We start from the raw sequence: 57,256 nt of genomic DNA on the forward strand, positions 1-57,256 counted from the left end.
GAGTAGGACGCCGCCGAACAACCCGCCCTTTTAGCTCAGTCGGTAGAGCGTCTCCATGGTAAGGAGAAGGTCAACGGTTCGATTCCGTTAAAGGGCTCCAACAAAGAAGGCCCCCGCCATCAGGCGGGGGCCTTCTTGCGTTTTAGGATCTTGCTCGGCGCGACGTCCTGAGTAAACGGGGAATGGGGAGACAGTCGATGGAGCAGCTGACGCAGGCCGAGGCTGAGTTCGAGAGTGCGTGGAACAACGAGCGGTACACGCGGGCGGAGCTGCCGCCAGTTGATGTGAATCGCGTGGTGGCCGAGCACTATGTCGCCGAGGAGCCGCTGACTTTCACCAAGGCGATGATCTGGGACATGGAGGTGCGGAAGGCCGGCAACCCCGGTGCCTTCATCCCCTACGTGGTCGAGGAGGGGACCGCCGCGGCCTGGGTGCCGGGACGGGAGGGCGGGGAGCTCGGTGACGAGTTCGTGCGGCAGTCGCAGCAGCGGCTGTGGATCGAGCCGTCGGAATACGGGCTGGTGCTGGAGGAGGTCTCACTGAACCACGAGCGGCAGCTCGTCACTTTCCTCGGCCGGGCCGAGTTGCGCGACGCCCAGGGCAAGGCCCTGATCGCCGGCATCGGGCAACCGCTGTTCCATGTGCAGCACGGGGTCGCCGGCACGGATGAGCGGCCCACCAACACCTGGCGGATCGTCATGCTCACCGATCGCAAGGACGAGCGTCTCGAGAAGGTGTTCGCCGCCACGGCGGCTGAGGTATGGCTTCCCGGGTTCCTCGAGAACTACGTGCGTGGCGTGCTCGGCATCGCGCTCACCCGCCGTCAGCAATAGCCGGTCTCGCCTTCGAGGAGGTCGCGGATCGCGTCAAGGGGATCGGCGTCCTCCTCGCCCGCGACGTGGGGGCGAGGTTTCACGCCGTACCGGTGCTGCGCCCCGCGGTCAGTCGCCTTCGCGCTGGTGGGGGACCCGGAAGGCGAGGATGGCCATGTCGTCCGAGGCGGGTTCGGCCGCGAAGCGTTCCACCGCGCGCAGGACGCGGGAGGCCACCGCGCCGGCGGTGAGGCCGGTGCAGGTGGTGAGGACCTCGGCGAGGCCGTCGTCGCCGAGCATGCGGGTGCCCTCGCGGCGTTCCGTCACGCCGTCCGTGACGCAGAGCAGCACGTCGCCGGCTTCGAGGGTGAGGGTCTGCTCGTAGAGCTCCAGGTCTTCGAGCACGCCGAGCAGCGGCTGAGGATCGGCGGCGGGAGTGACCTCGCCGTTCGGGCGCAGGCGGAGCGGGAGCGGGTGGCCGGCGCAGACGACCTTCATCAGGGCGCTGCCGTCGGGCTGGGGGTGGAGCTCCCCGTAGAGGAGGGTGAGGAAGCGGCTGCGGGCGCCCTCGTCGAGGATGGCCGCGTTGAGGCGTTCGAGGACCGCCGGACCGCCGAGGCCCTCGCGGGCCAGGAGGCGCAGGGCGTGCCGGGCGAGGCCGGTGACCGCGGCAGCTTCGGGGCCCGTGCCGCAGACGTCGCCGATGGCGAAGCCGTACACGCCGTCGCGGATCGGGAAGACGTCGTAGAAGTCGCCGCCCACCTCGTTGCCCTCGCCGGCCGCGCGGTAGATGACCTCGACCTCCATGCCCGGGATCGCCGGGGAGCCGGGCGGCAGCAGGCTGCGCTGGAGGGAGCGGCTGATCGCGGTGCGCTCGGAATAGAGGCGGGCGTTGTCCAGGGCGAGTGCGGCGCGGCGGGAGAGGTCCTCGGCGAGTTCGAGGATCTCCTGGCGGAAGTGCTCCTCGCTGGGCTTGCCGAGCGTGAGCATGCCGATCACGCGGTTGCGGGCGAGGAGGGGGAGGACGACCGTCTCGCCGCCGACCGCCGCGGCCGTTGCCGGCCAGGGGCGGGCGCCCGCCTCGCGGACCGGCTCCGGCGGGCTGACCCGGGAGAGGAGGGCCTTGAGGCCGTCGATGCGCTCCTCGTCCTCGTGGAGCACGTAGGAGAGGTACGGGTCGGAGGCCTGGTCGGCGATGGTGTAGACGGCGCACCAGGTGGCGAGGGTGGGGACGGTCATCTGGGCCATGAGGGCCAGCGTCTGGTCCCGGTCGAGGGTGCCGGCCAGCAGGTCGGAGGCCTCGACGAGGAAGGAGAGGGAGCCGCGGCGCAGGCGTTCCAGCTCGCCGAGGCGGGCGGACTCGACGGCGAGGGCGATGCGGTCCGCGGCAAACTGGAGGCGCAGGGCCTCCGCGTTGGAGTAGCGGCCCGGCACCTCGGCGGCGACTCCGAGGGAGCCGGTGAGCCGGCCCTCGACCTTGAGCGGGACGGTGACCGCGGAGCGCATGCCGGTGGACTCCAGGAGCGGAACGGCTCCGGGGACAGCCGCCAGGTCGTCGTGGACGGCGGGCATACGGGCGGAGCCGTACCGGTTGGTGCCGGCCTCGACGGGGACGCGGGCGAAGCGCTGGCGGGTGGAGGGCAGGCCGGTCGTGGCGCGGACCTCGAGCTCGGTCTCGTCGTCGGTGGCCAGCAGCAGGAAGGCGGAGTCGGCGTCGAGGAGGTCGCGGGCCCGCTCGACGGTGCGCTGGAGGAGGCCGTCGAGGTCGTCGGGGGCGGGGGAGCCGATGAAGACCTCGAAGGGGTCGGGGCGGGACTCGGTCAGGTGGCCGTTGTCGGTCGGGATGCGTACGGGGGTCTGGAGCAGCGCGCGCTCGTCGTCGTGGACGAGGAGGCAGACGATGGAGGGCTCCCCGTGGGCATCGCGTACCCGCAGGTGTGAGGCGTAAACGGGGATCACCCGGCCGTCGGCGCCGCGGATGCCGTAGCTGCCCTCCCAGCGGGACAGGCGCAGGGCCTCGGCGATGCCGGTGCCGGTGCCGGGGGTCTGGGGCCAGGCGGCGAGCTCGGCGAGCGGGCGGCCGATGACCTTCTCGGGCGCGTAGCCGAAGACGTGCTCGGCGTCGTCGTTCCAGGCGGAGATCGCGTCGGCGGAGTCGATCTGGATGACGGCGACGCGGACCCGGCTGTCGGCGAGGGGGAGCAGCTGGTCGGGGACGATGGGGCCCGCGGAGCGGGTACCGACCGGACGGTCCGGGAGGTCGAGGCGGAACCACACGTGCTTGTGCGTGGCCGTGTACTCGACGCCCCAGCGGGTGGCCAGGGCGGCGCAGAGCATGAGGCCGCGGCCGTTCTCGCGGTCCGGGTCGGCGTAGGGCCGCTCACCGGGGTGCTGGAGCGGGAGCTCGCGCTCCGGGTAGCGGTCGGCGACCTCGACCCGTACGCCGTCCTCGGCGCGCAGGCACAGCACCTCGGCCCTGGTTCCGGCGTGGACCACGGCATTGGTGACGAGCTCGCTGGTGAGGACCACCGCGTCGTCGACGATGTCCGCGAAGCCCCAGCCCTGCAGGGTGTCGCGGACGAACGCGCGAGCGGCGGCGACCGAGCGCCCTAGGGGATCGAAACTGGCAGCCGCCCGTGCCGTGATCACGAGTCTCCTTCGACGCGGTTGGACATCGGGTGCCAGGTTACTTACCTTCACGGTCGGCATGGTGCCGTCGTCGGGGATTCCACCCGCAGGGTACGGCCGGTGTGCGATGGTGCCGAAGTGTTATCGCCGGGTTCGGCCAGGATGAAACACTGGGCAGGCTTGCAGGACCGGCTCGTGACGAGTCAGGTGTCCGGTGGAACAGCGGTCGACCCTTTCGGGAGGGACACGGTGGAGTCTGGCGCAGCGGTGCGGCGTACGGGAACGCGGCCCAAGGGCGGACGGTCCCGGCGCGGTGGCACGACGGAGGTCGATACCGCCGCACTGAACAGGCTGCTCACGGCCCTGGTGTCGATGCGGGACGGCAATTTCCGCAAGCGGCTGACGGTATCCGGCGAGGGCGTGATGGCGGAGATCGCCGCCGTCTACAACGAGGTCGCCGACCGCAACCTCCACCTGACCGGGGAGCTGTCCCGGGTCCGGCGGATGGTGGGCCGCGAGGGGAAGCTGAGCGAACGGCTGGAAACAGGTGCCTGTGAGGGCTCCTGGGCGGCCGCGATCGATGCCTCGAACCAGCTGGTGGACGACCTGGCCCGGCCGGTGTCCGAGGTGGGCCGGGTGCTGTCGGCGGTGGCCGAGGGCGATCTGGACCAGCGGATGGACCTGCGGACGCAGACGGCCGACGGGTCCGGGCATCCGCTGCGCGGGGAGTTCCTGAAGGTCGGGCGCACGGTCAACAACCTGGTCGACCAGCTATCCGCGTTCACCGACGAGGTGACGCGCGTGGCGCTGGAGGTGGGCACCGAGGGGAAGCTCGGCGGTCAGGCCCAGGTGCGCGGCATGTCCGGTTCCTGGAAGGATCTGACCGACTCCGTCAACACGATGGCGTACCGGCTCACCGCTCAGGTGCGTGATATCGCTCTCGTTACGACCGCGGTGGCCAAGGGCGATCTGTCCCGCAAGGTCACGGTGCACGTGGCCGGCGAGATGCTCCAGCTGAAGAACACCGTGAACACCATGGTGGACCAGCTGTCCTCCTTCTCCTCCGAGGTGACCCGCGTCGCCCGCGAGGTGGGCACGGAGGGTGAGCTGGGCGGCCAGGCGAAGGTGCCCGGGGTCGCCGGTGTGTGGAAGGACCTGACCGATTCCGTCAACACCATGGCCGGTAATCTGACGGCCCAGGTGCGCGGGATCGCACAGGTCACGACGGCCGTCGCCAACGGCGACCTGTCGCAGAAGGTGCGGGTCAGCGCGCGCGGCGAGGTGGCGCAGCTGGCCGAAACGATCAACCAGATGACCGAGACGCTACGGACCTTCGCGGATGAGGTCACGCGTGTGGCCAGCGAGGTCGGGGCCAAGGGAACACTCGGCGGCCAGGCGCAGGTGCCCGGGGCCGCGGGGACGTGGAAGGACCTCACCGACTCGGTGAACACGGTCTTCCGCAACCTCACCACGCAGGTGCGGGACATCGCGACGGTGACGACGGCGGTGGCCAACGGCGACCTGTCGCAGAAGGTCACCGTCGATGTGGCCGGCGAGATGCTGGAGCTGAAGAACACCGTCAACACGATGGTGGACCAGCTCCAGTCCTTCGGTGCGGAAGTGACACGAGTGGCCCGTGAGGTCGGCGTCGAGGGCGAGCTGGGCGGCCAGGCGCAGGTGCCGGGGGCCGCGGGGACGTGGAAGGACCTCACCGACTCGGTGAACACCGCCTTCCGCAACCTGACCGGCCAGGTGCGCAATATCGCGCAGGTGACGACGGCGGTCGCGAACGGCGACCTGTCGCAGAAGGTCACCGTGGACGTCTCCGGCGAGATGCTCCAGCTGAAGAACACCGTCAACACGATGGTGGACCAGCTGTCCTCCTTCGCCGACCAGGTCACGCGGATGGCGCGGGACGTGGGCACGGAGGGCCGGCTGGGCGGGCAGGCCCGGGTCGAGGGGGTGTCCGGCACCTGGAAGGAGCTCACCGACTCCGTCAACTTCATGGCCGGCAACCTGACCTCCCAGGTGCGGCAGATCGCCCAGGTGACCACGGCGGTGGCGCGCGGCGACCTGTCCCAGAAGATCGACGTGGACGCCCGGGGCGAGATCCTGGAGCTGAAGAACACCATCAACACGATGGTCGACCAGCTCTCGGCCTTCGCGGAGCAGGTGACCCGGGTGGCCCGGGACGTGGGCACGGAGGGCCGGCTCGGCGGTCAGGCGCAGGTGCCCGGGGTGGCCGGCGTGTGGCGTGACCTGACGGACTCGGTGAACGGCATGGCCGGGAACCTGACCTCGCAGGTGCGCAACATCGCGCAGGTCGCGACGGCAGTGGCCCGCGGCGACCTGTCGCAGAAGATCGACGTGGACGCGCGCGGCGAGATCCTGGAGCTGAAGAACACCCTCAACACGATGGTCGACCAGCTCTCGAACTTCGCGGAGCAGGTCACGCGGGTGGCCCGCGAGGTGGGCACCGAGGGCATCCTGGGCGGTCAGGCGGAGGTCAAGGGCGTCTCCGGCACCTGGAAGGACCTCACGCAGTCCGTCAACTTCATGGCGAACAACCTGACGTCCCAGGTGCGCAACATCGCCGAGGTGACGACGGCGGTCGCGACCGGCGACCTGTCGAAGAAGATCACGGTCGACGCGAAGGGCGAGATCCTCGAACTCGTCACCACCGTGAACACGATGGTCGACCAGCTGTCGTCCTTCGCCGAGCAGGTGACCCGGGTCGCCCGCGAGGTGGGTTCCGAGGGCATCCTCGGGGGCCAGGCCCGGGTGCGCGGGGTCACCGGCATCTGGAAGGACCTCACCGACAACGTCAACCTGATGGCCAACAACCTGACCTCGCAGGTGCGCAACATCTCCCAGGTCTCCTCGGCCGTCGCCAACGGCGACCTGACGAAGAAGGTCACCGTCGAGGCGCGCGGCGAGGTCGCGCAGCTCGCCGACACCGTCAACACGATGGTGAAGACCCTGTCCTCCTTCGCCGACGAGGTCACGCGCGTGGCCCGCGAGGTGGGCACCGAGGGCCGGCTCGGCGGCCAGGCGCACGTGCCGGGTGTCTCGGGGACCTGGAAGGACCTCACCGACTCGGTGAACTTCATGGCCTCCAACCTCACCGGCCAGGTGCGGCAGATCGCCATGGTCACGACCGCCATCGCCAAGGGCGACATGACCAAGAAGATCGACATCGACGCCCGGGGCGAGATCCTGGAGCTCAAGACGACCATCAACACGATGGTCGACCAGCTGTCGTCCTTCGCCGACCAGGTGACGCGGGTGGCCCGCGAGGTGGGTACGGAGGGCATCCTGGGCGGCCAGGCCCGCGTCCGGGACGTCGACGGCACCTGGCGGGACCTGACCGAGTCCGTGAACGAGATGGCCGGCAACCTCACCCGGCAGGTGCGTGCCATCGCGGCCGTGGCCACCGCGGTGACCCGCGGGGATCTGAGTTTGAAGGTCGACGTGGACGCGGCGGGCGAGATCCAGGTCCTCCAGGACAACATCAACACGATGATCGTCAACCTGCGCGACACCACCCTGGCCAACAAGGAGCAGGACTGGCTCAAGGGCAACCTCGCCCGGATCTCCGCCCTGATGCAGGGCCGCCGGGAGCTCGACGACGTGGCCTCCCTGATCATGAGCGAGCTCACCCCGGTGGTCTCCGCGCAGCACGGCGCGTTCTACCTGGCGCTGCCGGCCGGCGGGACCACCGAGATCGGGACGGAGGGCGGCGCGGACGGCTCGTACGAGCTGCGGATGCGCGGGAGCTACGCGTACGCCGGAGGCCAGATGCCGACCTCCTTCCGGCCGGGGGAGGGGCTGATCGGGACCGTCGCCGAGGAGAAGCGGACGATCCTCGTCGAGAACACCCCGCCCGGCTACCTGAAGATCTCCTCGGGGCTCGGCGAGGCGCCGCCGGCGCACGTGATCGTGCTGCCGGTGCTCTTCGAGGGCAAGGTGCTCGGCGTCATCGAGCTGGCGTCCTTCACGCCGTTCACGCAGATCCAGAAGGACTTCCTCAGCCAGATCGCCGAGATGATCGGTACGAGCGTCAACACCATCAGCGTCAACTCCAAGACGGAGATGCTGCTGAAGCAGTCGCAGGAGATGACCGAGCAGCTGCGCGAGCGCTCCGACGAGCTGGAGAACCGGCAGAAGGCCCTCCAGGCCGCCAACGCGGAGCTGGAGGAGAAGGCCGAGCTGCTGGCCCGGCAGAACCGTGACATCGAGGTGAAGAACACCGAGATCGAGGAGGCCCGGCAGGTCCTGGAGGAGCGCGCCGAGCAGCTCGCGGTCTCGATGCGCTACAAGTCCGAGTTCCTGGCGAACATGTCGCACGAGCTGCGGACCCCGCTCAACTCGCTGCTGATCCTGGCCAAGCTGCTCGCCGACAACGCGGACGAGAACCTCTCGCCGAAGCAGGTGGAGTTCGCCGAGACCATCCACGGCGCGGGCTCGGACCTGCTCCAGCTGATCAACGACATCCTCGACCTGTCGAAGGTCGAGGCCGGGAAGATGGACGTCTCGCCGACCCGGATCGCGCTGGTCCAGCTCGTGGACTACGTGGAGGCGACCTTCCGGCCGCTGACGGCGGAGAAGGGGCTCGACTTCTCGGTCAGGGTCTCCCCGGAGCTGCCGGCGACCCTGCACACCGACGAGCAGCGCCTCCTCCAGGTGCTGCGCAACCTGCTGTCGAACGCGGTGAAGTTCACGGACAACGGTGCCGTTGAGCTGGTGATCCGGCCGGCCGGGGCCGATGTGCCGGCGGCGATCCGGGAGCAGCTGCTGGAGGCGGGTTCGCTGCGGGAGGCCGACGCGGACCTGATCGCCTTCTCGGTGACCGACACCGGGATCGGGATCGCGGCGAGCAAGATGCTGGTGATCTTCGAGGCGTTCAAGCAGGCGGACGGGACGACCAGCCGCAAGTACGGCGGTACGGGCCTGGGGCTGTCCATCAGCCGGGAGATCGCCCGGCTGCTGGGCGGGGAGATCCACGCGGCCAGCGAGCCCGGCCGCGGGTCCACCTTCACGCTCTACCTGCCGCTGCACCCGAGCGAGCTGCCCCCGCAGGGATACGCGCCGCCCACGCCCGGCGGCGGCCGCGGCGAGCTGTACCGCAGGCCGGCCGACGGGGCGGCGCGGCCGATGCTGCCGGCGCTGCCGGAGGCCCCGGTGGCGCCCGTGCCGCCGGCGCCGCCGCAGTCCGCGGCTCCGGTGCGCAGCGGTGAGCCGGCCGGGCAGGGGGTGTCCTCGGCCCTGTTCCGGCGGCGCCGCAAGGCCCTGACGGATCCGCTGCCGCGGGTGGAGGTGCCGGGCCAGCCGCACGCCGACGCGTGGGGGGTGGAGGAGGCGCTCCCGGCCGGGCCGCGGACGTACGACTTCCACGGCGAGCGGGTGCTGATCGTGGACGACGACGTGCGCAACGTCTTCGCGCTGACGAGCGTGCTGGAGCAGCACGGGCTGGCGGTGCTCTACGCCGAGAACGGGCGGGAGGGCATCGAGGTCCTGGAGCAGCACGAAGACGTGGCGGTCGTGCTGATGGACATCATGATGCCGGAGATGGACGGGTACGCGACGACCGAGGCGATCCGGCGGATGCCGCAGTTCGAGGGGCTGCCGATCATCGCGCTGACGGCCAAGGCGATGAAGGGGGACCGGGAGAAGGCGATCGAGTCCGGTGCGTCCGACTACGTCACCAAGCCCGTGGAGCCCGACTACCTACTGTCGGTCATGGAGGGGCATATGCGGGGCAAGTGATCGCAGGACACGTGTGATCGGGCGGCGCAGAGGGAACCTTCTGCTCTTCCACCACGTTTCTGCTTCGTGCACAGTGACATCTTGGTGACAGGGTGTGGCGATCTCGGGACTGGGGCTACGATGACCGGCACAAGGACGGACGGCGCAAGGATGCCGTCCTCTGGGGCGGGGCCCGGCGTGCAAGCCGGAGCCAGGAGCCGGGGAGGCCCCATGCCGGGGCGAGGAGGACAGGGCATGGTGCAGAAGGCCAAGATCCTCCTGGTCGACGACCGGCCGGAGAATCTGCTGGCGCTGGAGGCCATCCTCTCCGCGCTCGATCAGACACTGGTCCGGGCGTCGTCGGGTGAGGAAGCGCTCAAGGCGCTGCTGACGGACGATTTCGCGGTCATCCTGCTGGATGTCCAGATGCCGGGCATGGACGGATTCGAGACGGCCGCGCACATCAAGCGGCGGGAGCGGACCCGGGACATCCCGATCATCTTCCTCACCGCGATCAACCACGGTCCGCACCACACCTTCCGCGGCTACGCGGCGGGCGCGGTGGACTACATCTCGAAGCCCTTCGACCCGTGGGTGCTGCGGGCCAAGGTCTCGGTCTTCGTGGAGCTGTATACGAAGAACTGCCAATTGCGGGAGCAGGCGGCGCTGCTGCGGCTCCAGCTGGAGGGCGGCGGTTCGAACGGCGTCGAAGGCAGCAAGGAGACGGCCGGACTGCTGGCCGAGCTCTCCGCGCGGCTCGCGGCGGTCGAGGAGCAGGCCGAGGCGCTGACCAAGCAGCTCGGCGAGGATTCGGCCGACGCGGCGGTGGTGGCGACCGCGGCCCATCTGGAACGCAAGCTGACCGGCCTGCGGCGGGCGCTCGACGCGCTGGAGCCCGGGGCGGGCGGCGGAGCCGTACTGCCTGCTCAGGGCTGAACCGGGGCCGTCTGGCTACGCAGGGCTGAGCCGGGGACCGTACTGCCTGCGCAGGGCTGACCGGGAGGCCGTGGAGGCCCGGGTTCCAGGGTCGCCTGGCGGACCGCCAGGTCTGGTGGGGCGTCAAAGCCCGCGCGGGGCGGGCGACACGAACGGGTGAAGGGGTGGGCACGCGTGTCCACCGGCGTGGTCACCGGTAACCTCGGCCCCATGGCCTCAAGTACGTCCGGCAAGGGTTCCCAGAGCGCCGCGGGCACCGCGAAGAGCCGCACCGGCCGTACGAGCGGGCCGGCGAAGAAGGCGGCTCCCGCGCGCAAGCCCCCGGCGAAGAAGGCCGCGGCCGCCAAGCGGGCCCCGGTCAAGAAGGTCGCGGCCAAGCCCGCGCCGTCCCCGACGGGGGGCGTGGTGCGGCTGGTGCGCGCCGTGTGGCTCGGCTGCGCACACGCGGTCGGCGCGGTCTTCCGCGGGATCGGCCAGGGCGCCAAGAACCTCGACCCCGCGCACCGCAAGGACGGCGTGGCCCTGCTGCTGCTCGCCCTCGCGCTGATCGTCGCCGCCGGAACCTGGTCGAATCTGAGCGGTCCCGTCGGGGATCTGGTCACCATGCTGGTCACCGGCGCCTTCGGGCGACTGGATCTGCTCGTGCCGATCCTGCTCGGCGTCATGGCGGTGCGCTTCATCCGCCATCCTGAGCAGCCCGACGCCAACGGCCGCATCGGCATCGGGCTGTCCGCCCTCGTCATCGGGGTGCTGGGGCTGGTCCACATCGCCTGCGGGGCGCCCGGCCGGGACGAGGGCACCACCGCGATGCAGAACGCGGGCGGGCTCATCGGCTGGGGCGCCTCCAAGCCCCTGATCTTCACCATGGGCGCGCCGCTGGCCGTGCCCATGCTGCTGCTCCTGACGGTCTTCGGGCTGCTCGTGGTCACCGCGACCCCGGTCAACGCGATCCCGCAGCGGCTGCGGAGGCTCGGCATCAGGCTCGGGATCATCGCCCCATGGGGGTACCCCCGGACGGAGTCTGGGGGAGAATACGACGAGGGATACGGGGAGGCCGCGGCGGGCGCCGTCGCCGACCGGCACGATCCCGAGCGGTGGCGGTCCCGTACCGGAGCCGGCGCGGGACCGGCCGACCCGTCCGGGGCCGCCGAGGAGGAGGCCCTCGCCCGGCGGCGCCGGCCGCGCCGGGCCGCCGCCCGGCCCGGCATGGACCGCGGGATGGACGCCGTCGACGTGGCCGCTGCGGCCGCCGCCGCGCTGGACGGGGCGGTCTACGGGGGGCTGCCGCCCTCGCCCCTCGTCGCCGACCTCACCCAGGGCATCGCCGTCGGGCGGGAGGAGGGCGTGGAGATCACCGCCCCGGTGCCGCCCGCCCGCGAAGAGCGCCCCGTCGCGGCGGCCGCTCCCGCGGACGCCGCCGAGCCCCCGCACGCCACCACGGCCGCGGCCTCCGGGACGCTGTCGGTGCCCGACCTGACCAAGGCCCCGCCCCAGGCCCAGCCGCTGCCGCCCCGCGCCGAGCAGCTCCAGCTGCGCGGGGACATCACGTACGCCCTGCCCTCGCTAGACCTGCTGGAGCGAGGGGGGCCGGGCAAGACCCGTAGCGCCGCGAACGACGCGGTGGTCGCTTCCCTGACGAACGTGTTCATGGAGTTCAAGGTCGACGCGCAGGTCACCGGCTTCACCCGGGGGCCGACTGTGACCCGCTACGAGGTCACTCTCGGTGCGGCGGTCAAGGTCGAGCGGATCACGGCGCTGGCGAAGAACATCGCCTACGCCGTGGCCTCGCCGGACGTCCGCATCATCAGCCCGATCCCGGGCAAGTCGGCGGTCGGCATCGAGATCCCGAACTCCGACCGCGAGATGGTCAACCTGGGCGACGTCCTGCGGCTCGCGGACGCGGCCGAGGACGACCACCCGATGCTGGTCGCGCTCGGCAAGAACGTCGAGGGCGGCTACGAGATGGCCAACCTCGCCAAGATGCCGCACGTGCTGGTCGCCGGCGCCACCGGTTCCGGCAAGTCCTCCTGCATCAACTGCCTGATCACCTCCGTCATGGTCCGGGCCACCCCGGAGGACGTGCGGATGGTCCTCGTCGACCCCAAGCGGGTGGAGCTGACGGCGTACGAGGGGATCCCGCACCTGATCACGCCGATCATCACCAACCCCAAGCGGGCCGCCGAGGCGCTCCAGTGGGTCGTGCGCGAGATGGACCTGCGCTACGACGACCTGGCCGCCTTCGGCTACCGGCACATCGACGACTTCAACCAGGCCATCCGGGACGGCAAGATCAAACTGCCGCCGGGCAGCGAGCGGGAGCTCAGCCCCTATCCGTACCTGCTGGTGATCGTCGACGAGCTGGCCGACCTGATGATGGTGGCCCCGCGCGACGTCGAGGACTCGATCGTCCGCATCACCCAGCTGGCCCGAGCCGCCGGCATCCACCTGGTGCTCGCCACCCAGCGGCCCTCGGTGGACGTGGTCACCGGCCTGATCAAGGCGAACGTGCCCTCGCGGCTCGCCTTCGCCACCTCCTCGCTCGCCGACAGCCGGGTCATCCTCGACCAGCCGGGCGCCGAGAAGCTGATCGGCAAGGGCGACGGGCTGTTCCTGCCGATGGGCGCGAACAAGCCGGTCCGCCTCCAGGGCGCCTTCGTCACGGAGGACGAGATCGCCGGGATCGTCCAGCACTGCAAGGACCAGATGGCCCCGGTCTTCCGGGAGGACGTCACCGTCGGGCAGAAGCAGAAGAAGGAGATCGACGAGGACATCGGCGACGATCTGGACCTGCTGTGCCAGGCGGCGGAGCTGGTGGTCTCCACGCAGTTCGGCTCCACCTCGATGCTCCAGCGCAAGCTGCGGGTGGGCTTCGCCAAGGCCGGCCGGCTCATGGACCTCATGGAGTCGCGGGGGATCGTGGGACCGAGCGAGGGCTCGAAGGCGCGCGACGTCCTGCTGAAGGCCGATGAGCTGGACGGGGTGCTCGCCGTCATCCGGGGGGAGGCCCATCCGTGACGGGTGGGTGTTCCCGGCGATTTTCCGGGCAACCGTTTCCCCTGGGCCCGCGTCCAGTTGAAGGGAGGTGGCGGCACCGCGTACGACATCGCGCACGGCGTCGGGCCGCCGCACCGGACCGACCTCCCCTCGCCATTCGGATGGCGTAGGAAGTGCACCCTCCGGTTGCTCCACCCTTTCGTCACCCCCCTAGACTGGACATCCAGCAGGTGGCTACACGCTCGAAAGGCGCCCACGTGTCCATCGGCAACTCCAACTCCCCCGAAGAAGAGCGGCCTTCGACCGACGACCGGTCCGAGGACCGCACCGTCGAACGTCCCGTCGAAGGACCGTCCATCGGGACGGCCCTCAAGAAGGCCCGGATCGCCGCCGGGCTCACCGTCGACGAGGTCAGTTCCAGCACCCGCGTGCGCATTCCGATCGTGCACGCGATCGAAGAGGACGATTTCACGCGGTGCGGCGGCGACGTCTACGCCCGCGGTCACATCCGTACGCTCGCCCGCGCCGTACACCTCGACCCGGCACCCCTGGTCGACGCCTACGACGCGGCCCACGGCGGCCGGCCGGCACCCACGCCCGCCGCGCCGATGTTCGATGCCGAGCGCATCCGCCCCGAGCGGCAGCGGCCCAACTGGACCGCCGCCATGGTCGCCGCCATCGTCGCCGTGATCGGCTTCGTGGGCTTCACGGCCTTCGGCGGCGGCGGCGACAAGGACAAGCGGCCGGTGGCGGAAGGTTCCGCTGCCCCCAAGCAGACCGGCGGGAAGCCGGCCGCCCAGCCCCAACAGACCCCGCAGCCGCCTAAGCCGGATCCTTCCGACAGTGCCATCGCGGCAGCACCCAAGGACCTCGTCACGGTCGTCCTGACGGCCGACACCGGGGAGAGCTGGGTCTCCGCGAAGGACCACAGCGGCCGGCTGCTCTTCGACGGCACCCTCGCGCAGGGTGAGTCCAAGACCTTCACGGACAAGGAGTCCGTCGAGCTCGTGCTCGGCGACGCCGGGGCCGTGAAGCTCTTCGTGAACGGCAAGGAGATCAAGGACGACTTCCAGCCGGGGCAGGTGGAACGTCTCACATACACCAGGGAAGACCCCCTCCAGAACCAGCCCCAGGCGGGCTGAGGCGGGGCCGCCCTAGGGCGGAACGCGTAAATCCGGATCCCCGGGGCGCTGTGCGGCATCCGCCGCCGGCCCCGGGGATCTTGCTGTGGGGGGACTTGGGGCGGGGGCCCGCGCCGGGACGAAGTAGTCTTGAGTCCATGCCCGAACGCCGTACCGTCGCCCTTGTCACTCTTGGCTGCGCCCGTAACGAGGTGGACTCGGAGGAGCTCGCAGGCCGCTTGGCGGCGGATGGCTGGGAGCTCGTCGAGGACGCCGCCGATGCGGACGTAGCCGTCGTCAACACCTGCGGCTTCGTCGAAGCCGCCAAAAAGGACTCCGTAGACGCCCTGCTGGAAGCCAATGATCTGAAGGATCACGGCAAGACCCAGGCCGTCGTCGCCGTCGGCTGTATGGCCGAGCGCTACGGCAAGGAGCTCGCCGAAGCGCTCCCCGAGGCCGACGGAGTCCTCGGCTTCGACGACTACGCCGACATCTCCAACCGCCTCCAGACCATCCTCAGCGGCGGCAGCGTGGAGGCCCACACCCCGCGCGACCGGCGCCAGCTGCTGCCGATCAGCCCGGCGGAGCGCCAGAAGGCCGAGGTCGCCCTCCCGGGTCACGCCCAGGAGACCGTCGCCGAGGCACCCGCCGACCTGCCCGACGGACTCGCGCCCGCCTCCGGGCCGCGCGCGCCGCTGCGCCGCCGCCTCGACAAGAGCCCGGTGGCCTCGGTCAAGCTGGCCTCCGGCTGCGACCGGCGCTGCACCTTCTGCGCCATCCCGTCCTTCCGCGGCTCCTTCATCTCCCGCCGCCCCAGCGACGTGCTGGGCGAGACCCGCTGGCTCGCCGAGCAGGGCGTCAAGGAGATCATGCTGGTCTCCGAGAACAACACCTCGTACGGCAAGGACCTCGGCGACATCCGCCTGCTGGAGACCCTGCTGCCGGAGCTCGCCGGGGTGGACGGCATCGAGCGCGTCCGCGTCAGCTACCTCCAGCCCGCCGAGATGCGGCCCGGCCTGATCGACGTACTGACGTCGACCCCCAAGGTCGTCCCGTACTTCGACCTGTCCTTCCAGCACTCGGCCCCCGACGTGCTGCGCGCCATGCGCCGCTTCGGTGACACCGACCGGTTCCTGGAGCTGCTGGACACCATCCGCAGCAAGGCCCCGCAGGCCGGCGTACGGTCCAACTTCATCGTCGGCTTCCCCGGCGAGAAGGAATCGGACTTCGCCGAGCTGGAGCGTTTCCTCACCCACGCGCGCCTCGACGCCATCGGTGTCTTCGGCTACTCCGACGAGGACGGCACCGAGGCCGCCGGCTACGAGGACAAGCTGGACGAGGACACCATCGCCGAGCGGCTCGCCCACATGCAGCGGCTTGCCGAGGAGCTCACCTCGCAGCGCGCGGAGGAGCGGATCGGGGAGACCCTGGAGGTACTCGTCGAGACGGTCGTGCCGCTGGACGAGGCCGAAGACGGCGAGGGTGCCTACGGGCGCGCCGCCCACCAGGCTCCCGAGACCGACGGACAGGTCGTCTTCACGGACGGCACGGGGCTGGTCCCCGGGCGAATCGTCACGGCCAAGGTGGTCGGCTCCCTCGGTGTGGACCTCGTGGCCGAGCCCCTGGGCCTGGATCTTGAGGAGGCGGCCGGATGACCGGAGCCCCGGCATCTGCGGCGGGCGGGACCGGCCGCCGGCCGGCGCCCGGCGCGAAGCTGGGAGCCGCGGCGGTCAATCAGGCCAGCCTGTGGAACATCGCCAACATCCTGACGATGATCCGGCTCGCCCTGGTGCCGGGGTTCGTCTTCCTGCTGCTCGCCGAGGGCGGCTCCGACCCGGCCTGGCGCGCTTGGGCATGGGCGGCCTTCGCCGTCGCCATGATCACGGACATCTTCGACGGGCACCTGGCCCGGACGTACAACCTGGTCACGGACTTCGGCAAGATCGCCGACCCCATCGCCGACAAGGCGATCATGGGCTCCGCGCTGATCTGCCTCTCCTGGCTGGGCGACCTGCCCTGGTGGGTGACCGGGGTGATCCTGGGGCGGGAGCTCGGGATCACGCTCCTGCGCTTCTGGGTGATCCGCTACGGAGTGATTCCGGCCAGCCGGGGCGGCAAGCTGAAGACCCTGGCGCAGGGCACGGCCGTGGGCATGTACGTGCTCGCGCTGACCGGGCCGCTGGCGACCTTGCGCTTCTGGATGATGGCGCTCGCCGTCGTGCTGACCGTCGTCACCGGTTTGGACTACATCCGGCAGGCGGTCGTGCTGCGCCGCAAGGGCCTCGCCGCGGAGCGGGCCGCGGCGGCGTGACAGATGGGGTGGGGGATTTTTCCTGTGTCTGAAGGTGAAGCCGGGGTGGCGGAAGCGGCGGGCGGTGCGGCCGGTGTTGCTGCGGACGTGCTGCGGCTGCTCGCGGAGCGTGACCAGACGCTCGCTGTCGCGGAATCCCTGACCGGCGGCATGGTGGCCGCTGCCCTCACGGCCGTACCCGGGGCGTCCCGGTCCTTCCGCGGCTCGGTCACCGCGTACGCGACGGAGCTCAAGCACCGGATCCTGGGAGTGGACGCCGGCCTGCTTGCGGCCGAAGGCGCGGTGAACGTGCAGGTCGCGGAGGAGATGGCGGCCGGGGTGCGGCGGGTGATGGGCGCGTCCTGGGGCATCGCCACCACCGGAGTGGCCGGTCCCGACCCGCAGGACGGGCAGCCGGTGGGCACTGTTTTCGTCGCCGTGGCGGGTCCGGGGATCAGGAATACGGCCCGGCTGCGGTTGAACGGCTCCCGCGCGGAAATCCGTAGGGAGAGTGCACGGACAGTGCTCGAACTTCTCTCGAGCGAACTCCGCGAGAATCTGCGGGGGCAGGATACGGAACAGAACGGGGGGACTTGATGTTTACAGCCCTGAGTGAACACGACATCGCTCCCCGCACGGCCGCGGCGCGAGGCGGTACGGTGGGGCGTGAAGGATGCGGCTACACGGTCAGAGGAGGGAGCCACCGATGATTCTGCTCCGTCGCCTGCTGGGTGACGTGCTGCGTCGGCAGCGCCAGCGCCAGGGCCGTACTCTGCGCGAAGTCTCCTCGTCGGCTCGAGTTTCGCTCGGCTATCTCTCCGAGGTGGAGCGGGGGCAGAAGGAGGCATCCTCCGAGCTGCTCTCCGCGATCTGCGACGCGTTGGACGTACGGATGTCCGAGCTGATGCGCGAAGTCAGCGATGAACTGTCGCTGGCCGAGCTGGCACAGTCGGCCGCGGCAAGCGAACCGGTGAGTGTGCCGGTCCGCCCGATGCTCAATTCGGTCTCCATGGCTTCGGTCACGGGTGGACCGGAGCGGGTGACCATCAAGGCGCCTGCGGAAGCGGTGAATGTCGTAGCCGCGTGAGCGAGCACGTGAGTGTGTGAGTGTGGCCGGAGCCCCGGCCGGTGCGTGAAGCACCGGCCGGGGCTCCCGGCCGTTCTGGGTGCGGGGCGGAGGGGGGTGCGGGAGGATGGGGCCGTCCGGGTTCCGGCCCCTGGGAGGCAGCCGTGCGGCGGTTACTGCGCCTGCGCCTACGCGCGCGTGCGCGCCCGCGCCCTGGCCGGCGCCTGCGCTCGGGCATACCTGTGCCGCCGGCCCTCGCGTTGGCGGTGGGGGTGCTGTGGTGGTGGGCCGTGCTGCGGCTGGCCCTCGCGCCCGCGGAGTCCGGGCCCGTGGAGGGCGCGGTGGCTGTAGGCGGATGGGGGCTGGGACTGCTGCCGGTGCACTGTGTGCCGGAGCCGAAGCGCAGGGTCCGGCGGGGGACGGAGGACGCGGCTGCCGGGGTTACCGCGGTTCCCGGGACTACCAGGGCATCGACACTCCGCCGTTCGGGCGAAGGATCTGGCCCGTCATGAAGGACGAGGCGTCCGAGGCCAGGTAGAGCACGGCCTGGGCGATGTCCTCGGGCTCGCCGACCCGGCGCAGGGGGGACATCCGGACCATCATCGCCTCGGTCTGCTCCTGCACCTCGGGGGCGTGGCGGCCGGTCATGGGGGTGCGTATCCAGCCGGGTGCGACGGCGTTGACGCGGATGCCGTGCGGGCCGGCCTCGGTGGCGAGCGTCTTCGTCAGCTGGACGACGGCGGCCTTGGCGGCGCTGTAGCAGAGCAGGCCGGGCTGGGCGGCGTCCACGGCGCCCGAGGCCATCGTGACGATCGAGCCCGGGCGGCCCGCCGCGATCATCGAGCGGGCGGCTTCCTGGCAGGTGCGCAGGACCCCCTTGAAGTTGATGTCGAGCACCCGGTCGAGGTCCTCGTCGTCGGTGTCCAGCACACTGCTGGTGTGCATGACCCCGGCGATGGCGGCGGCTATGTCGAGCGGGCCCGCGGCCGCGACGGCAGCCCGCAGAGCGGTGCGGTCCGTGACGTCGAGGGGGTGGACCGTGGCGGCTCCGCCGGCCTTGGCGACGAGGGCGGCCGTCTCGGCGAGGCCCTGCGCGTCGCGGTCGGTGCAGTGCACGTGCGCGCCCGCCTCGGAGAGGAGGAGGGCGGTGGCGCGGCCGATTCCGCTCGCGGCGCCGGTGATGAGGGCGCTGCGCCCGGTGAGGTCGTACGAGGCTGAGGCTGTGCCGGTGGGTGTGGGCATGCCGGGACGGTACGACCGGATCTGACGGAGCGTCAACTAGGGCGTCGGGCCGGGCTGGCAGTGGGGGCACCAGTAGGTCGGGCGGCCGTCCTGGGGGGCTTCGCGGACGGGGGTGCCGCAGCGCAGGCAGGGGCGGCGGGTGCGGCCGTAGACGAAGAGGTCCTGGCCGGGGCGGCGGTTGCCGGTGGTGTTGCGGGGGCCGGGCCGGTCACCGGTGTTCGCGGCCAGCAGGCGGTGGGCGGCGGCGGCCAGGCGGGGGAGGGCCGCCTCGGGGAGCGCGCCGACCGGGGTCCAGGGGCTGACCTGGGCCAGGAAGCAGAGTTCGGCCTTGTAGATGTTGCCGATGCCCGCGAGGTTGCGCTGGTCGAGCAGGGCCTCGCCCAGGGGGCGCTCGGGGGCGGCGAGGAGGTTGGCCGCGGCGCGGTCGGGGTCCCAGTCGGGGCCGAGGAGGTCGGGGCCGAGGTGACCCACGGCCCGGTCCTCGTCGGCGGTGCGGATCAACTCCAGGACGGGGAGGCGGTAGCCGACGGCGGTGTGGTCGGCGGTGGCGAGGATCGCCCGGATCTCGTAGGCGGGGCCGCCGTGCCATTTCGCGCCCGCGGGGAACACGTGCCAGGCGCCGTCCATGCGGAGGTGGCTGTGCAGGGTGAGGCCGCCCTCGAAGCGGGCCAGGATGTGCTTGCCCCGGGGGGTGACGTCGAGGGTGGTGCGGCCGGTGAGGTCGGCGGTGGCGAAGCGGGGGACGCGCAGGTCGCTGCGGGTGAGGGGCTTGCCGGCCAGGGCGGTGTGCAGGCGGGTCGCCGCGCGCCGGATGCTGTCTCCTTCGGGCATGGCCCCATTGTGCGTGCCCCGCGGTGACCGCGGACCCCGGCCGACCTGTGGCGCCGGGGGGCCCGGGGCCAGGGCCCTTGGCCTCGGCCCCGGCTCCCGGCCCTTGGCCTCGGCCCCGGCTCCCGGCCCTTGGCCTCGGCCCCGGCTCCCGGCCCTTGGCCTCGGCCCCGGCTCCCGGCCCTTGGCCTCGGCCCCGGCTCCCGGCCCTTGGCCTGCGGCTCCCGCCTCCCGGCTCCCGGCCCCGGGTTCGGGGCTTCCGGCCCCCGGGCCTCGGGTGCCGGGTTCTGGGCTCCGGCCTTGTGGGTCGCAGGTCGGCGGGCTTTGGGGCTTGCAGGTGCCGCGCCGGGGGCGGCTTCGCGGGAGGGTCATGGGGTGGCGTTGCCGGCGCGGCCGACGTCCTTCAGGAACTGCCGCTGGTCGTCGAGGAATCCCTCCGCGAAGAGTGAGCGGGGGGAGAAGAGCGCGGTGAGCGTGAGGGTGGGGGCCGAGCGCTCGATGGGCTGCTTGAGCAGTGAATGAGTCGCGTCCGGGTAGTGCTCGACCTTCAATGCGCCGCCGGCGTCCAGCGCCTCGCGGTAGGCGCGCTCCGTGTCGGCGGTATCGAGATCCCCACCCGCATGCTCGTCCACGCACTGATCCGCGAGGACGGCACGGTCAGCGCGGACGAGCTCTACACCGTCGCCGAGACCCTCGGCATGAGCGACCAGCAGGTACGGCTGTGCGTCAAACGCCTCGTGGCCGAGAACCGGTTCACCCACGAAGGCCGCGGCCGCAAGGCACTGCTGCACGCCACCGAAGACACCACGCGCGCCCTGGCCCCCAACGCGGACTTTCTCCAGTACGCATTCGACCAGGACGCCGGGCTCGCCCCCTGGGACGGCGTCTGGCACCTGGCCGCCTTCGCGGTGCCCGAAGCGGCGCGCACGGCCCGCGACGCCCTGCGCGACACGCTCGTCCACCTCGGTGGCGCCCCGCTCCAGGGCGGCCTGTACGTCTGCGCCAACGCCTGGGAACCGTACGTCGAAGACGCGGCCCACCGCCTCGGCGCCCACGGCGGCCTCACCCTCCTCACCACGACGGACCTGCGCAGGGGCGGCACCCAGGAGCCTGCCGAACTCGTCCGCCGCCTGTGGCCGCTGCAGGAGATCGCCGACCGGTACCACCGCCTCGGCCGCATCGCCCGGCCCCGCCTCGACCGGCTCACCGGCCCTGACGGACTCTCCCCGTCCGCACTCCTGACCATCGCGGTCGAGCTGGCCGCCGAGCTCACCCGCGCCATGGAGCCCGACCCGCTGCTGCCGCCTCAGCTCCTGCCCCAGCCCTGGCCCGGCACCGAGGCCCGGGGGCTCGTGGCCCGGTGCTGGGCGGCCCTCCAGGAACGCGACCACGTCGAGGCCCGACCGGTGCTCTTCCGCCTCTACGCCGACATCACCCGGGAGCGGCAGACCGGGCCGCCGGCTGAAGACGCGCGCTCGGGGTAGCTCCTCCGCCACCTGGGCGATCCGCGGCGCCGGTTCGGGTTCTGCCTGCGCGTCCGCCGCCGGGGGGCGGCCTCCCCGTGAGTCTCTGCGTGCGAGTGGTCAGCCTCGGAACAGGGAACGGAGCAACGCCAATGAAGGTCGCAGTCCTCGGCACCGGCGCGGGAGGCCGCGCGCACGCCGCCAAGCTGGTGGAGCTCGGGCACGACGTCTACGTCGGCACCCGCGACTACCAGGCCACCCTCGGCCGCACCGAACCGGACTTCATGGGCATCGAACCCTTCGGCCAGTGGTTCGCGAACCACCCGGGCATCGAGCTCGGGAGCTTCGGCGAGGCCGCGGCGGCCGCCGACTTCGTGATCAACGGGATCGACGGCGCCAGCGCGGTGCGCGTGCTCAGCGGCATCGACCAGCAGCTCGCGGGCAAGACGCTGATGGACTACGCCGTTCCGTTCGTCTACAACCCCGAACAGGCCCATCCCTGGCCCACCCCCTGGGGGGTGATGCCGGCCCTGGACCCCGTGGACCACGACAGCCTGGGGGAGCGGATCCAGCGCGCCCTGCCGCAGGTCAAGGTCGTCAAGGCCTGTGTCACCCAGGAGCAGGAGACCGTCGTCGACCCGCAGGCCGTGGCCCGCGGCGACCACACGATGTTCATCGCCGGGGAGCACGACGACGCCAAGGCGGAGGTCACCGCGCTCCTGCGGTCCTACGGCTGGCAGGACATCCTCGACCTCGGTCCGCTGGCCAGCTCCCGGGGCATGGAGATGTACTCCCACATGCACAGCGCCATCCAGTTCGCGCTGGGCGGTGCCCGGTTCGGCGTGAAGGTGATGCGCTGACCCGGGACCCGGGACCCGGGACCCGGGACCGGGATCCGGGACCGCGATCCGCGATCCGGGATCCGGGGACCTGGGATTCGGACCCGGGGCCCGGTTAGGAGCGCAGGCGCAGGCCTCTCGGGGTCGCGTGGAAGCCTGCCGACTCCAGGGCGGCGCCCAGCGGGGAGGTCAGGGCCGGGGTGGCGTTGATGCGCTCCACCGTGAGGGCCGGCAGGGTGCCCGCGCGGGAGCCGGCGGCGAGGGCCGCGACCGCCGCCGTCAGCCGCGGGTCCCCGGCGTCCGGCCAGGCCAGCAGGGTCTTGCCGCCGCGCTCCAGGTACAGGGTGAGCTCGCCGTCGACCAGCACCACCAGGGAGCCCGCCTTGCGGCCCGGCTTGTGTGTGGCCCCGGCCGGGGGCTCCGGCCAGGGCAGGGCCGCGCCGTACGCGTTCGCCGGATCGGCGGCGGCGAGGACCACCGCCGCCAGCGGGGGCGGGGTCCGCTCGGCGGCCCGGAGCCGGTCCACCGCGCCGTCCATCGCGAACTGGGCCGCGCCCAGCCCCTCGACCACATAGCCCCGACGGGCCTGGCCGCTGTCCTCGAAGGCCGAGAGGACGCGGTAGACCGCGCTGAAGCCGCCTTCGATGCCCTCCGCCGCCACCGCGCCCCGCGTCACCACACCGTGCCGGTCCAGCAACGTCCGGGCCAGGGCGTGCGCGCGGTGGGTCGGGTCGGGTGCCTGTGGCGGGAGGACCGACCAGCGGCCCGAGACCGTGGGCGGGCCGGTGCGGGACACGGTCGCGCCGAGCGTGCCGTACCGGCCGCGGGGGATGGTGCGCCGGGCCCGGTGCGCCGTGGAGCCCGCGGTGCGGCCCGAGCCGAGCAGCGACCGCAGCGGGGCCAGGGTGTCGTTGGTCAGCCGGCCCGACCAGGCCAGATCCCACAGCGCCTCGGCGAGGGCCATGTCGGAGGCCTCGGGCAGTCCGGCGGCGCGGACGGAATCGGCGATCTGGCGGAAGAACAGGCCGTACCCGCCCGAGAGGGAGGCCAGGACCGCCTGGTGGAGGGGGCTCTGCTCCAGCGGGTGCGGCGGGGGCAGGAGCAGCGGGGCCGCCTCGGCCAGGTAGAGGGAGACCCAGCCGTCCTTGCCGGGGAGGGCGCCGGCGCCCGCCCACACCACCTCGCCGGTGGTGGTCAGCTCGTCCAGCAGGGCCGGGGAGTACCCGCTCACCCGCGAAGGGAGGATCAGGCGTTCCAGCGCGGAGGCCGGGACCGGCGCTCCCTGGAGCTGCTCGACCGCCCGGGCCAGGCCGTCGATGCCGCGCAGGGCTCCGCCGAGGTGCTGCCATTGCGGGAGGAAGGTGGCCAGCGAGGTCGGCGGGACCGGCTCCAGCTCCTGGCGCAGCGCGGCCAGGGAGCGGCGGCGGAGCCTGCGCAGCACTGCCGCGTCGCACCACTCCTGGCCGATGCCCGCCGGATGGAACTCGCCCTGGACCACACGGCCGGCCGCCGCGAGGCGGTGCAGGGCGCCCTCGGTCACCGCCGCCCCCAGGCCGAAGCGGCCGGCCACGGCGGCCGTCGTGAACGGTCCGTGCGTACGGGCGTACCGGGCGAGGAGATCGCCCAGCGGATCCTTGACCGGCTCGGTGAAGGCCTCCGGCACACCGACCGGGAGCGCGGTGCCCAGCGCGTCCCGCAGCCGGCCCGCGTCCTCGATCGCCGCCCAGTGGTCCGCGCCGCCGATCCGGACCCGGATGGCGCGGCGGGCCGCGGACAGCTCGCGCACCCAGGACGCGTCCGCCCCGCGCTCGGCCAGCTCGGCATCCGTCAGCGGGCCCAGCAGCCGCAGCAGGTCCGCCACCGACTCGGCGTCCTTGGCCCGGCGGTCCTCGGTGCGCCACTGCAGCTCCCGCTCCAGCTCCTCCAGCACCTCCGCATCGAGCAGTTCGCGCAGCTCCGCCTGGCCGAGCAGCTCGGCCAGCATGCGGGAGTCCAGCGAGAGCGCCGCCGCCCTGCGCTCGGCGAGGGGCGAGTCCCCCTCGTAGAGGAACTGGGCGACGTACCCGAAGAGCAACGACCGCGCGAAGGGGGACGGTTCGGGGGTGGTGACCTCGACCAGGCGGACCCGGCGCGCTTCGATGTCGCCCATCAGCTCGGTCAGGCCGGGCACGTCGAAGACGTCCTGGAGGCATTCGCGTACGGCTTCCAGCACGATCGGGAAGGAGCCGAACTCCGAGGCCACCTGGAGGAGTTGGGAGGCGCGCTGGCGCTGCTGCCACAAGGGCGTGCGCTTGCCCGGACTGCGCCGCGGCAGCAGCAGGGCGCGGGCCGCGCACTCGCGGAACCGGGAGGCGAACAGGGCCGAGCCGCCGACCTGGTCGGTCACGAGCTGGTTGATGTCGCCGTGGTCGAAGGCGACATCGGCCGCGCCGAGCGGGGCCTGCTCGTCGTCGAACTCGAAGGACTGCACGGCTGCGGGGTCGTGGTCCAGCAGGTCCATGCTGAGCAGGTCGGCGTCGGGGAGGCGGAGCACGATCCCGTCATCGGCGTGCATGACCTGCGCGTCCATGCCGTACTTCTCGGCGAGGCGGGCGCTCAGCGCCAGCGCCCACGGGGCGTGCACCTGCGCGCCGAAGGGGGAGTGGACCACGACCCGCCAGTCGCCGAGCTCGTCGCGGAACCGCTCGACGACGATGGTCCGGTCGTCCGGCACGTGACCGCAGGCCTCGCGCTGCTCGGCGAGGTAGGCCAGGACGTTCTCGGCGGCCCAGGCGTCCAGGCCGGCCGCCAGCAGGCGCAGGCGGCCGTCCTCCTCGGTCAGGGCTCCGAGCTCGCGCAGGAACGCGCCGACCGCGCGGCCCAGTTCGAGCGGGCGGCCCAGCTGGTCGCCCTTCCAGAACGGCAGCCGTCCCGGCACCCCGGGCGCCGGGGTGACCAGGACGCGGTCGCGGGTGATGTCCTCGATCCGCCAGGAGGTGGTGCCGAGGGTGAAGACGTCCCCGACGCGGGACTCGTAGACCATCTCCTCGTCCAGCTCGCCGACCCGGCCGCCGCCCTTCTTGGGGTCCGAGCCCGCGAGGAAGACGCCGAAGAGGCCCCGGTCCGGGATGGTGCCGCCCGAGGTCACGGCGAGGCGCTGGGCCCCGGGCCGGCCGGTGATCGTCCCGGCCACGCGGTCCCACACCACCCGGGGTCTGAGCTCGGCGAACGCGTCCGAGGGATAGCGGCCCGCCAGCATGTCGAGGACCGCCGTGAACGCCGACTCGGGCAGCGCCGCGAAGGGCGCCGCCCGACGGACCAGGGCGAGGAGGTCGTCCAGCTGCCAGGTGTCCATGGCGGTCATCGCCACGAGCTGCTGGGCGAGGACGTCGAGGGGGTTGGAGGGGATCCGCAGGGACTCGATCGACCCGGTGCGCATCCGCTCGGTGACCACGGCCGCCTGCACCAGGTCGCCCCGGTACTTGGGGAAGACCACACCGGTGGAGACCGCGCCCACCTGGTGCCCGGCCCGGCCCACGCGCTGGAGCCCGGAGGCCACCGACGGCGGGGACTCCACCTGGACCACCAGGTCCACCGCGCCCATGTCGATGCCCAGCTCCAGGCTGGAGGTGGCGACCACGGCGGGCAGCCGGCCCGCCTTCAGATCCTCCTCCACCAGCGCCCGCTGCTCCTTGGACACCGAGCCGTGGTGCGCGCGGGCCAGCAGCGGCGGGGCGCCGTGGGCGGCGCCCGACTGGGCCATGATCTCGGCCGGGGGCGGTGCCCCGTCGGCCAACTGCTCGCCGGTCGCGCGTTCGTACGCGATCTCGTTGAGCCGGTTGCACAGCCGCTCGGCGAGGCGCCGGGAGTTGGCGAACACGATCGTCGAGCGGTGGGCCTGGACCAGATCGGCGATCCGCTCCTCCACATGAGGCCAGATGGACGGCTTGTCGCCGCCCTCCTTGCCTTCGGTGGCCGGGGAGCCGCCCAACTCGCCCATGTCCTGCACGGGGACGACCACCGACAGGTCGAACTCCTTGGTCGACGGAGGCTGGACGATCTCCACCTTGCCGCGCGGCGCGAGGTACCGGGCGACTTCGTCCACCGGCCGGACCGTCGCCGACAGGCCGATCCGGCGCGCCGGGCGCGGCAGCAGCTCGTCCAGCCGCTCCAAGGAGAGCGCGAGGTGGGCGCCGCGCTTGGTCCCGGCGACCGCGTGCACCTCGTCCAGGATCACGGTCTCGATCCCGGCCAGGGCTTCCCGGGCGGCCGAGGTCAGCATCAGGAAGAGGGACTCCGGAGTGGTGATGAGGATGTCCGGCGGCCGGGTGGCCAGCGCCCGCCGCTCGGCCGGCGGGGTGTCCCCGGAGCGGATACCGACCCGGATCTCCGGCTCGGGCAGCCCGAGCCGTACGGACTCCTGGCGGATGCCGGTCAGCGGGCTGCGGAGATTGCGCTCCACGTCCACGGCCAAGGCCTTCAGCGGCGATACGTACAGCACCCGGCAGCGCTTCCTGGGCTCGGCCGGCGGCGGGGTCGAGGCCAGCTGGTCGAGGGCGGCGAGGAAGGCGGCCAGGGTCTTGCCGGAGCCGGTGGGCGCCACGACCAGCACGTCCGAGCCCGCCCCGATCGCCCGCCAGGCGCCCTCCTGGGCGGAAGTGGGCTCGACGAAGGCCCCCGTGAACCAGGAGCGGGTCGCGGGGGAGAACGATTCGAGCGCGGAGCCGGACATGCCCCCATCCTGCACCCCGGCACTGACAACGGGCCGGACCTGCGAGAACACCCCTGCCCGGAGGGGCGCAGAATGGGGAGATGGGGACGACGGGGAAGGACGGGGCCGAGGTGCGCCGCGCCGGCCGGGAGAGCCGGGAAGGCCGGGGCGACCGGGAGTGGGCCCGGCACTGGCAGTACCCCGAGCTGCCCGGACTGGACCTGCTGCGCGCCCACTACGTACGCCACACCTTCCCGCGCCACGCCCACGAGGGCTACGTCATCGCGGCCGTCACCGGCGGCATCGAGGAGATCGGGCTCCCCGGCGGCACCGTACGGGCCGGGCCGGGCACCGTCGTCCTGATCAACCCCGAGGTGGCGCACACCGCGCGCGCAGGAGTGCCCGAGGGCTGGGCGTACGCCACGCTCTACCCCTCCCGCGAGCTGATCACCGAGGTCGCCGCCGAGATCGGCACCCTGCGCGGCACCCCCGGTTTCACCGCCGACATGGTCGCCGACCCGCAGGGCTCCCAGGTGATCACCGAGGTCCACCGGGCCGCCGAGGCCGGGAACGCGCTGGCCGCCGACACGCTGCTGCGCGGCGTGGTGGCGCGGATGCTCAGCCGGCACGCGGGCCCGCTGCCCGCCCGTACGGTACGGCGCGCGGGCGCCGCCGACGCCGAGCGGGCCCGGAGCGTACTGGAGGGCCGGATGGCCGAGCCGCCGTCGCTGGAACAGCTCGCGGCGGAGCTGGGGACGAGCCCCTTCGCCCTGCTGCGGGCCTTCCGGGAGCGGTACGGGATGCCGCCGCACACCTGGCTGACCGACGCCCGGGTCCGGCGGGCCCGGCGGCTGCTCGACGCGGGCACCCCGCCCGCGGAGGCGGCCGTCGCCGTCGGCTTCACCGACCAGCCCCACCTGAACCGGCACTTCACCCGGATCGTGGGCGTGCCGCCGGGCGCGTACCGCATGGAACGGGGACGGGCCGGCGGGACGAGGTCCCGTGACCGTGCCGCGGGCCCGGATGCGGCCGGCCGCGCGTGACGGTGGGCGCGGGAGGGTGACTGCGTGCCGGTGGCGCGGGCCGGGGACTGCGGGACGGTGACTGCGTGCCGGTGCCGCGGGACGGGGAGTGCGGGACGGTGACTGCGTGCCGGTGCCGCGGGACGGTGAGTCCGTGACGGCGAGCGCGGGACGCACGCCGGGCGCACACCGAGCGCACGCCGGGCGCGCGCAAGAACGTACAAGACCCGGCCGCCTCGCCCTGCGTAGTTTCGGGGCGTGGGAGAACATCAGATGGTGATACAGGAGACCCCCGAGGGGGTCGCCGCCGAGCGGCCGCGGGCCGCTGTCGTCCGGGACGCGCTCGGGGTCGGGGTGGCCGTCGGGCTGTCCGGGTTCGCATTCGGGGTGACCGCGGCCGGGGCGGGGATCAGCGTGGCGCAGGCCTGCGTACTGAGCCTGCTCGTCTTCACCGGCGCCTCGCAGTTCGCGCTGGTCGGGGCTCTGGCGGCCGGCGGGAACCCGTTCACGGCCGCCGCCGGGGCCTTCTTCCTCGGGACGCGGAACGCCTTCTACGGGCTGCGGCTGTCGCAGCTGCTCGCCCTGCCGCGCGCCCTGCGGCCCTTCGCCGCGCACTGGGTGATCGACGAGACCACCGCCGTGGCACTGGCGCAGTCCGACCGGAAGTCGGCCCGCCTCGGGTTCGGCGTCACCGGGCTCAGCCTGTACGTGCTGTGGAACCTCACCACCCTGCTGGGCGCGCTCGGCGCCGAGGCCATCGGCGACACCTCCGCGTGGGGGCTGGACGCCGCCGGCCCCGCCGTGTTCCTGGCGCTGCTCGCGCCGATGCTGAAGACCTCCACCGAGCGGGCGGTCGCCGCCCTCGCGCTCGTCCTCGGGCTCGGCTTCCTGCCCGTGCTGCCCGCCGGAGTGCCCGTACTGATCGCCGCGCTGGCCGCGCCGGCCGTGCTGTGGATGAAGGGACGCCGCTCGTGAACGTCTGGATCGCCATCGGGCTCACGGTCGTCGGCTGCTACGCCGTCAAGCTCGCCGGGCTGCTCGTCCCCGCCGGGGCCCTGGAACGGCCGCTGGTGCGCCGCCTCGCCGCCCTGCTGCCGGTCGCACTGCTCGCCGCGCTCACCGCCCAGCAGACCTTCAGCACCGGGCACGCCCTCGTCCTGGACGCCCGCGCCGCCGGGCTCGCGGCCGCCGCGATCGCCCTGCTGCTGCGAGCCCCGTTCCTGCTGGTCGTCGCGGCCGCCGTCGCCGTCACCGCGGGTGTCCGGGCCCTGGGCGGCTAGCCGGGCCGAGCGGGCGGCCGTACGCCCGCAGGGTGAGCAGGGCCTCCAGGGTCGCGATCGGGCGCCGCTCCAGCGCGCTGCCCGGCGCCCAGGCCCGGCGGCGCACCGGCCAGCCGCCGTCCGCCTGCTGCTCGGCGGCCAGGAAGTCCAGCGAGCGGCGCAGCTCCTCGTCGGTGAACCAGCTCCGGGCCAGCGACTCCGGCCGCCGCGCGAAGTCGTGCGGGTACAGCTGCTCGCCCGGCGCGTAGCCGGGGGCCGGCGGGTACGCGTGCCGCCGCCGCGGATCCAGCACCACGAGCCGCTGCTCGCGCACGAGCCGACCCAGCCGGTCCGCGGCCGCCACCGCGCGGGCCCGGTCGGAGGAGCCGTCGAGGAAGGCCACCGCGCTCTGGACCTCGTACGGATGCGAGCGGCGCAGGCCCTCGACCCGGTCCCAGCAGAAGTCCGTGGCCCGGAACAGCCAGGCGTGCCAGATCCGGTTGCGGTGCAGGACGCCCACGACCGGGCCCGTGGCCAGCAGCTCGCCCGGCGGGTCGTCGAAGACCGGGTGGTAGGGCGCCACGGGGTAGCCGCGCGGGGCGGGGAAGACCACCGGAAGCGCCCCGTCCGGGGTGGAGACCCGGGTCAGGTGGCGGCAGAGCCGCTCGATGCGCTGACCGGCGCAGCGGCCCAGGCTGTCCAGGACGCGCAGCGCGTGCGCGGTGTGCAGGGGCTGGCTGAGCGGGCCGCGCAGGTCCGGATCGAGCGCGTGCCCGTAGCCGCCGTCGCCGTTGAGGTAGGAGCAGAGGGCGGTGTCCACCGCATCGGCGTCCCCGCCGAGGAAGTGGAACGCGAACCGCCGCTGCTCCAGCACGCGGGCCGTGAGCCAGATGAACTGCTCGGCGCGGGCCAGCGGGGCCGGGGCCGCCGACGAGGGGGCTTCGTCTCCAGGCATGCGAGAAACCGTAGGGCGCCGTGATGCGGCGAGGGGGGACGAACGGGGCGGGTGCACTCTCCGGAGCTGGATACTGGCCTCATGCGGTTGACGATTTTCTGGGAGCGGATGGCGGAGCACTTCGGTGAGGGCTACGCCGACTCCTTCGCACGCGACCACGTCATGACGGAGCTGGGCGGACGGACCGTCCACCAGGCACTGGACGCGGGCTGGGAGGCCAAGGACGTGTGGCGGGCGGTGTGTTCGGCGATGGACGTGCCGGCCGAGCGGCGCTGAGCTGCGTGCTGAGCCGCGCTGGACGGCGCTGAGCTGGGCCGCTTTTACGGTACGGGCCCCCGGTGGGCCAGACTTGGCCGTGTGGCAGCCACTGATGAGACGAACGACCGGCCCGAAGGACCCCAGGGGGCTGCGGAAGCGACGCCGGCCTGGCCGGCCGACCCGGCCCGCGTCGCAGGCCCACCCGGGGGCGGCAGGCCCGCGGCCGGGGGCGGAGCGGAGGCGCGGATGCCGCGATGGCTGCCGCGCGCCGTGGTGCTCGTACTGGCCCTGGTCGCCTGTTTCCAGCTCGGCAGCTGGGCCTTCCACCAGTTGATCGGGCTGCTGATCAACATCCTGATCGCGTTCTTCCTCGCCCTCGCGATCGAGCCGGCGGTGTCCCGGATGGCGGCCCGCGGAATGCGCCGCGGGCTCGCCACCTTCCTGGTGTTCCTCGGGGTGTTCGCCGCGGGCGCCGGCTTCCTCACACTGCTCGGCTCGATGCTCGCCGGGCAGATCATCGAGATGGTGGAAGGCTTCCCGCGCTACTTCGACTCGGTGATCGACTCGATCAACCGCACCTTCCACACCGACCTGTCCCGGCTGGAGATCCAGGACAGCCTGCTGCGCTCCGACTGGCTGCGCAAGTACGTGCAGAACAGCGCGACCGGCGTGCTCGACGTGTCCACCACCGTGCTCGGCGGACTCTTCAAGCTGCTGACGATCGGGCTGTTCTCCTTCTACTTCGCCGCCGACGGGCCGCGGCTGCGGCGCGCGCTGTGCTCCGTACTGCCGCCCGCGAAGCAGTCCGAGGTGCTGCGCGCCTGGGAGATCGCCGTCACCAAGACCGGCGGCTACCTCTACTCGCGCGGCCTGATGGCGCTCATCTCCGGCGTCGCGCACTACATCGTGCTGGTGATCCTCGGAGTGCCGTACGCGCCCGCGCTCGCCGTGTGGGTGGGCCTGGTCTCCCAGTTCATCCCCACCATCGGCACCTATCTCGCGGGCGCGCTGCCGATGCTGATCGCCTTCACCGTCAACCCCTGGTACGCGCTGTACGTCCTCGGCTTCGTGGTGATCTACCAGCAGTTCGAGAACTACGTCCTCCAGCCGAAGCTGACCTCGAAGACGGTGGACATCCACCCCGCGGTGGCCTTCGGCTCGGTGATCGCGGGCACGGCCCTGCTGGGCGCGGTCGGGGCGCTCGTCGCGATCCCGGCCGTCGCCACGCTGCAGGCGTTCCTCGGTGCGTACGTGAAGCGGTACGAGCTGACGCGGGACGCGGAGTCGTCTACTTCCCGTCCGCGCCGCCGAGTACGACTGCCAAGGTTTCGCTGACGGTCGTCTCGACGGCCTCCTTCACCACGCCGAGGCCGCTGAGCACGCCCTCGCCGTTCTCCTGCTCCAGGAGCGCGAGCAGGATGTGCTCGGTGCCGACGAAGTCGTGGCCCAGGCGCAGCGCCTCGCGGAAGGTGAGCTCCAGGGCCTTCTTGGCGGACGCGTCGAAGGGGATCAGGTCGGGTACCTCCGCCTGGGCCGGGGACAGGACGGCGGCCGCGGCGGCGCGTACGTCGTCCGCCTCGACCCCCTGGGCGCGCAGGGCGAGGCCCGCGAGGCCCTCGGGCTCGGCCAGCAGGCCCAGGACCAGGTGCTCGGTGCGGATCTCGGTGCCGCCGGCGGCGCGGGCCTCGTTCTGCGCGGCCATGACGACGTTGCGGGCACGGGGAGTGAACCGGCCGAAGCCCTGGTTGGGGTCGAGGCCGGGGTCTCCCTCCTTGTCCGCCTTGGGGACGAAGCGCTTCTGGGCGGCCTGGCGGGTGACGCCCATGCTCCGGCCGATGTCGGTCCAGGAGGCGCCGGAGCGGCGGGCCTGGTCGACGAAGTGGCCGATGAGGTGGTCCGCCACGTCGCCGAGGTGCTCGGCGGCGACGACGGCGTCGCTGAGCTGCTCCAGGGTGTCGGTGTGGACCTGCTTGATGGCCTCGATGAGGTCGTCGAGGCGTACCGGATTCGTCATGCGAACGGGTTCCACGGAGGGATTCGTCATGAGTGCAACCGTAGGTTGACAGCCCAGGGGTGTCAACCTCTGGTTGTCAGTTCGACCCGCGGTCCTGCGGCCTTGCGGGGCGGCTCCGGGGGTCCCGCGTGGCGAGCTTGACAGGGAAATCGAACATCCATTCTGATGAGTTATCCACAGCCGAACCGGTCGTGGAGGCGCATTGTCAGTGGCAGGCACTAGCGTCAATGGCGTGAAGCGATCGACTCAAGCAAACCGGGTGGAACCCATGGCAGGCACCGACCGCGAGAAGGCTCTCGACGCCGCGCTCGCACAGATTGAACGGCAATTCGGCAAGGGTGCGGTCATGCGCCTCGGCGACAAGCCGAACGACCCCATCGAGGTCATCCCCACCGGGTCGACCGCGCTGGACATCGCCCTCGGCGTGGGCGGGCTGCCCCGCGGCCGCGTGATCGAGGTGTACGGGCCGGAGTCCTCCGGTAAGACGACCCTGACCCTGCACGCCGTGGCCAACGCGCAGAAGGCCGGCGGCACCGTCGCCTTCGTGGACGCCGAGCACGCGCTCGACCCCGAGTACGCGAAGGCCCTCGGTGTCGACACCGACAACCTCATCCTGTCGCAGCCGGACACCGGCGAGCAGGCGCTGGAGATCGTGGACATGCTTGTCCGCTCCGGTGCCCTCGACCTGATCGTCATCGACTCCGTGGCGGCCCTCGTGCCGCGCGCCGAGATCGAGGGCGAGATGGGCGACTCGCACGTGGGCCTCCAGGCCCGCCTGATGAGCCAGGCGCTCCGGAAGATCACCGGTGCGCTCAACCAGTCCAAGACCACCGCGATCTTCATCAACCAGCTCCGCGAGAAGATCGGTGTGATGTTCGGCTCGCCGGAGACCACCACCGGTGGCCGCGCGCTGAAGTTCTACGCCTCTGTACGTCTCGACATCCGCCGCATCGAGACCCTCAAGGACGGCACGGACGCGGTCGGCAACCGCACCCGCGTCAAGGTCGTCAAGAACAAGGTCGCGCCGCCGTTCAAGCAGGCCGAGTTCGACATCCTCTACGGCCACGGCATCAGCCGCGAGGGCGGCCTGATCGACATGGGTGTGGAGCACGGCTTCGTGCGCAAGGCCGGCGCCTGGTACACGTACGAGGGCGACCAGCTCGGCCAGGGCAAGGAGAACGCGCGGAAGTTCCTCTGCGACAACCCCGCCCTCTCCGACGAGATCGAGCGGAAGATCAAGGAGAAGCTGGGCGTGGGGGTCCGCAAGGACGCCGAGACGGCCACCGCCGAGGCCGGTGCCGCAGCGGCCGACGGCACGGCCGCCGCCGTGCCCGCCCCGGCGACGAAGGCCAAGACGACGGCCAAGGCCGCCGTCGCCAAGAGCTGACCCGTGCGGGAGCAGGAAGGGGGCGGCGAGAGCCGGGGCGGCCGTGAAAGCCGCCAGGAACTGCCGCCCCAGAGCCCCGAGGAGCAGGCACGGGCGATCTGCCTGCGCCTGCTCACCGGGAGCCCGCGCACCCGGCGCCAGCTCGCGGACGCCCTGCACAAGCGGGGCATCCCCGAGGAGGTGTCGCAGCAGGTCCTCTCCCGGTACGAGGAGGTGGGCCTGATCGACGACGCCGCCTTCGCCGGAGCCTGGGTCGAGTCCCGGCACCGCGGCCGGGGTCTGGCCCGCCGGGCGCTCGCGCAGGAGCTCCGGACCAAGGGGGTGCACGCCACCCTCGTGGAGGAGGCGCTGGGTCAGCTCGACTCCGAGCAGGAGGAGCAGACCGCCCGGGAGCTCGTGGAGCGCAAGCTCCGCTCCACCCGCGGCCTGGAGCGCGACAAGCGGATCAGGCGCCTCGCCGGGATGCTCGCCCGCAAGGGTTACCCGGAGGGCATGGCCCTGCGGGTGGTCCGCCGCGCGCTGGAGTCGGAGGGCGAGGACACCGACGAACTCGGGTACCCGGGGGAGTGAGCCGGTGGCCCCGAGTGGGGGCAGCCCCCGGGTGCAGACGCCGGGGTACGCCAGAGCAGGCTCGACCGAGGGGGTGGGCTGGATGATCCGTGCGTACAAGTTCCTCATGCGGCCCACCGTGGGCCAGGCGATCGCGCTCGGCGAGATGCTGCGGGATCACTGCTCGCTCTACAATGGGGCGTTGCAGGAACGCCGCGACGCCTACCGGCACAGCTCGAAGACGAGCGTCAAGTACGGGATGCAGTCCGGGCAGCTCAAGGAGATCCGGGCGTTCGACCCGGAGCGTCAGGGCCGCTGGTCGTTCTCCTCGCAGCAGGCGACGTTGCGCCGGCTCGACAAGGCGTTCTCCGCGTTCTTCCGCCGGGTCAAGGCCGGGGACACCCCCGGCTACCCGCGCTTTCGGGGTGTGAACTGGTTCGACACGGTGGAGTTCCCGAAGGACGGGGACGGCTGCCGGTGGAACTCGACTCCGCACGATCCGGTCACCCGCGTCCGCTTCCAGGGCGTCGGGCACGTGAAGGTCAATCAGCACCGCGTTGTGGTCGGCAAGGTCAAGACCGTCTCGGTCAAGCGTGAGGGCCGTAAGTGGTTCGTCGTGCTGACCGCAGAGCAGGCACCGCCCGAGCCGCTGCCCGCCACCGGCAGTGTCGTCGGCGTCGACATGGGCATAGCGAACTTCCTCGCCGACTCGAACGGCGGCTTCGTCCCCAACCCGCGCCACGGACGCGCCGCTGCCGCGAAACTCGAAGCCGCGCAACAGGCCCTGTCCCGGTTCCCGCGTCGCAAGGCCAAGGATCGCACCGCCAACCATCAGCGCGCCGTGGAGAAGGTCGCGGGGCTGCACGGCAAGGTCCGTCGCCAGCGGCTCGATCACGCGCACAAGACCGCCCTCGGTCTGGTCCGTGAGCACGAGTTCATCGCGCACGAGGACCTCAAGATCCGCAACATGAGCAAGGCCCCCGCGCCGAAGCCCGACCCCGACAAGCCGGGCGGCTTCCTGCCCAACGGGGCCGCTGCCAAGGCCGGGCTCAACCGCAGTATTGCCGATGCTGGATGGGGGGTGTTCCTGACGATCCTGCACGCCAAGGCTGAGAGCGCCGGACGGGAAGTGATCGCCGTGGACCCCCGCAACACCTCCCGCGAGTGCCCCGAATGCGGGCACACCGCCAAGCAAAACCGGACCACACAGGACAAGTTCCACTGCGTCGCCTGCGGCCACACCGCGCACGCCGACACAGTCGGAGCTGTCAACGTTCTACGGGCCGGGCTGGTCCGCCGCGATGCCAACCCGGCATAGCGAGAAGCCCCCTCGTTTACGAGGGGGAGGAGTCACGTGGACCCTCCGCCACAGGCGCAGGCGTACGTTGTTGCCGCATGCCCGCGAGCGAACCACGACTCCGCAGAGAGGGTCAATCGATCACGTGGTCGGTGTCGGTGAGCTGGTCGGTGTCGTGGTCGGTGCCGGCAACCGGGACGCGGGCGCGCCCGCCCGGACCGTGTCCGCCGCCTCGTATAGCTCCGCCGGGCGGACCCCCGCGAAGGTCGCGGCCAGGTGCCCGTCCGGCCGGACCAGGAGCACGGTGTGCGCCGGGGCCCCCGGGTAGCCGTCCGCGACCAGCAGATCGGTGCGGACCGGCAGGGCGCTCACCGCCGCCGCGAGGCGGGGCATCAGGCCGGCGCCGAGCCAGTGGCGCCGGTCCCAGACTCCGGTGCCCGGCGCGACCAGGACCACCAGCAGCCGGCCCTGCCCCAGCAGGTCGCGCAGCGGCACCGTCGAGCCGTCGGGCGCGGTCACCGGTACGTTCGCCACCGGACCGCCCGGTTCCGTGGCCGTCGGGACCTCGCGTACGGCCACGGGCGGGGCGTACCTCGGCTCCGCGCCCAGCGGCCCCCGCCCCAGGTGCCCGTCCGTCAGGAGGGTCTCCCCCGTACGGGCGGCGCCCGGCAGGTAGGTGCGCAGGCCGCCCCCGCCGCGCAGCACCGGCACCGCCTGGTCGGCCGCGCGCAGCCGGGAGGCGGCCGCCGTGCGCCGCTCGCCCTCGTAGCTGTCGAGCAGCTCCTCGGAGGCCCCCTGGTGCCAGGCCACCGCGAGCTTCCACGCCAGGTTCTCGGCGTCCCGGAGCCCCTCCTCGACCCCCTGCGTGCCGAGGGCCCCCAGCAGGTGCGCGGCGTCGCCGGCGAGGAAGGCGCGGCCGTCGCGCCAGCGCCGGGCCAGCCGGTGGTGCAGGGTGTACACCCCGGTGTCGATGAGGTCGTACGGGGGAGTCGTGCCCCCGCACCACTCCCCGAGGGTGTCCCGGATGAGGGTCACGAGCATGTCGGGGGTGACGAGGTCCCCGCGCGCCGGGAGCAGCCAGTCCAGCCGCCACACCCCGTCGGGCAGCGGCCGGGAGGTGACCTCCTGCGGCGGGCTGCGGTGCAGCAGGGCCTCGCCGGGCCAGGGCAGTTCGGTGCGCAGCGCGGCCACGGCGTGCCGTTCCACGGCGGTGCGACCGGGGAAGCGGATGCCGAGGAGCTTGCGCACGGTGGAGCGGGCGCCGTCGCAGCCGACCAGGTAACTCCCGCGCCACCACGTGGTCTCGGTGCCCCGGGTGTGCGCGGTGACCCCGTGGCCGTCCTGTTCGAGCGAGTCCATTCTGCTGTCGGTGACCAGCTGGACGAGGGGGTGCGCGGTGGCGGCCTCGCGCAGCCCGCGCGTCAGGGCGTGCTGCGGCAGGTGCAGCGGGGCCGGGTGGTCCTCGAAGGTGATCCGCTGGGCGGGCCGGCCGCGCCGCATGGTCCGCCAGGCGGCGAAGTACGTGCCCTCGTCGCGCAGGGTCGCGCAGCCCAGCCGGTGCGCCATGGCCGCCGTGTCGGCGTGCAGGACGACGGTCCGGGCAGGCCGGGGCTCCTCCTTGCCGGGCCCCTCGTCGAGCACGACGCAGGGCACGCCCGACCCGGCCAGGGCCAGGGACAGCGACAGTCCGACGGGCCCCGCGCCGACGACGATCACCGGGTCCATGATGTGGCTCCCGGTGTCCGGTATGTGATCACAGAACGTATGCAACCCACTGGAGGTGCCTGCGTCAAGTGACACCAGTCGGCGAGGTGGTACGAGGGTGCTACTTCCATCGGAATGCGGAAGACCGCTTCGCATGCGACCTATAGGCAGTCCACAGGTCTCTTGCGGAAGAAACTTCAGGCCATTCCGCGGCCGGAATTATCTCTTTCGAATTCCGGCCATTGTGTGGCTGAAATTCCTGCACTCGAAATTCGGCCAGCATGAGCTGGAATTGACTCTTTCAGTCACTCTGAAGGCAGGACAGGGGTCGCTTTGCCCCTTTGATTGCCCGCTGCGGTGTGCGATGCTCAAGTAATCCTCAGAAGACAGTTATCCCGCTTGCCCGACCCTGCTGATCGTGGAATTGTCATGAACGCACAGGGGGCAGAAACGGCCTCTGGGCAAGGGACGTGAGGCCTTGAGGGTTATGTCATTGCCATGCCGACCTCGACCTCTTACCACCGAGGGAGAAGGTGAAGAAATTTGCTGAAGAGTACTCGTACTCGCCGGACCGTCACCGCCCCGACAATCGGGCTGCTGTTGACCGGTCTCTTCTCGTACGGCGCCGGAGCGACTGCATCAGCCTCCGAAGTCGGCGCCTTAGCGCGGCCCACCGGTTGCCACTATGAGGTGCCTGGAAATTACGGGTCGGTGGCTTGGTGCGACCACGACAACGGCGGCTCCTACCGAGCCATCGCCGTATGCAGGGATCCAGAAAGTGGGCAGGTGCAGCACTTCTATGGGGGGTGGCTGCAGGTCGGATGGTCCAGCGCGTACTGTAACGGAACCTACCGAGCCATCTCCGCGGGTATCGAGACGTCCGTAAGCGACCACAGTTAAGAACAATCGGCTCGATCAAGGGAGAATTAGCGGTAGTGAAGAAGCTATATGCGGCGCTGTTTGCTGCCACGGTCACGGCAGTTTTCGGACTCCAAGGCACGGCCATTGCGGCCCCCGCCGGCTGGCCAGACGGGTGCTCCTACCGTCAAGGTCCGCCGGAGAGTAACGCCTGGCAGGCTGAATGCGATAATCCCAATGGTGGTCGATATAAGGCGACCGCCATTTGCTACCCCTACGATGGCGGCTCTCCGATCTATCACGAGCCAGCGGCCTGGACGACTGGTCGGGGGCCGTCCTATGCCTTCTGTCCGCCGAACACTGTTGTCAAGTCTGGCGGCATCGTCACAAGATCCTACTAGCAAGTCGAGTCGCTCGGCAGAACTTGCGGGCCGAGTCGGCGAAATGCGGCGTCCCATCGATTATTCGATGGGACGCCGCATCGATGGTGCCTCGCTGAGTCCCAGCGTCCACGAAGGTGACTGGCCGCCCAGTCTTTTCCCTGACTGGGATTTCGTAATTCGGCAGACACTTGTGTTGTGTTGGTCAGCTGTGGTGATTCGTGCTCTGCTGGGAGTTGGTGGCCGAAGTTGGAGTGAAGTCGGCGGGTGTTGCACCAGCCAGTGCCAGTGCGTCCGACGGAGAGTCGGACGTTGTGGTGTTGTTCAGGCAGGCGGGGGTGTGACGGATGTCTGGCTGCCGCGGTCGGAAGAAGACGGCCGGGCTTTCCGCTGCGATGCTCCACCTCGGTGAACGGGTGAACTGTTCATCGGATCCCTCTCGCGAAGAGAGACATGGCCAATTTGAGGAACTCGATGTACTCCCCCAGAAGGGTTCTACCACCGACTCGGGTGCTGACTGGTCCCCTCGCAGGCACATTGCGCCCTCGGTCTTGGAATTTGGTGTGAACTCCCGCCTGTGCAGGGACTTCGGCAAGTTCCACATCGCGGACATCCCTCCCGGGGCACGACCTCGGATCTTCTGATGTACCCCAAAGCGAAGCAGCCCTATTGGGTCAAGCGATGCCGGTATAGACAACGCAGTGTGGTGCGGCGGATGAGATCCGCCGCACCACACCTGTCACGCCAGTGTACTGACCGGGTGTCAGGGAGCCTTGCCCACGCCGGCCGCGCCGCCCGCGTCGACCTCGGCCACGTCGCCCTCAACCACGGCGCCGGTGCCCTTCTTCGACTGCCGCAGGCGCTTCTCCAGCCAGGAGGCCAGAGTGGTCAGGGCAAAATTCACCGCGACATACAGCAGGGCGATCACGACCATGGTCGCGATGGTGTTGCTGTAGTTGGCGGAGATCTGCCGGTTCATCGACATCAGGTCGGCGAAGCCGAGGACAGCGCCGCCGAGCGCCGTGTCCTTGAGGATCACCACGAGCTGGCTGACCAGTGCGGGCAGCATCGCTGTGACGGCCTGGGGGACCAGGACGTACGTCATGATCTGGCCCTTGCGCATACCGATCGCCTGGGCTGCGTCGGTCTGGCCGCGGGGTAGCGACAGGATGCCGGCCCGGACGATCTCGGCGATGACCGAGGCGTTGTACAGGACAAGACCGGTGACCACTGCGTAGAGCGGCCGCAGATCGGAGCTGACCGTTCCGAGCATGACGTACAGCGCGGAGCTGAAGATCATCAGAATCAGGACGGGGATGGCGCGGAAGAACTCCACGATCGCGCCGACCGGGACACGTACCCACGCGTGGTCGGAGAGCCGGGCGATGCCGAGGAGTGCGCCGAGCGGCAGTGCGATCACCATGGCGATCACGCCGGCCTTGAGGGTCTCACCGAGGCCGGGCAGCAGGAACGTCGTCCAGATCTGGCTGTCCGTGACGAACGGGGACCACTTGTCGGCCGCGAGCTGGTTCTTATCGGCCATGCGGTCCAGGATCCACCACAGGGCCAGCGCGACGAGTACCGCGAAGACGCCGGTGTAGATCCAGTTGCGGAGCTTGGCCTTGGGGCCGGGGGGGTCGTAGAGAACGGAGCTCATCGCTTCACCGCCACTCGCTTGGCCACCCAGCCCAGCAGCAGGCCGGTGGGCAGGGTCAGCAGGACGAAGCCGAGAGCGAAGACCGCGAACACCGTGAAGAGCGCCTGCGCCTCGTTCTCGAGCATTTCCTTCATCAGCAGGGCCGCTTCGGCCACGCCGATGGTCGCCGCCACCGTGGTGTTCTTGGTGAGAGCGATCAGTACGTTGGTGAGCGGTGCGATGACCGCCCGGAACGCCTGGGGGAGCACGATCTGGGTGAGTACCTGGAAGAAGCTCAGCCCCAGCGCGCGGGCGGCCTCGGCCTGTCCCACAGGCACGGTGTTGATGCCCGAGCGCAACGCCTCACACACGAACGTGCCGGTGTAGGCGATCAGGCCCAGGATCGCGAGGCGGAAGCCGATCTCCTTGGAGGTCCCGCCGCTGAGCGTGATGCCCAACGTCTGGTCCAGGCCCAGCGAGCAGCCGAGGACCAGCAGGGTCAGCGGCGTATTACGCACGGTGTTGACGTACGCCGTGCCGAAGTTCCGCATCAGTGGGACCGGACTGACCCGCATCCCGGCCAGCATCAGGCCCCAGATCAGGGAGCCTGCCGCCGAGTAGAGGGTGAGCTGAACCGTCACCCAGAAGGCTCCGAGCACGTCGTACTGCCCGGAAGTAAGAAAGTCGAACACGTTGCCCTGCGCTCTCCCCAGGATGGCCGGTGAGGTGCATCGCCGCCCGTGACAGACGGGTGGCGACGCACCTCACCGGTGAATCAGCTGCCTTCGGTGATCTGCGGGGCCGGCTCGGCCTTGTAGCCGGCGGGGCCGAGGTTCGCATCAACCGCCTTCTGCCAGGAGCCGTCCTCGACCATCTTCTTGAGGGCGGCGTTGACCTTGGTCTGGAGGTCCTTGTCGCCCTTCTTCAGACCGACGCCGTAGGGCTCGTCGCTCAGCTTCAGGCCGGCCAGCTTGAACTTGCCTTTGTTCTTCTCCTGCGCGGCGTAGCCGGCCAGAATCGAGCCGTCCGTGGTCAGCGCGTCCACGGCCTTGTTCTCCAGGCCGGTCAGGCACTCGGAGTAGCCCGGGTACTCGCGCAGGTCGGCGTCGGGGGCCAGCTTGGTCTTGACGTTCTGCGCCGAGGTGGATCCGGCGACCGAGCACAGCTTCTTCTTGTTCAGGTCCTCGGCCTTGGTGATCGAGTCGTCGTCGGCGCGGACCAGCAGGTCCTGGTGAGCCAGGAAGTACGGGCCGGCGAAGTCGACCCTCGCCTTGCGCTTGTCGTTGATCGTGTACGTCGCGACGACCAGCTTGACGTCGCCGTTGGCGATCAGGTTCTCGCGCTCGGCGCTGACGGCCTGCTTGAACTCGATTTGGCCGGGCTCGTATCCCAGCTGCTTGGCCACGTAGGTGGCGACATCGACGTCGAAGCCCGTGTACTTGCCGTCCGGGGTCTTCAGGCCCAGACCCGGCTGGTCGAACTTGATGCCGATGACGATCTTGTCTTTCTTGGCCCCACCCGACGCACCTGCGTCGCTGGCGGAGTCCTTGTCGCTGCTGCCGCAGGCGGTGGCGGTCAGGGCGAGAGCGACGGCGACGGCCGCGGCCGCAGCGGCCTTGGAGATCTTCATGGTGAACTTCCCTCGGATGAGACGTTGTTGAACGACGGGCGATGCGTACGGGCGCATGCGCGGGGCCGGCAGCATCCGGTCCGGCAGTGGTCCGCCACCGGATGACTACCAGACAGAACCGTCAGTGGTGCAGGATCTTCGACAGGAAGTCCTTGGCGCGGTCGCTGCGCGGGTTGCTGAAGAACTGCTCGGGCGCGGCCTCTTCGACGATCTTTCCGTCGGCCATGAAGACAACCCGGTTGGCCGCAGAGCGGGCGAAGCCCATCTCGTGCGTGACGACCACCATCGTCATCCCCTCCCGGGCGAGCTGCTGCATGACCTCCAGCACCTCGTTGATCATCTCCGGGTCGAGCGCCGAGGTCGGCTCGTCGAACAGCATCACCTTCGGCTCCATGGCCAGCGCGCGGGCGATCGCCACACGCTGCTGCTGGCCGCCGGAGAGCTGCGCCGGGTACTTGTCGGCCTGCGAGCCGACGCCCACCCGGTCCAGCAGGGCCACGGCCTTCTCGTGGGCGGCGGCCTGGTCGGTCTTGCGGACCTTGAGCTGGCCCAGCATGACGTTCTGGAGCACCGTCTTGTGCGCGAAGAGGTTGAACGACTGGAAGACCATGCCGACATCCGCGCGCAGCCGGGCCAGTTCCCTGCCCTCCGAGGGAAGTTCCCTGCCGTCGAGCGTGATGGTGCCCGAGTCGATCGTCTCCAGGCGGTTGATGGTCCGGCACAGGGTGGACTTGCCCGATCCCGAGGGACCGATCACCACGACGACCTCACCGCGGGCAATGCTCAGATCGATGTCCTGAAGCACGTGCAGCGCGCCGAAGTGCTTGTTGACGTTGCTCAGTACGACCAGGTCGTCCGCGGCACCGGCCGCGTCCTGCACGTCCTTGGTCACTGATACTCCGCTCATCGGCTTATTGCTCCGTCCTCCTCGGTTGGGAGGACAGTAGTGACGAAGCGCGCACACCGTCATCACATCTGAGGGAGAATTGAGCATAACGATACGGCCTCACGCCGATACGCTCCGTGCGCGGCGCCTGCCCGGCAGGCCGCGCGGGCGTACCGGGTGGATAACGGAAGGCGCGCCGGACCGGAACCCCCTTGACGTGGGACTCCGCATCGGCATGGATGCAGGGTGGTCCTGCACCGTACGGAATCCGAAGACGGAGTCCGGAAAAGGAGAAGAAATGGAGAGGGGGACGACATGAGACTGCTGCTCGTCGAGGACGACGACCACGTCGCCGCCGCCCTGTCCGCGATTCTCGCCCGGCACGGCTTCCAGGTCACGCATGCCCGCAGCGGTGAGGAGGCCCTCCAGGCGCTGCTGCCCGCCGGCGCCCCGCCCCAGGCTTCCCCCTACGGGGTGATCCTGCTCGACCTCGGCCTGCCCGACCAGGACGGCTACGAGGTCTGCGGCAAGATCCGCAAGCGCACCGCCACGCCCGTCATCATGGTCACCGCGCGCGCCGACGTACGCTCCCGGATCCACGGCCTGAACATGGGAGCCGACGACTACGTCGTCAAGCCCTACGACACCGGCGAACTCCTCGCCCGCATCCACGCCGTCGCGCGGCGCACCGGCGCCTCCGAGGAGGCCGCGGCCAACGGGACCGGCGCCCCCGCCCTCGTCCGGCTCGGACCCGTCAGCATCGAGCTGCCCACCCGCCGGGTCAGCGTGGACGGCACCGACGTACCGCTCACCCGCAAGGAGTTCGACCTGCTGGCCCTGCTCGCGCAGCGGCCCGGAGTCGTCTTCCGCCGCGAGCAGATCATCAGCGAGGTGTGGCGCACCAGCTGGGAGGGGACCGGGCGGACCCTGGAGGTCCACGTCGCCTCGCTGCGCTCCAAGCTGCGCATGCCCGCCCTCATCGAGACCGTCCGCGGGGTGGGCTACCGGCTCGTCACCCCGGCCGCCTCCTAGCGGGGCCCACCCGTGCGCGCCCGGCTGCTCCCCCTGCTCGTCGTCCTCATGGCGGGCGTGCTGCTCGCCCTCGGCTTCCCGCTGGCCGTGAGCCTGGCCGCCGGACAGCAGCAGCGGGTGGTCGTCGACCGCATCGACGACAGCGCCCGCTTCGCCGCCCTCGCCCAGTTCGTCGTCGACGCCGAAGGCTCCGGATCCACCGGCGCCGACGAGCGCCGCGAGACCCTCCAGCTCGAACTGGCCCGGTACCAGGAGCTCTACGGCATCCGTGTCGGCATCTTCCTGCGCGACGACAACGCCATGGCCCGCGCCCCCGGCTGGTGGGAACTCCCGGAGGCGGGCGAGGGCCGCCGCGCCTTCGAGGAGGCGCTGGCCGGGCGGCGCAGCCACGACCCGCCCCAGGTGTGGCCCTGGCAGACCCACGGCAAACTGCTCGTCGCCTCCCCGGTCGTCCTCGACGGGGACGTGGTCGCGGTCGTCGCGACCGAATCGCCCACCGACCAGATGCGCGGCCGGATCCTCCAGGGCTGGCTGATCATCGCGGCCGGTCTCGCCGCCGCCATGCTGCTCGCCTTCGGCGCCGCCCTGCGGCTCACCAGCTGGGTCCTCAAGCCCGTGCGGACCCTGGACGCGGCCGCCCACGGCATCGCCACCGGGCGGATGAACTCGCGCGTCGCGGCCGCCGGCGGGCCGCCGGAACTCCAACGCCTGGCCCGGTCGTTCAACGAGATGGCCGACAACGTCGAAGAGGTACTGGAGCAGCAGCGGGCGTTCGTCGCGGACGCCTCCCACCAGCTGCGCAACCCGCTCGCGGCGCTGCTCCTGCGGATCGAGCTGCTCGCCCTCGAACTGCCCGAGGGGAACGAGGAGATCGCCTCCGTGCGCGCCGAGGGCAAGCGCCTGACCCAGGTCCTGGACGACCTGCTGGACCTGGCGCTGGCCGAGCACGCCTCGGCCGAGATCAGCCTCACCGACATCGGGGCGCTGGCCGCCGAGCGGGTCGCGGCCTGGCGGCCGTACGCCGAGGAGAAGGGCGTACGGCTCACCGGGACGGGCCGGACCGCCCTCACCGGCTGGGCCGACCCCGTCGCCCTGTCCAGCGCGCTCGACGCCGTCATCGACAACGCCCTCAAGTTCACCCCCGCGGGTGAGGAGGTCGAGGTGTCGGTCTCGGCCGCCCGGAGCACCGTCCAGGTGGTCGTCGCCGACCGCGGCCCCGGTCTCACCGAGGAGGAGCTGCTCCGCGTCGGCGACCGGTTCTGGCGCAGCGGCCGGCACCAGAACATCAAGGGCTCCGGGCTCGGCCTGTCGATCTCCCGCGCCCTGCTCGCCGCGGGCGGCGGATCCCTCACCTACGAGACGAACCCGCCGCACGGGCTGCGGGTGATGGTGGCGGTCCCGCGCACCGACCCCCACACCTCCTAGGACCAGGCCAGGGTGGTGCGCGCCGGGCCGGAGACCGCGTACAGCTCGTCCACGGCCCGGACCTCGAAGGCGGCCGCCCGCTCCCGGCCCGCCCGTTCGACGGCGGGCAGGTAGAGGGCCGTGCCGCAGGTGCCGCCGAGGAAGCGGCGGGTGCCGTCGGGCAGGACGCGGGAGACCTCGTAGTGGCGGATCGGGCCGGCTTCCCCGGCCGGGCCGGCTGCCCGGCGCCACGACAGGCGGAGCGAGGCCCTGCCGTCCTGCTGCGCCGCGGCGTCCACGGTCAGGGCACTCGGAGCACCCGGCTGCCGCTGGGGGGTGTCGTCGCGTACCGACAGGGCGCCGAGTCGCCAGGCCACGGCTCTCTTCCCGCGTCCTGTGATCCGTACGGCCAGTCCGTACGCCGTCGTGCCCGGCAGTGTCGACAGCCCGACGCGGGTCGTGCGCCAGCCCGGTCCCGGGCCCAGGGTCCGCGCCGTCAGCCAGGTGTACGGGACGGGGTCGCCGGCGGTGGCCGGCTCGCGGGTGGCCACCCCCACCTCCACCGTGACCGGGCCCGATTCCGTGGCGTGCACCAGCTCCAGGACGGTGGACCGGGTCAGCGGCAGCCGCGTGGAGTGCAGCCCGACGGTGGCCGGTGCGGTCAGCCGCCCGGCGACGAGCAGGCTGGAGCCGCCGCGCCAGGCACGCGTGAAGTCCAGGGTCACGGAGGGCCGTTCCCCGGCGGTGTCCACGACCCAGCGGCGGCCGGGCAGCCGGTCCTGGAGCCCGAGATGGTTCCACGGGGTGTCGGAGGCGGCCTCGCCCGCCTCGTACCAGCGCTCCCCGTGCCCGGTGTTGAAGACGCAGGCGAACGGCAGCGCGGTGATGGTGGAGCGGTCGGCGACGGCCGTGGCCGGGGCCCGCCAGGTGCCCTCGGGCGCCGGGCGGGACGGATCGAGGGACTCGCCCGTCCAGAACCGGTCGTCGGCGCGGTGGAAGGCACCGGGGGAGCGGTCGGTGAGGTGGCCCAGGGTCCACTCGGGCCGGTAGAAGCCGTAGCTGACGACGTGGTCGCGGTCGCGGTCGCGCGGAATGATCGCGTCCCAGGGGACCGCGGAGTTCCAGCCGTTCGCCTCCGTGTCCACCGCCGCCCACAGGTCGTGGCGGGAGCGGCCCAGCCGCTCCGCGAGCGCGCCGGAGGCGGCCAGGCTCTGCGGGGTCCAGCGGAAGTCCACGAACACCGTGTCCGCGACCTTGCCGGCCCGGTCCTCGAAGAACTCCTGGTTCAGCTCGTTGAGCGCGCCCTGCCAGCCGACCCGGCCGGTGGAGTTCATCGCGTCGTACCAGGTGATCCGCAGGCCGTGCGGCTCGCCGGCCGCCCGCAGGGCGTGCAGGAACTCCCGCATCCGCCCGGCGAGCTCACTGTCGCCGCCGTCGGTCTCGGCGTTGACGAACCAGCCGTCGAAGCCGTACGTCCGCGCCACCAGCACGAGCTTCTCGGCGATCGGGAAGCGGCCGAGGGAGTCCCGCTGGACCAGGTCCCGCGTCCACTGGAGGTCGCCGCCGTAGGGCACGGGCGGCAGGAACACATTGCCCAGCACCCGCACCCCGTTGCGGTGGGCGGCGTCGACGACGGGTGCGTTCGGGGCGAGCACGATCCCCTCGCCGGAGGAGCCGCCCCAGAAGACCAGCTCGTCGATGTACGCCCAGTGCGTGAGCGCGTAGGAGTCAGCGGTGGCAGACCCCTGCGAGGGGTTCCGGGCGGTGGGCCCGAAGGAGACGAGCGAGGCGATCCGGGCCTGACCGGCCCGGGCGGCGGGATGCGGCGGCACCGGCGTGAAGCGCGGCGCGAGGGGCACGGACGCGGTGTTGTGGGCCAGGTCCGGATCGCTCTCGGGGGTCCACTGCCTGAGCGAGCGCCACACGATCCCGGGGCCGGGCGCGCCCTTCGGCAGCGAGTCCGGGAACCAGTACGAGGCGTACGGGGCCAGGTCGGGCGCGGTGGCCGAACCCGCCGCGGCCGCCGTGGCCGGCGCGGAGGCCGCCGACGCCCGGCCCGCCGAGCCCAGCAGGACGGCGGCTCCGGCCCCCGCCCCCGCGGCGAGCACCCGTCGCCGGGGCGGCCGTAAGCGGGCGGAGGCGGAGTCCGACGGGGCGCGGTCGGAGTCGGAGGGGGACGTACGAGGGTCGACGCCGTTGTCGGTCTCGGACATGAGGCTCCTCTGCGGGGGAGGGGGACGGTCAGGTGAGGTCGGAAACGCGCAGCACCTCGGTGATGCCGCGGGCGGACAGGTGCGCGGGGTCCTCGGCGAGCTCGGCCAGCACCACCGCCGGCCGCACCCCCCGCGCGGTGAGCGCCGCCCAGGCTTCGAAGAAGGCGCCGCCGGGGGCGCACACCGAGCGCCGCGGAGCCTCCTCGGCCCCGCCGACGTCCACCGCCAGCGCGGTGGTCCGTACGGGCGGCTCGTGCGTGCGCCCCCGCCACTCCCCGGCGATCCGCGCGATGGCGGCGCCGGCCGGCTTGACGCGTCGGTCGTTGGTGAGCAGCCCGAGGCCGTACTCCAGTTCCGGGAAGTCCGCGAGCTCCCGCGACACGTCGTGCGAGCACCACCAGGTCACCCCCCACAGGTCCGGGCAGTCCAGGGCGTTCGCCACGGTGGCCTCGGTGAACCGCGCCGCCTGCTCCGGCGGGATCAGCGGCGCGGGCGCCCCGACTTCCTGGAGCCAGACCGGGCGGTGCGGATCGCGGGCCCAGGCCTTGGAGAGCTCGACCAGGTACGCGGCATGGTGCTCGGTCGCCGTCCCCGTCGCGCCGTGGCGCTGCGCGGTGCCGTTGAACACCCAGGAGTGCACGGCGGTGGCCGCGCCCAGCCGGGCCGCCTGGGCCACCGTGAACGGATGCCCGTCCTGGTACCAGGCGGCGTCGTACTCGGCGTGCAGGTGGAACCGGCCGGGCGCGCCCTTCTCGCAGGCGGCGAGCATGCGCTCCAGCCAGCGGCCGGCCTGCTCCCGGGTGATCCGGTCGGGGTCGGGGTGCGGGGCGTCGGAGAACTGGTTCATCTCGTTGCCGACCGTCATGCCCAGGAAGTTGGGCCGGTCCGCGAGGGCGGCGGCCAGCGTGCGCAGGTACTCCTCCTGCCCGGCGACCACGTCCGGGTCGTCGAAGATGTTGCGCCGGTGCCAGGTCCGGGTCCAGGCGGGCAGGAAGTCAAAACTCGACAAGTGCCCCTGCAGGCCGTCCACGGTGACGTCGAGCCCGCGCTCGGCGGCCGCGTCGGCGAGCGCGAGGAGCTGTTCGACCGCGCGCGGCCGGATCAGGGCCCGGTTGGGCTGGAACAGCGGCCACAGCGGGAAGACGCGGACGTGGTCCAGCCCGAGCGCCGCGATCGAGTCGAGGTCGGCCCTGACCTCGTCGAGGTCGAAGTCCAGCCAGTGGTGGAACCAGCCGCGCGCCGGCGTGTAGTTGGCGCCGAAGCGGAGGGTCCGGGGCGGGCGGGGGGCGTGGCGCATGAAGGGTCCCGGAGTTCAGGGGGAATTCGCCGGATGCCCAACCTGCCCGGCCCCGCGGGGGAAAGTCAACAGGGCCTCAATCCGCGGCGTCACGATTCGACGGGGTGAAAGTTCCGACTTCGGAGTCCGCCAGTACTTATGCGCTTCAGTCCCGTTGACAGAAGGGCTGTGAGTGCCGAAGCTGAACGGACTAATGCGGTTTAGTGTGCGCTGCCGTACAAGGAACCGGGCGGAAATGGACAGCGGTATTTCGGTCACCTCCGTGTCCACCCCGGCCCTCTTCACCGGCCCGCCGCGATCCCCCTCCCAGGTCGTCCGGATCCGCAACCGGAGGGACCCCCGGCCGGCCCCTGTACGTCACCGCCGAGGTCGCGGCCCGCACCGGCGGCCCCGAGGCCGACGCCTTCACGGCGGCGGTGCTGGAGGCGGCCGATCCCGCGCAGGTGCTGGAGGCGGCCGATCCCGCGTACGCGCGGGCCGTACGGGAACGCGCCCCGACCTGGGGCCCGGTCCTGGCCCCGCTCCGCGAGCTTGGAGTCCGGGCTGCGACCTCACCGGCCCGCGGCGCTGCGCCTGCGCGTACCGGCGGACGGGCCGGCCGAGGTGGAGTTCGAGGTCCGGCCGCCGCTCGGGATCCCGCCGGGGAGCCACTGGCTGGTGGTGACGGCGGCCTGTCAGGGCAGGATCGCGTACGGTCCGGCCATTGCCGTTCACATCACCGCAGACCCGAAGGATGAATGAGGCAGGCATGGCCCGCAGACCCACCATCAAGGACATCGCCCGCCAGGCCGGGGTCTCGGAGAGCGCCGTGTCCTTCGCGCTCAACGACCGGCCCGGCGTCTCCCAGGACACCCGCGCCCGGATCCGCCGCGTCGCCGAGGAGCTCGGCTGGCAGCCCAACAGCGCCGCCCGCGCCCTATCCGGGGAGCGCTCGGGAGCCGTCGGGCTCGTCCTCGCCCGGCCCGCGCACACGCTCGGCGTCGAGTCCTTCTTCCTCCAGCTCGTCTCGGGCATACAGGAGGTCCTCTCCGCCGCCCGGACCGCCCTGCTGTTCCAGGTCGTCGAGGACATCGACGCCGAATGCGCCGTCTACCGCCGCTGGTGGGCCGAGCGGCGGGTCGACGGGGTGATCGTCGTCGACCCGCGTACGCAGGACCCGCGCCCGGAGCTCCTCGGGCAGCTGGCCCTGCCGGCGGTCGCCGTCGGCTCGGCCGAATCCTCCGCCACCCTCTCCTCCGTCCGGGCCGACGACGCCGGGGCGATGGCCCAGGTCCTGGACCACCTCCACGGGCTCGGCCACCGCCGGATCGTCCACATCGCCGGTCTGCCCGGCCTCGCCCACACGGCCCGCCGGATGGAATCCCTGCGCACCGAGGCCGCCCGGCGCGGGCTCGGTCCGGACCAGGTGCGCTCCGTGGTCACCGACTACTCCGACGCCGAGGGCGCGGCGGCCACCCGACGGGTCCTCGCCGAGCCGGCGCCGCCCACGGCCCTCGTCTACGACAACGACGTGATGGCCGTCGCGGGCAGCGCGGTCGCGGCCGAGCTGGGCATCCCCGTGCCGGGCCGGCTCTCGATCGTCGCCTGGGACGACTCCGCGCTCTGCCGGGTCACGCACCCCCGGCTCACCGCCCTCGTCCGGGACACCGCCGGCTTCGGGCGGCTCGCCGCCGGGGAACTCCTCGCCGTCCTCGCGGGCGGCCCGCCCGGAGTCCGCGAGAGCGAGCGGCCGCGGCTGGAGCCCCGCGAGAGTACGGCGCCTCCCGCGGCGCATACTGAATTCTGACCCCTTCTTGGAGCCGCCACCGTGACCACCCCCACCGCCCCCTTCCCCGCACCGCGCGCCGGCGCCTCGGTCGCAGGCCTGACGGTGGCGATCGACATCGGCGGGACGAAGATCGCCGGGGCGCTGGTGCACCCCGACGGCACGATGACGGCCACGACGCGGCGCCCGACCCCGCGCGGTGCGGACGCGGAGGCGGTGATGGCGGCGGTGACCGAGGTCGTCGCCGACCTCGCCGGCTCGCCGCTGTGGCACTCGGCGGTCCGCTGCGGGATCGGCAGCGCCGGACCGGTCGACGCCTCGCGGGGCACGGTCAGCCCGGTCAACATCGGCGCGTGGCGGGAGTTCCCCGTCCAGGCCCGGATCACGGCGGAGCTCGCGGCGTGCGGGGCGGACGTTCCGACGGTGCTGGTGGGCGACGGCGTGGCCATGACCGCGGCCGAGCACTGGCTGGGCGCGGCCCGGGGCCATGCGAACGCGCTGTGCATGGTGGTCTCGACGGGCGTGGGCGGCGGCCTCGTCCTGAACAACCAGCTCCACCCCGGCCCCACGGGCAACGCGGGTCACATCGGCCACATCAGCGTGGCCTTCGACGGTGAGCCGTGCGTCTGCCGGGGCCACGGCTGCGTGGAATCCATCGCCTCCGGCACGGCGATCGCCCGGTGGGCCCTGGCCCAGGGCTGGACCCCGGCGGGGGCCGGCGGCGAGGCGGGAGCAGGGGGCAGCGGCGGCGTCGCGGGAGCCGGGGCCGGCACGGGCAGCGCGAGCGCCGGGGGCGATGCCACGGCGGCGGGCGTGGCAGCGGCCGCCGCGGCCGGCGACCCGATCGCCCTGGCCGCCTTCGACCGCGCCGGCCGGGCCCTGGCCGCGGCCATCGCGGCCACCGCCACCCTGGTGGAAACGGACATCGCGGTCATCGGCGGAGGCGTCGCCGCCTCCGGCGACACGCTCTTCGCCCCGATCCGCAAGCACCTCGCCGCCTACGCCACCCTCTCCTTCGTGCAGGAGCTCCAGGTGGTCCCGGCGACCCTCGGCACGCACGCGGGACTGATCGGCGCCGCCGCCGCGGCCACCATGCTGCTGCCGCAGGACGCTACGGCTTGACCGAGCGGTAGTAGCGCCGCGCGCCCTCGTGCAGGTCCAGGGGTTCGGTGTAGATCGCCGTCCGCAGGTCCACCAGCTGCGCCGCGTGCACCACGTGTCCGATGCCGTCGCGGCTGAGGATCACGGTCCGGGTGAACTGCTCGGTCAGTTCGGGGTCCGTCTTCTCGGTGGTCACCAGCAGGTTCGGCACCGCCAGGGTCGCCACCGCGCTGGTGTTGCGCGCCCGGGCGTACGCGTCCTGCGGCATCACCGCCGCCCGGTAGTAGCGCGCCGGGCTGCCCGTCCCCTGCAACTGCTCCACCAGGTCGCCGAGCTGCACAAGCCGGATCTCGAACCGCTCCGACAGCTCGCGCACCGCGTTCGTGGGCAGGCCCCCGGACCAGAAGAACGCGTCGATCCGGCCCGCCTCCAGCTCCTCCGGCATGGTGTCGATGCCGATGGACACCGCGGTGACGTCCTTCGCCGGATCCAGCCTGGCTGCCCTCAGCAGCCGCTCCGAGATGAGCCGCACGCCTGACCCCGCCTGGCCGACCGCGACCCGCTTGCCGCGCAGGTCGCGCGCCGACTGCACCGGGGATCCGGCGGGCACCACCAGCTGCACGTAGTCGTCGTAGAGCCGCGCGCACCCGCGCAGCGTCGTCGCGCCGGGCCTGCCGTCCTGCCGGTACTTGGCCACCGCGTCCGCCGTCGCCACCGTGAAGTCGGCCTCCCCGGCGGCCAGCCGCCGGAGGTTCTCCTGCGAGCCCTCGCTGGTCTCCAGCCGCACCTTCACCCCGGGCATGTCCCGCCGCAGCTGCTGCTCCAGCAGCTGCCCGTAGCGGTGGTAGACCCCGGTGCGCACGCCCGTGCTGAAGGTCAGCTCGCCCTTGAGCTCCGGCTCCCCGAAGGGCTTGAACCACCACACCAGGGCGGCGAGCACGGCGAGTACGGCCACCAGGGCCCGCAGGGCACGGCGCCTGCTGATCCGGGGCGGTACGAGAGGCATGGCCGCGATCCTGCCACCCGCCCGCCGTCCTGTCACGGCCGGGCGGACTCGGGCGGATCTTGCCGGCCGGTCCCGCGCGACCGGAGGGCTTCCGGCTACCGCCTACCCTTGTTGCATGACCAGCAGCGACCGGAGCCAGGCAGTGGACGTGAAGCGAAGCTACGAGGTGCGCACTTACGGGTGCCAGATGAACGTGCACGACTCGGAGCGGCTCTCCGGTCTGCTGGAGGACGCCGGCTACGTCCGCGCGCCCGAGGGCTCCGACGGCGACGCCGACGTCGTGGTCTTCAACACCTGCGCGGTCCGCGAGAACGCCGACAACAAGCTCTACGGCAACCTCGGCCGGCTGGCCCCGATGAAGACGAAGCGCCCCGGCATGCAGATCGCCGTCGGCGGCTGCCTCGCGCAGAAGGACCGCGACACGATCGTCAAGCGGGCCCCCTGGGTCGATGTCGTCTTCGGTACGCACAACATCGGCAAGCTCCCCGTACTGCTGGAGCGCGCCCGCATCCAGGAAGAGGCCCAGGTCGAGATCGCCGAGTCGCTGGAGGCCTTCCCCTCCACGCTCCCGACCCGCCGCGAGTCCGCGTACGCCGCCTGGGTCTCGATCTCCGTCGGCTGCAACAACACCTGCACCTTCTGCATCGTCCCGGCGCTGCGCGGCAAGGAGGAGGACCGCCGTCCCGGCGACATCCTCGCCGAGGTGGAGGCCCTCGTCGCCGAGGGCGTCTCCGAGATCACCCTGCTCGGCCAGAACGTGAACGCCTACGGCTCCGACCTGGGCGACCGCGAGGCCTTCAGCAAGCTGCTGCGCGCCTGCGGCCAGATCGAGGGCCTGGAGCGGGTCCGCTTCACCTCCCCGCACCCGCGCGACTTCACGGACGACGTGATCGCGGCGATGGCGGAAACCCCGAACGTGATGCCGCAGCTGCACATGCCCATGCAGTCCGGCTCGGACGGCATCCTGCGCGCGATGCGCCGCTCGTACCGTCAGGAGCGCTTCCTCGGCATCATCGAGAAGGTCCGCGCCGCGATCCCGCACGCGGCGATCTCCACCGACATCATCGTGGGCTTCCCCGGCGAGACGGAGGAGGACTTCCAGCAGACGATGCACGCCGTGCGCGAGGCCCGCTTCGCGAACGCCTTCACCTTCCAGTACTCCAAGCGGCCCGGCACCCCGGCCGCCGACATGGACGGGCAGATCCCCAAGGAGGTCGTGCAGGACCGCTACATGCGCCTGGTCGCCCTCCAGGAGGAGATCTCCTGGGAGGAGAACAAGAAGCAGGTCGGCCGCACCCTGGAGGTCATGGTCGCGGAGGGCGAGGGCCGCAAGGACGGCGCCACGCACCGCCTGTCCGGCCGCGCCCCCGACAACCGCCTCGTCCACTTCACGAAGCCGGCCGAGGAGGTCCGCCCGGGCGACGTCGTCACCGTCGACATCACCTACGCGGCCCCGCACCACCTCCTGGCCGAGGGCCCGACCCTGACCGTGCGCCGCACCCGCGCCGGCGACGCCTGGGAGAAGCGCAACGCCGCCCCGGCCCAGCCCGCCGGCGTCATGCTCGGCATCCCCACCCTGGGCGTCCCGGCCCCCCTCCCCACCGCCGCCTCCGGCTGCGCGGCCCCGCAGGGCTGACCGCAGCGATATCCAGCCTCGCCGGCGTTTGAGGCGCGGGGTCTGTGGGGCGGAGCCCCGGAAAGCCCGGCGCAGCCGGGGCCGCTTGCGCCGCGGCGCCGCACCATGGGCCCCGCACGCCGGCGGAGCCGACGGCTGAGCCCACCGGCTCCGCCCAGGCCGCGCCGGCGTTAGGCTGCGGATCATGCTCGTAGCCGCCGCCGTCTGTCCCGCCCCGCCGCTCCTCGTGCCGGAGGTCGCCGCGGGCGCCGCCGCCGAGCTGGGCGATGCCCGCACCGCCTGCTCGGACGCGCTCGCCGTGCTCGCCGCCTCCCGGCCCGACCTGCTGGTCGTCGTCGGGGCCGCCGACGAGGACCACCGCGGGCCCTACCCCCAGGGCGCCCGCGGCAGCTTCCGCGGATTCGGCGTCGAGGCCGACGTACAGCTGGGGGAGGGCGAGGAGGGGCCGCGCCCGCTGCCGCCCTCGCTCGCCGTGGGCGCCTGGCTGCTGCGGCACGCGCGCTGGGGCGCCGCCCCGGTCGAGGGGCTCGGGGTCGGGGAGCCGCTGGACACCGAGCGGTGCCTGGAGGCCGGCCGGGAGATCGCCGCGCGCGGCGCCCGCGTCGCGCTGCTCGTCATGGGTGACGGCAGCGCCTGCCGGACCCTGAAGGCCCCCGGCTACCTCGACGAGCGGGCCGCCGCCTTCGACGCGGCCGCCGCCCGCGCGCTGGGCGCCGCCGACGTGGCCGCGCTCGCCGCCCTCGACGCCGTGCTGGCGGCCGAGCTCCAGGCCGCCGGCCGGGCCCCCTGGCAGGTGCTGGCCGGGGCCGCCGAGGGCGCGGGCCTCGACGGGCGGCTGCTGTACGAGGACGCCCCGTACGGCGTGGGGTACTTCGTCGCCGCCTGGTCGTAGAGACGGCACCGGGCCGGAGAACGCCGAAGGGGCGCGGAACCGGCCGGTGCCGGTTCCGCGCCCCTTCGCAGACTGCGTCAGGAAGCCGCCGGCGGCGTCGTCCCGCCGGGGGTGTCCTTGTGCGCGATCTTGCCCAGGGCGTCCTTCGCCTTGCCCTCGACGGTGATGATCCGGTCGCTGTACTTGCCCTTGGTCTTGGTGTCCACGACCTTGGCAACCTTGTCCAGACTTTCGCCGATCCTGCCCTCGTGCTGCTGGGCGAGGTCGCCGACCTTCTCCTTCGCCGGAGCGAGCTTGGCCTTGAGAGTGTCCAGGAGGCCCATGGGTCACCTTCCAATAGCGGGGAGCTACGTACGGGCGCCCTCGCCGGCTTCGCTGTCCGCGGCCACCTCGGCCGACTGCTGCTTCGGAATGTCCACGGCTTCCACCGCCGGAGTCTCCGCGACAGCAGGCGCGGCCTCGGCCCCGGCCTCTTCGGCCGTGGCCCCTTCGGCCTCGACGGACTCCGCCGTCAGGGTCTCGGCCGCGGCCTGCTCGGTCGCAACCTCGTCCTTACGGCGAAAAAACCGATCAAAAACGCCCATGTCTACTCCCGTAACGTTACTCGCGTGAGTGAAGTTCCGCCTTGGCCGGACCGGCCTGCACCGGATACGGGCCGGGCGTATGCCGGGCACACGCCGGGCCGGAACCTCGTCAGGGCAACGACAACGCCACCGCCCCGTCACGTAACTCGATCGGGTACATGGCCGTGTCTTGACCGGGGGCTGCGAGACTGGGGCGGTGAGGAAAGCAGCCCCCGCACCGCGGGTCATCGCCGTCGTCGGTCCCACCGCGGCCGGAAAGTCCGAACTGGGCGTCCACCTGGCCCGTCATTTCGACGGCGAAGTCGTCAACGCCGACTCCATGCAGCTGTACCGGGGGATGGACATCGGCACCGCCAAGCTGACGACCGCGGAGCGCGGAGGGGTCCCGCACCACCTCCTCGACATCTGGGACGTCACCGAGACCGCCAGCGTCGCCGAGTACCAGCGGCTGGCCCGGATCGAGATCGACAAACTGCTCGCCGAGGGCCGTACGCCGGTCCTCGTCGGCGGATCCGGCCTGTACGTACGCGGCGCACTCGATGCCATGGAGTTCCCCGGCACCGACCCCGAGGTCCGCGCCCGCCTGGAGGAAGAGCTCACCCTGCGCGGCTCCGGAGCCCTGCACGCGCGCCTCGCCGCCGCCGACCCGGCCGCCAGCCGGGCCATCCTGCCCAGCAACGGCCGCCGCATCGTCCGCGCGCTGGAGGTCATCGAGATCACCGGCCGCCCCTACACGGCGAACCTGCCGGGCCACGAGTCCGTCTACGACACCGTCCAGGTCGGCGTCGACGTGGCCCGGCCGGAGCTCGACGAGCGGATCGCGCTGCGCGTGGACCGCATGTGGGAGGCCGGGCTGGTGGACGAGGTCCGCGCGCTGGAGGCCCGGGGGCTGCGCGACGGAATCACCGCTTCCAGGGCGCTCGGCTACCAGCAGGTGCTGGCCGCGCTCGCCGGCGAGTGCACCGAGGAGGAGGCCAGGGCGGAAACCGTCCGCGCCACCAAGCGGTTCGCCCGCCGCCAGGACTCCTGGTTCCGCCGCGACCCCCGCGTGCACTGGCTCAGCGGGGGCGTCGCCGAGCGCGGGGAACTCCCCGGACTCGCGCAGTCGTTGGTCGAACGAGCGGTCACAGCCTGATCACGTGATGGCATCGGGACGCCCCGCGCGCCCGTTCGGGGGTCGCGGGCGTGCCATCATCAAACTCCTGGCGGTGCGGTCACCGGCAGTGCATGGCGGCGTACTGAGTCCGAGTGGGGAGGGCGCGTGGCGATGGAGGCCGGCCCTCGCGACATTGGGCGGGACGACACCCGGCGGGAAGCGGACCCGAAGCTTCTCGACCGGCCGGACAGCCCCGACCGTTCCGGCGGCCCTGACGGTCCCGGCGGCCCTGACGGTCCCGGCGGCCCTGACACTCCCGCCGGTCTCGGGCTGCCCGCCGACCCGGCGCGCCTGACCCCCGACGGCCCGGACACACCGGACTCCGCGGAGGCCGATGCCGCCGCCGGACCGGAGTTCGAGGTCGAACTGCGTCCGCAGCGCCGCCTTCGCCTGTGGCAGATCGCCCCCATCGTGCTGCTCGCCGCCGCCGGCTCGCTGATGTTCGCCTTCCCGCTCGCCTTCGAATTCGGCGACGGCGGAGCCGTGGTCGCCATGCTCGGCTTCCTGATCAGCTGCTGCGCGGGCGGCTGGGGGATGATGGCCGCCCGCCGGGTGGGCCACACCTGGCCCGGGCTCCCGGCCCGGGGCAGCGGCCGCCGCCCCGACTGGCGCATGGCCGCGCTGTACGCCGCGGCCGCGCTGGCCGTCGTAGCACTCGCGGTGTACCGGGTCGCCCGGCTG

Annotated in this window: 45 protein-coding genes and 1 tRNA gene (1 of these 46 cut by a window edge); 29 read left to right on the forward strand and 17 right to left on the reverse strand. The window is 72.1% G+C overall.

Going from position 1 to position 57,256, the window contains the following annotated elements:
- Nucleotides 1-24: 24 nt before the first annotated feature.
- Nucleotides 25-100: transfer RNA gene (locus J7E94_RS24540), tRNA-Thr, on the forward strand.
- Nucleotides 101-197: 97 nt separating this feature from the next.
- Nucleotides 198-833 carry a hypothetical protein gene (locus J7E94_RS24545; protein ID WP_215018960.1) on the forward strand — a complete coding sequence of 212 codons (636 nt, stop codon included), beginning with the start codon at nt 198-200 and terminating at the stop codon, nt 831-833.
- Nucleotides 834-941: 108 nt separating this feature from the next.
- On the opposite strand, the gene J7E94_RS24550 is transcribed toward J7E94_RS24545, so the two are convergent.
- Nucleotides 942-3,521 carry a SpoIIE family protein phosphatase gene (locus tag J7E94_RS24550; protein ID WP_251057172.1) on the reverse strand — a complete coding sequence of 860 codons (2,580 nt, stop codon included), beginning with the start codon at nt 3,519-3,521 and terminating at the stop codon, nt 942-944.
- Between the two features lie 168 nt (nt 3,522-3,689).
- Between J7E94_RS24550 and J7E94_RS24555 the strand changes: the two genes are divergently transcribed.
- The 9 genes from J7E94_RS24555 to J7E94_RS34835 all read left to right on the forward strand — a co-directional run bounded on the left by J7E94_RS24555 (nt 3,690) and on the right by J7E94_RS34835 (nt 18,104).
- Nucleotides 3,690-9,206 carry a HAMP domain-containing protein gene (locus J7E94_RS24555; protein WP_215018962.1) on the forward strand — a complete coding sequence of 1,839 codons (5,517 nt, stop codon included), beginning with the start codon at nt 3,690-3,692 and terminating at the stop codon, nt 9,204-9,206.
- Between the two features lie 234 nt (nt 9,207-9,440).
- The gene (locus J7E94_RS24560; protein WP_215018963.1) at nt 9,441-10,121 is read left to right on the forward strand and encodes a two-component system response regulator; all 681 of its coding nucleotides are present in this window, start codon (nt 9,441-9,443) and stop codon (nt 10,119-10,121) included.
- A gap of 210 nt (nt 10,122-10,331) precedes the next feature.
- Complete coding sequence (locus J7E94_RS24565; protein ID WP_215018964.1) at nt 10,332-13,136, forward strand: DNA translocase FtsK; 2,805 nt, start codon at nt 10,332-10,334, stop codon at nt 13,134-13,136.
- Nucleotides 13,137-13,372: 236 nt separating this feature from the next.
- The gene (locus J7E94_RS24570; RefSeq protein WP_215019002.1) at nt 13,373-14,257 is read left to right on the forward strand and encodes a helix-turn-helix domain-containing protein; all 885 of its coding nucleotides are present in this window, start codon (nt 13,373-13,375) and stop codon (nt 14,255-14,257) included.
- A gap of 137 nt (nt 14,258-14,394) precedes the next feature.
- The gene (gene rimO / locus J7E94_RS24575) at nt 14,395-15,891 is read left to right on the forward strand and encodes a 30S ribosomal protein S12 methylthiotransferase RimO (RefSeq protein ID WP_215018965.1); all 1,497 of its coding nucleotides are present in this window, start codon (nt 14,395-14,397) and stop codon (nt 15,889-15,891) included.
- Entirely contained in the window at nt 15,888-16,547 is a 660-nt protein-coding gene (gene pgsA, locus J7E94_RS24580) for a CDP-diacylglycerol--glycerol-3-phosphate 3-phosphatidyltransferase (protein WP_215018966.1), read from the forward strand. Before rimO ends, pgsA begins: the two co-directional genes overlap by 4 nt.
- A 24-nt stretch (nt 16,548-16,571) precedes the next feature.
- Nucleotides 16,572-17,123, forward strand: a complete 552-nt coding sequence (locus tag J7E94_RS24585; RefSeq protein ID WP_308345438.1) for a CinA family protein — start codon at nt 16,572-16,574, stop codon at nt 17,121-17,123.
- Nucleotides 17,124-17,232: 109 nt separating this feature from the next.
- On the forward strand, nt 17,233-17,613 hold the full coding sequence (locus J7E94_RS24590) for a helix-turn-helix domain-containing protein (protein ID WP_030012484.1): 381 nt from the start codon (nt 17,233-17,235) through the stop codon (nt 17,611-17,613).
- 215 nt (nt 17,614-17,828) lie between these two features.
- The gene (locus J7E94_RS34835) at nt 17,829-18,104 is read left to right on the forward strand and encodes a hypothetical protein (RefSeq protein ID WP_374224497.1); all 276 of its coding nucleotides are present in this window, start codon (nt 17,829-17,831) and stop codon (nt 18,102-18,104) included.
- Here the strand turns inward: J7E94_RS34835 and J7E94_RS24595 are convergent.
- From J7E94_RS24595 to J7E94_RS24605, 3 genes are all read right to left on the reverse strand, one after another.
- Nucleotides 18,052-18,834, reverse strand: coding sequence for an SDR family NAD(P)-dependent oxidoreductase (locus J7E94_RS24595; protein ID WP_215018967.1), 783 nt, complete (start codon nt 18,832-18,834; stop codon nt 18,052-18,054). The genes J7E94_RS34835 and J7E94_RS24595 overlap by 53 nt on opposite strands.
- Before the next feature lie 36 nt (nt 18,835-18,870).
- A complete protein-coding gene (locus J7E94_RS24600; RefSeq protein WP_215018968.1) occupies nt 18,871-19,665 on the reverse strand; it encodes an Fpg/Nei family DNA glycosylase in 795 nt (264 codons plus the stop codon).
- A 365-nt stretch (nt 19,666-20,030) separates the two neighbouring features.
- Nucleotides 20,031-20,294 (reverse strand): hypothetical protein, encoded by a 264-nt coding sequence (locus J7E94_RS24605; RefSeq protein ID WP_215018969.1) that lies wholly within the window; start codon nt 20,292-20,294, stop codon nt 20,031-20,033.
- Between J7E94_RS24605 and J7E94_RS24610 the strand changes: the two genes are divergently transcribed.
- Together J7E94_RS24610 and J7E94_RS24615 are read left to right on the forward strand one after the other, a co-directional pair.
- Nucleotides 20,283-21,146 (forward strand): PaaX family transcriptional regulator C-terminal domain-containing protein, encoded by an 864-nt coding sequence (locus tag J7E94_RS24610; RefSeq protein ID WP_215018970.1) that lies wholly within the window; start codon nt 20,283-20,285, stop codon nt 21,144-21,146. The genes J7E94_RS24605 and J7E94_RS24610 overlap by 12 nt on opposite strands.
- A gap of 131 nt (nt 21,147-21,277) precedes the next feature.
- Entirely contained in the window at nt 21,278-21,985 is a 708-nt protein-coding gene (locus tag J7E94_RS24615; RefSeq protein ID WP_215018971.1) for an NADPH-dependent F420 reductase, read from the forward strand.
- Between the two features lie 94 nt (nt 21,986-22,079).
- Here J7E94_RS24615 and J7E94_RS24620 read toward each other — a convergent pair whose 3' ends face one another.
- Nucleotides 22,080-26,675 (reverse strand): ATP-dependent helicase, encoded by a 4,596-nt coding sequence (locus J7E94_RS24620; protein ID WP_215018972.1) that lies wholly within the window; start codon nt 26,673-26,675, stop codon nt 22,080-22,082.
- A gap of 80 nt (nt 26,676-26,755) precedes the next feature.
- On the opposite strand from J7E94_RS24620, the gene J7E94_RS24625 reads away from it, so the two are divergent.
- The 3 genes from J7E94_RS24625 (at nt 26,756) to J7E94_RS24635 (ending at nt 28,956) form a co-directional block, all read left to right on the forward strand.
- Nucleotides 26,756-27,697 carry an AraC family transcriptional regulator gene (locus J7E94_RS24625; protein WP_215018973.1) on the forward strand — a complete coding sequence of 314 codons (942 nt, stop codon included), beginning with the start codon at nt 26,756-26,758 and terminating at the stop codon, nt 27,695-27,697.
- 252 nt (nt 27,698-27,949) lie between these two features.
- Nucleotides 27,950-28,651: an AzlC family ABC transporter permease gene (locus tag J7E94_RS24630; protein WP_215018974.1), complete on the forward strand. Its 702-nt coding sequence runs from the start codon at nt 27,950-27,952 to the stop codon at nt 28,649-28,651.
- Complete coding sequence (locus J7E94_RS24635; protein ID WP_215018975.1) at nt 28,648-28,956, forward strand: AzlD domain-containing protein; 309 nt, start codon at nt 28,648-28,650, stop codon at nt 28,954-28,956. Before J7E94_RS24630 ends, J7E94_RS24635 begins: the two co-directional genes overlap by 4 nt.
- Here J7E94_RS24635 and J7E94_RS24640 read toward each other — a convergent pair.
- Nucleotides 28,925-29,890 (reverse strand): hypothetical protein, encoded by a 966-nt coding sequence (locus tag J7E94_RS24640; protein ID WP_215018976.1) that lies wholly within the window; start codon nt 29,888-29,890, stop codon nt 28,925-28,927. The genes J7E94_RS24635 and J7E94_RS24640 overlap by 32 nt on opposite strands.
- An 81-nt stretch (nt 29,891-29,971) precedes the next feature.
- On the opposite strand from J7E94_RS24640, the gene J7E94_RS24645 reads away from it, so the two are divergent.
- Together J7E94_RS24645 and J7E94_RS24650 are read left to right on the forward strand one after the other, a co-directional pair.
- The gene (locus J7E94_RS24645; protein ID WP_215018977.1) at nt 29,972-30,166 is read left to right on the forward strand and encodes a DUF3046 domain-containing protein; all 195 of its coding nucleotides are present in this window, start codon (nt 29,972-29,974) and stop codon (nt 30,164-30,166) included.
- A 228-nt stretch (nt 30,167-30,394) separates the two neighbouring features.
- Nucleotides 30,395-31,483, forward strand: a complete 1,089-nt coding sequence (locus tag J7E94_RS24650) for an AI-2E family transporter (RefSeq protein WP_285440822.1) — start codon at nt 30,395-30,397, stop codon at nt 31,481-31,483.
- Here the strand turns inward: J7E94_RS24650 and J7E94_RS24655 are convergent.
- Nucleotides 31,437-32,192 (reverse strand): Clp protease N-terminal domain-containing protein, encoded by a 756-nt coding sequence (locus J7E94_RS24655; RefSeq protein ID WP_215018978.1) that lies wholly within the window; start codon nt 32,190-32,192, stop codon nt 31,437-31,439. The genes J7E94_RS24650 and J7E94_RS24655 overlap by 47 nt on opposite strands.
- Nucleotides 32,193-32,430: 238 nt before the next feature.
- Here J7E94_RS24655 and recA point away from each other — a divergent pair, with 238 nt between their 5' ends.
- The 3 genes from recA to J7E94_RS24670 all read left to right on the forward strand — a co-directional run bounded on the left by recA (nt 32,431) and on the right by J7E94_RS24670 (nt 35,416).
- Nucleotides 32,431-33,549: a recombinase RecA gene (gene recA / locus J7E94_RS24660; protein WP_215018979.1), complete on the forward strand. Its 1,119-nt coding sequence runs from the start codon at nt 32,431-32,433 to the stop codon at nt 33,547-33,549.
- Between the two features lie 3 nt (nt 33,550-33,552).
- A complete protein-coding gene (gene recX / locus J7E94_RS24665) occupies nt 33,553-34,119 on the forward strand; it encodes a recombination regulator RecX (RefSeq protein WP_215018980.1) in 567 nt (188 codons plus the stop codon).
- An 82-nt stretch (nt 34,120-34,201) separates the two neighbouring features.
- Nucleotides 34,202-35,416 carry an RNA-guided endonuclease TnpB family protein gene (locus tag J7E94_RS24670; RefSeq protein ID WP_215018981.1) on the forward strand — a complete coding sequence of 405 codons (1,215 nt, stop codon included), beginning with the start codon at nt 34,202-34,204 and terminating at the stop codon, nt 35,414-35,416.
- Between the two features lie 120 nt (nt 35,417-35,536).
- Here the strand turns inward: J7E94_RS24670 and J7E94_RS24675 are convergent, their stop codons facing one another.
- The 5 genes from J7E94_RS24675 to J7E94_RS24695 all read right to left on the reverse strand — a co-directional run bounded on the left by J7E94_RS24675 (nt 35,537) and on the right by J7E94_RS24695 (nt 42,510).
- Nucleotides 35,537-37,120: an FAD-dependent monooxygenase gene (locus J7E94_RS24675; protein ID WP_215018982.1), complete on the reverse strand. Its 1,584-nt coding sequence runs from the start codon at nt 37,118-37,120 to the stop codon at nt 35,537-35,539.
- 1,980 nt (nt 37,121-39,100) lie between these two features.
- Entirely contained in the window at nt 39,101-39,994 is an 894-nt protein-coding gene (locus tag J7E94_RS24680; RefSeq protein WP_215018983.1) for an amino acid ABC transporter permease, read from the reverse strand.
- On the reverse strand, nt 39,991-40,665 hold the full coding sequence (locus J7E94_RS24685; protein ID WP_215018984.1) for an amino acid ABC transporter permease: 675 nt from the start codon (nt 40,663-40,665) through the stop codon (nt 39,991-39,993). Before J7E94_RS24685 ends, J7E94_RS24680 begins: the two co-directional genes overlap by 4 nt.
- Nucleotides 40,666-40,748: 83 nt before the next feature.
- Nucleotides 40,749-41,603, reverse strand: a complete 855-nt coding sequence (locus tag J7E94_RS24690) for a glutamate ABC transporter substrate-binding protein (protein WP_215018985.1) — start codon at nt 41,601-41,603, stop codon at nt 40,749-40,751.
- A gap of 121 nt (nt 41,604-41,724) precedes the next feature.
- Entirely contained in the window at nt 41,725-42,510 is a 786-nt protein-coding gene (locus tag J7E94_RS24695; RefSeq protein WP_285440823.1) for an amino acid ABC transporter ATP-binding protein, read from the reverse strand.
- A 294-nt stretch (nt 42,511-42,804) separates the two neighbouring features.
- Between J7E94_RS24695 and J7E94_RS24700 the strand changes: the two genes are divergently transcribed.
- Nucleotides 42,805-43,521 carry a response regulator transcription factor gene (locus tag J7E94_RS24700; protein ID WP_215018986.1) on the forward strand — a complete coding sequence of 239 codons (717 nt, stop codon included), beginning with the start codon at nt 42,805-42,807 and terminating at the stop codon, nt 43,519-43,521.
- A 12-nt stretch (nt 43,522-43,533) separates the two neighbouring features.
- Complete coding sequence (locus J7E94_RS24705) at nt 43,534-44,946, forward strand: HAMP domain-containing sensor histidine kinase (RefSeq protein ID WP_215018987.1); 1,413 nt, start codon at nt 43,534-43,536, stop codon at nt 44,944-44,946.
- Here the strand turns inward: J7E94_RS24705 and J7E94_RS24710 are convergent.
- Together J7E94_RS24710 and J7E94_RS24715 are read right to left on the reverse strand one after the other, a co-directional pair.
- Nucleotides 44,943-47,138: an endo-beta-N-acetylglucosaminidase gene (locus J7E94_RS24710; protein ID WP_215018988.1), complete on the reverse strand. Its 2,196-nt coding sequence runs from the start codon at nt 47,136-47,138 to the stop codon at nt 44,943-44,945. The two genes, J7E94_RS24705 and J7E94_RS24710, sit on opposite strands and share 4 nt — an antisense overlap.
- Before the next feature lie 28 nt (nt 47,139-47,166).
- Entirely contained in the window at nt 47,167-48,435 is a 1,269-nt protein-coding gene (locus J7E94_RS24715; RefSeq protein ID WP_215018989.1) for a glycosyl hydrolase, read from the reverse strand.
- Nucleotides 48,436-49,183: 748 nt separating this feature from the next.
- On the opposite strand from J7E94_RS24715, the gene J7E94_RS24720 reads away from it, so the two are divergent.
- Both J7E94_RS24720 and J7E94_RS24725 read left to right on the forward strand, forming a co-directional pair.
- Entirely contained in the window at nt 49,184-50,221 is a 1,038-nt protein-coding gene (locus tag J7E94_RS24720; RefSeq protein ID WP_215018990.1) for a LacI family DNA-binding transcriptional regulator, read from the forward strand.
- Between the two features lie 21 nt (nt 50,222-50,242).
- Entirely contained in the window at nt 50,243-51,322 is a 1,080-nt protein-coding gene (locus J7E94_RS24725; RefSeq protein ID WP_374224495.1) for an ROK family protein, read from the forward strand.
- Here the strand turns inward: J7E94_RS24725 and J7E94_RS24730 are convergent.
- On the reverse strand, nt 51,312-52,307 hold the full coding sequence (locus J7E94_RS24730) for a TAXI family TRAP transporter solute-binding subunit (protein ID WP_215018991.1): 996 nt from the start codon (nt 52,305-52,307) through the stop codon (nt 51,312-51,314). The two genes, J7E94_RS24725 and J7E94_RS24730, sit on opposite strands and share 11 nt — an antisense overlap.
- Before the next feature lie 115 nt (nt 52,308-52,422).
- Between J7E94_RS24730 and miaB the strand changes: the two genes are divergently transcribed.
- Together miaB and J7E94_RS24740 are read left to right on the forward strand one after the other, a co-directional pair.
- Entirely contained in the window at nt 52,423-53,943 is a 1,521-nt protein-coding gene (gene miaB / locus J7E94_RS24735) for a tRNA (N6-isopentenyl adenosine(37)-C2)-methylthiotransferase MiaB (RefSeq protein WP_215018992.1), read from the forward strand.
- Nucleotides 53,944-54,127: 184 nt separating this feature from the next.
- Nucleotides 54,128-54,835 carry a class III extradiol dioxygenase subunit B-like domain-containing protein gene (locus tag J7E94_RS24740; protein WP_215018993.1) on the forward strand — a complete coding sequence of 236 codons (708 nt, stop codon included), beginning with the start codon at nt 54,128-54,130 and terminating at the stop codon, nt 54,833-54,835.
- Nucleotides 54,836-54,912: 77 nt separating this feature from the next.
- On the opposite strand, the gene J7E94_RS24745 is transcribed toward J7E94_RS24740, so the two are convergent.
- Both J7E94_RS24745 and J7E94_RS24750 read right to left on the reverse strand, forming a co-directional pair.
- Nucleotides 54,913-55,158, reverse strand: coding sequence for an antitoxin (locus J7E94_RS24745; protein WP_215018994.1), 246 nt, complete (start codon nt 55,156-55,158; stop codon nt 54,913-54,915).
- Nucleotides 55,159-55,182: 24 nt separating this feature from the next.
- The gene (locus tag J7E94_RS24750; RefSeq protein ID WP_215018995.1) at nt 55,183-55,419 is read right to left on the reverse strand and encodes a hypothetical protein; all 237 of its coding nucleotides are present in this window, start codon (nt 55,417-55,419) and stop codon (nt 55,183-55,185) included.
- 196 nt (nt 55,420-55,615) lie between these two features.
- Here J7E94_RS24750 and miaA point away from each other — a divergent pair, with 196 nt between their 5' ends.
- Complete coding sequence (gene miaA / locus J7E94_RS24755) at nt 55,616-56,554, forward strand: tRNA (adenosine(37)-N6)-dimethylallyltransferase MiaA (RefSeq protein WP_215018996.1); 939 nt, start codon at nt 55,616-55,618, stop codon at nt 56,552-56,554.
- A gap of 126 nt (nt 56,555-56,680) precedes the next feature.
- Nucleotides 56,681-57,256 carry the 5' portion of a hypothetical protein gene (locus J7E94_RS24760; RefSeq protein WP_374224496.1) on the forward strand. 6 nt of this gene lie beyond the right edge of the window, so 576 of the gene's 582 nt are visible here — the first part of the coding sequence; its start codon is at nt 56,681-56,683; the stop codon falls past the right edge of the window.

Origin of the sequence: Streptomyces sp. ISL-94 (assembly GCF_018614075.1) — a bacterium.
Classification (GTDB): Bacteria; Actinomycetota; Actinomycetes; order Streptomycetales; family Streptomycetaceae; genus Streptomyces.

Excerpts from the sequence above, each read along its gene's own strand:
- J7E94_RS24545 (WP_215018960.1), top strand. The coding sequence starts at position 198 with ATGGAGCAGCTGACGCAGGCCGAGGCTGAGTTCGAGAGTGCGTGGAAC.
- J7E94_RS24550 (WP_251057172.1), bottom strand. The coding sequence starts at position 3,521 with ATGCCGACCGTGAAGGTAAGTAACCTGGCACCCGATGTCCAACCGCGT.
- J7E94_RS24560 (WP_215018963.1), top strand. The coding sequence starts at position 9,441 with ATGGTGCAGAAGGCCAAGATCCTCCTGGTCGACGACCGGCCGGAGAAT.
- J7E94_RS24565 (WP_215018964.1), top strand. The coding sequence starts at position 10,332 with ATGGCCTCAAGTACGTCCGGCAAGGGTTCCCAGAGCGCCGCGGGCACC.
- rimO (WP_215018965.1), top strand. The coding sequence starts at position 14,395 with ATGCCCGAACGCCGTACCGTCGCCCTTGTCACTCTTGGCTGCGCCCGT.
- pgsA (WP_215018966.1), top strand. The coding sequence starts at position 15,888 with ATGACCGGAGCCCCGGCATCTGCGGCGGGCGGGACCGGCCGCCGGCCG.
- J7E94_RS24590 (WP_030012484.1), top strand. The coding sequence starts at position 17,233 with ATGATTCTGCTCCGTCGCCTGCTGGGTGACGTGCTGCGTCGGCAGCGC.
- J7E94_RS24595 (WP_215018967.1), bottom strand. The coding sequence starts at position 18,834 with ATGCCCACACCCACCGGCACAGCCTCAGCCTCGTACGACCTCACCGGG.
- J7E94_RS24600 (WP_215018968.1), bottom strand. The coding sequence starts at position 19,665 with ATGCCCGAAGGAGACAGCATCCGGCGCGCGGCGACCCGCCTGCACACC.
- J7E94_RS24610 (WP_215018970.1), top strand. The coding sequence starts at position 20,283 with ATGCTCGTCCACGCACTGATCCGCGAGGACGGCACGGTCAGCGCGGAC.
- J7E94_RS24615 (WP_215018971.1), top strand. The coding sequence starts at position 21,278 with ATGAAGGTCGCAGTCCTCGGCACCGGCGCGGGAGGCCGCGCGCACGCC.
- J7E94_RS24620 (WP_215018972.1), bottom strand. The coding sequence starts at position 26,675 with ATGTCCGGCTCCGCGCTCGAATCGTTCTCCCCCGCGACCCGCTCCTGG.
- J7E94_RS24625 (WP_215018973.1), top strand. The coding sequence starts at position 26,756 with ATGGGGACGACGGGGAAGGACGGGGCCGAGGTGCGCCGCGCCGGCCGG.
- J7E94_RS24630 (WP_215018974.1), top strand. The coding sequence starts at position 27,950 with ATGGTGATACAGGAGACCCCCGAGGGGGTCGCCGCCGAGCGGCCGCGG.
- J7E94_RS24640 (WP_215018976.1), bottom strand. The coding sequence starts at position 29,890 with ATGCCTGGAGACGAAGCCCCCTCGTCGGCGGCCCCGGCCCCGCTGGCC.
- J7E94_RS24645 (WP_215018977.1), top strand. The coding sequence starts at position 29,972 with ATGCGGTTGACGATTTTCTGGGAGCGGATGGCGGAGCACTTCGGTGAG.
- J7E94_RS24650 (WP_285440822.1), top strand. The coding sequence starts at position 30,395 with ATGCCGCGATGGCTGCCGCGCGCCGTGGTGCTCGTACTGGCCCTGGTC.
- J7E94_RS24655 (WP_215018978.1), bottom strand. The coding sequence starts at position 32,192 with ATGACGAATCCCTCCGTGGAACCCGTTCGCATGACGAATCCGGTACGC.
- recA (WP_215018979.1), top strand. The coding sequence starts at position 32,431 with ATGGCAGGCACCGACCGCGAGAAGGCTCTCGACGCCGCGCTCGCACAG.
- J7E94_RS24670 (WP_215018981.1), top strand. The coding sequence starts at position 34,202 with ATGATCCGTGCGTACAAGTTCCTCATGCGGCCCACCGTGGGCCAGGCG.
- J7E94_RS24675 (WP_215018982.1), bottom strand. The coding sequence starts at position 37,120 with ATGGACCCGGTGATCGTCGTCGGCGCGGGGCCCGTCGGACTGTCGCTG.
- J7E94_RS24680 (WP_215018983.1), bottom strand. The coding sequence starts at position 39,994 with ATGAGCTCCGTTCTCTACGACCCCCCCGGCCCCAAGGCCAAGCTCCGC.
- J7E94_RS24690 (WP_215018985.1), bottom strand. The coding sequence starts at position 41,603 with ATGAAGATCTCCAAGGCCGCTGCGGCCGCGGCCGTCGCCGTCGCTCTC.
- J7E94_RS24695 (WP_285440823.1), bottom strand. The coding sequence starts at position 42,510 with ATGAGCGGAGTATCAGTGACCAAGGACGTGCAGGACGCGGCCGGTGCC.
- J7E94_RS24700 (WP_215018986.1), top strand. The coding sequence starts at position 42,805 with ATGAGACTGCTGCTCGTCGAGGACGACGACCACGTCGCCGCCGCCCTG.
- J7E94_RS24710 (WP_215018988.1), bottom strand. The coding sequence starts at position 47,138 with ATGTCCGAGACCGACAACGGCGTCGACCCTCGTACGTCCCCCTCCGAC.
- J7E94_RS24715 (WP_215018989.1), bottom strand. The coding sequence starts at position 48,435 with ATGCGCCACGCCCCCCGCCCGCCCCGGACCCTCCGCTTCGGCGCCAAC.
- J7E94_RS24720 (WP_215018990.1), top strand. The coding sequence starts at position 49,184 with ATGGCCCGCAGACCCACCATCAAGGACATCGCCCGCCAGGCCGGGGTC.
- J7E94_RS24730 (WP_215018991.1), bottom strand. The coding sequence starts at position 52,307 with ATGCCTCTCGTACCGCCCCGGATCAGCAGGCGCCGTGCCCTGCGGGCC.
- miaB (WP_215018992.1), top strand. The coding sequence starts at position 52,423 with ATGACCAGCAGCGACCGGAGCCAGGCAGTGGACGTGAAGCGAAGCTAC.
- J7E94_RS24740 (WP_215018993.1), top strand. The coding sequence starts at position 54,128 with ATGCTCGTAGCCGCCGCCGTCTGTCCCGCCCCGCCGCTCCTCGTGCCG.
- J7E94_RS24745 (WP_215018994.1), bottom strand. The coding sequence starts at position 55,158 with ATGGGCCTCCTGGACACTCTCAAGGCCAAGCTCGCTCCGGCGAAGGAG.
- J7E94_RS24750 (WP_215018995.1), bottom strand. The coding sequence starts at position 55,419 with ATGGGCGTTTTTGATCGGTTTTTTCGCCGTAAGGACGAGGTTGCGACC.